Raw genomic sequence first — 53,501 nt, forward strand, 5'->3', positions numbered from 1 at the left:
GTCGGCATCCGTCCGACCGTCAAGACGACCTGCACGGGCGTTGAAATGTTCCGCAAGCTGCTCGATCAGGGCCAGGCTGGCGACAATATCGGTGCTCTTCTTCGCGGCGTTGACCGTGAAGGCGTCGAGCGCGGTCAGGTTCTGTGCAAGCCCGGTTCGGTGACGCCGCATACGGTGTTCAAGGCCGAGGCCTACATCCTGACGAAGGAAGAGGGTGGTCGTCATACGCCGTTCTTCACGAACTACCGTCCGCAGTTCTACTTCCGGACGACGGACGTGACGGGTGTCGTGACGCTGCCGGAAGGCGTCGAGATGGTGATGCCGGGCGACAACATCTCGGTGGATGTCGAGCTGATCGTGCCGATCGCCATGGAAGAGAAGCTGCGCTTCGCCATTCGTGAAGGCGGTCGTACCGTCGGCGCGGGCGTCGTCGCCAGCATCATTAAGTAAGTCGGATGATCCGGACCGGGCGCGCAATTGCGTTGCGCGCCCATGTCACCTGAGGACAGAAATCGATGAACGGTCAGAATATCCGGATCCGGCTCAAAGCGTTCGATCATCGTATTCTCGATGCATCGACGCGCGAGATCGTGAACACGGCGAAGCGTACCGGCGCCCGCGTAGTCGGCCCGGTGCCACTTCCCACTCAAATTGAGAAGTTCACCGTGAACCGGTCGCCGCATATCGACAAGAAAAGCCGTGAGCAGTTCGAGATGCGCACTCATAAGCGTCTTCTCGACATCGTCGACCCCACACCGCAGACCGTGGACGCGCTGATGAAGCTCGACCTGGCGGCCGGTGTGGACGTCGAAATTAAGCTCTGAGGCGAGCGAGGATAGAATGCGCTCTGGATTGATCGCACAGAAGGTGGGCATGACCCGCATCTATACGGATGCGGGCGAGCAGGTGCCGGTAACGGTGCTGAAGCTGGACAACTGTCAGGTTGTCGCTCATCGGACGGAAGATAAGAACGGTTACACCGCGGTCCAGCTTGGAAGCGGTCTCGCCAAGGTGAAGAACACGCCCAAGGCTGAGCGTGGTCATTTCGCCAAGGCCGAGGTCGAGCCAAAGCGCAGGGTCACGGAGTTCCGTGTGTCCCCGGACAACCTCATCGAGGTTGGAGCCGAGCTCACCGCCGAGCATTTCGTCGTCGGACAATTCGTCGACGTTAGCGGAACCTCCATCGGTAAGGGCTTTGCCGGTGTCATGAAGCGCCACAACTTCGGTGGTGGCCGCGCGACACACGGTAACTCGGTCTCTCACCGTGTGCACGGATCGACTGGCCAGCGCCAGGATCCGGGCAGGGTGTTCAAGAACAAGAAGATGGCTGGTCACATGGGCGATGTCCGCGTGACCACTCAGAACCTCAAGGTCATCCGCACGGACGTCGAGCGGGGACTGATCATGGTCGAGGGTGCCGTTCCCGGCGCCAAGGGCGGCTGGATCGAGGTTCGCGATGCGGTGAAGCGTGCGCTCCCCAAGGATGTTCCGGTTCCCGGCGCATTCCGGAAGCGCGGCGCCGCGGCTGAAGTGGCGGTTGAAGCGAAGGAGGCCGAGTGATGGATATTAAGGTCACCAAGCTCGACGGCACGGCAGCCGGGGAGATCACCCTTTCGGACGAGATCTTCGGTCTCGAGCCGCGCGGCGATATCCTGCAGCGTATGGTGCGGTACCAGCTGGCCAAGCGCCAGGCTGGTACCCACAAGTCGAAGGTCCGGTCGGAAGTCTCCGGCACGACCAAGAAGATGTACAAGCAGAAGGGTACCGGCGGCGCACGCCACGGTGCCAAGACGGCGCCGCAGTTCCGCGGTGGTGGCAAGGCCTTCGGTCCGGTGGTGCGCAGCCATGCGCATGACCTGACCAAGAAGTTCCGTCAGCTTGCACTTCGTCATGCGCTCTCGGCCAAGGCCCGGGGCGAGAACCTGATCATCGTCTCGGACATCGCCATCGATGCGCCGAAGACGAAGGCGGTTCGCGAGAACCTGGCCAAGCTCGGCTGGGCAAACGCGCTCATCATCGATGGCGCCGCGGTCAACGAGAACTTCGGTCTCGCGACCCGCAACGTGCCGCATATCGATGTGCTGCCGGTTCAGGGCATCAACGTGTATGACATTCTGCGCCGCGAGAAGCTCGTGCTGACCAAGGCTGCGGTCGAAGCCCTGCAGGAGCGGTTCAAGTGAGCAATCTCTCGCATTACGACATCATCCGCAGCCCGGTGCTGAGCGAGAAATCGACCATCGCCACCGAGCAGAGCAAAGTCGTCTTCAACGTTCTGAAGACGGCGACCAAGCCCGAGATCAAGGCTGCCGTCGAGGCGCTTTTCAAGGTCAAGGTCACGGGCGTCAACACCCTGGTCCGCAAGGGCAAGGTGAAGCGCTTCCGCGGTATCGTGGGCAAGCAGAGCGACGTCAAGAAGGCGATCGTGACGCTCGCTGAAGGTCAGTCGATCGACGTTTCTACCGGTCTCTGACGCGAAAAGAATAGGCTGAAGCCATGGCTCTCAAGCACTACAAGCCGACCACGCCGGGACAGCGCCAGCTTGTTCTCGTCGATCGTTCGGAGCTCTACGCCGGCAAGCCCGTCAAGGGGCTCACCGTCGGTCTCCGTCAGAGCGGCGGTCGTAACAATATGGGACGCGTCACGGCCTATGGCCGTGGCGGTGGTCACAAGCGCACTTACCGCCTGATCGATTTCAAGCGGACCAAGCGCGACATTCCGGCCGTCGTCGAGCGGATCGAGTACGATCCGAACCGTACGGCCTTCATCGCCCTCATCAAGTATGAGGACGGCGAGCTCAGCTACATCCTGGCGCCGCAGCGCCTGGCCGTTGGCGACACGGTTATCTCCTCGGCCCAGGCCGACGTGAAGCCGGGTAACGCCATGCCGCTCGGCGCCATGCCGGTCGGCACCATCGTGCACAATGTCGAGATGAAGCCCGGCAAGGGCGGTCAGATCGCACGTTCGGCCGGTGCTTATGCACAGTATGTTGGTCGCGACGCCGGCATGGCCATTCTTCGCCTGAATTCGGGTGAGCAGCGTCTGGTTCACCAGTCCTGCATGGCCACGATCGGCGCGGTTTCGAACCCCGACCATTCCAACATCTCGCTCGGCAAGGCCGGTCGTAATCGTTGGCTTGGCAAGCGTCCGAGCGTCCGCGGTGTCGCCATGAACCCGGTCGACCATCCGCACGGCGGTGGTGAAGGCCGCACCTCGGGAGGCCGTCATCCGGTCACGCCGTGGGGCAAGCCGACCAAGGGCAAGAAGACCCGCAATAATAAGTCGACCGACAAGTTCATCGCGCGCAGCCGTCATCTGCGCAAGAGCAAGTAAGAGAGAGGCTGTCCGTGGCTCGTTCTATTTGGAAAGGCCCGTTCGTCGACGGTTATCTCCTCCGCAAGGCCGAGAAGAGCCGCTCTTCGGGTCGTGGCGAGGTGATCAAGATCTGGAGCCGCCGCTCCACGATCCTGCCCCAGTTTGTGGGCTTGACCTTTGGCGTCTATAACGGCCAGAAGCACGTTCCGGTCATCGTCAACGAGGACATGGTCGGTCACAAGTTTGGCGAGTTCTCGCCGAGCCGGACCTACTATGGTCACACGGCCGACAAGAAGGCGAAGAGGAAGTAACATGGGCAAGCCGAAGCGCGAACGGGCGCTGAAAGACACCGAGGCCCGCGCCATCACGCGCATGATCCGTGTCTCTCCGCGCAAGCTCAATCTTGTTGCGCAGCTGATCCGGGGCAAGAAGGCATCGACGGCTCTGGCCGATCTGACCTTCTCCGAGAAGCGGATTGCGCGTGACGTAAAGAAGACGCTGGAATCGGCGATCGCAAACGCCGAGAACAATCACGATCTCGACGTTGATTCGCTGGTCGTGGCCGAAGCGTTTGTCGGCAAGGCCCTGGTCATGAAGCGCTGGACGCCGCGGGCTCGCGGTCGGGTCGGCCGGATCGAGAAGCCGTTTTCGCACCTCACCATCGTGGTGCGTGAAACCGAGGAGGCTGCATAATGGGCCAGAAAGTCAATCCGATCGGCCTCCGCCTCGGCATCAACCGGACGTGGGACAGCCGCTGGTTCGCCAACAAGGGCGAGTACGGCAAGCTGCTGCACGAGGACATGCGGATCCGCGAGAAGCTCATGGTCGAGCTGAAGCAGGCCGCGGTCTCCAAGATCGTGATCGAGCGTCCGCACCGTAAGTGCCGCGTGACGATCTACTCGGCTCGCCCGGGTATCGTCATCGGCAAGAAGGGCGCTGATATCGAGAAGCTCCGCAAGCTGGTTGGCAAGCTGACCGACAGCGAAGTGCATCTCAATATCGTCGAAGTCCGCAAGCCGGAAATCGACTCGAACCTGGTCGCCGCGTCGATCGCACAGCAGCTCGAGCGCCGCGTTGCGTTCCGCCGTGCCATGAAGCGCGCCGTCCAGTCGGCGATGCGTCTTGGTGCCCTCGGCATCCGTATCAACGCTGGTGGCCGTCTCGGCGGCGCGGAGATCGCGCGCCTCGAGTGGTATCGCGAGGGTCGGGTTCCGCTGCACACGCTGCGCGCCGACATCGATTACGGAACCGCGACGGCGCACACGGCCTATGGCACGTGCGGCATCAAGGTTTGGATCTTCAAGGGTGAAATCCTCGAGCACGATCCGATGGCTTCCGAGCGTCGCCAGACTGAGGGTAACGAGCAGGGCTCGAATACTCGTCGTCGCGACTCCGCGGCCTGATAGGTCGGACCTGAGGGCGAGAGAGAACAGAAATGCTGCAACCGAAGCGCACCAAGTTCCGCAAGCAGTTCAAGGGCCGTATCCATGGCGTCGCCAAGGGTGGTACGGATCTGAACTTTGGCGGGTTCGGCCTGAAGGCGCTCGAGCCGGAGCGCGTCACCGCGCGCCAGATCGAGGCTGCCCGCCGTGCGATCACACGTGCTATGAAGCGCGCCGGTCGTGTGTGGATCCGGATTTTCCCGGATGTGCCCGTCACGTCGAAGCCGACCGAAGTCCGAATGGGTAAGGGCAAGGGAGCGCCGGAATTCTGGGCCTCCCGCGTCAAGCCTGGTCGGATCATGTTTGAGATCGACGGTGTCGACGAGGAGACCGCCCGCGAGGCGCTCCGTCTCGGCGCGGCGAAGCTCCCGATCAAGACGCGCTTCGTACAGCGCATCGCCGATTGATCGGCGAACGGACGAGGATAAAGCCATGAAGGCGAAGGACGTTCGGCTGCAGACCGCCGACCAGCTCGACACTGAGCTTGCAAACCTGAAGAAAGAGCAGTTTAACCTGCGCTTTCAGCGGGCTACCGGCCAGCTCGAAAACACGGCGCGTGTCCGGCAGGTTCGCCGCGACATCGCCAGGATCAAGACCATCGCTGCGCAGAAGAGCGCGGCGGACAAGCGCTGAGGAGGCGAGTATGCCGAAACGCGTTCTGCAGGGCAGCGTCGTCAGCGACAAGACCGACAAGACAGTCGTCGTTCTCGTCGAGCGGCGCTTCACGCACCCGGTCATGAAGAAGACCGTGCGGCGGACCAAGAAGTACCACGCCCATGACGAGGGCAACGTTCACAAGATTGGCGATATCGTCTCGATCGAAGAGACCGCGCCGATCTCGAAGAATAAGCGCTGGGTCGTTATCGCCTCGGGCGATAAGTAAGGCACGAATAAGGTTCGTTGCTGCTGATTCCCGGGACGGTGTCCAGGGTTCGTTGGCAACCAGAAAAGTAGGCGGCCAGTCATGATTCAGATGCAGACTAACCTCGACGTGGCGGATAATTCCGGCGCTCGTCGTGTGATGTGCATCAAGGTTCTCGGCGGTTCCAAGCGGAAGTACGCCTCGGTCGGCGACATCATCGTCGTGTCGATCAAGGAGGCGATCCCGCGGGGTCGCGTGAAGAAGGGCGACGTCATGAAGGCGGTCGTCGTTCGCACAGCCAAGGATATTCGTCGCGCGGATGGCAGTGTCATCCGCTTCGACAAGAATGCGGCGGTTCTGATCAATAACCAGAAGGAGCCGATCGGGACTCGTATCTTCGGACCGGTTCCGCGCGAGCTGCGCGCGAAGAACCACATGAAGATCATCTCGCTCGCGCCGGAGGTGCTGTGATGGCGGCCAAGATCAAGAAGGGCGACAACGTCGTCGTCCTCACGGGTAAGGATAAGGGTAAGTCGGGCGAAGTGCTTCGCGTGATTCCGACCGAAGACCGCGCTGTCGTGCGTGGTGTGAACGTCGCGCGCAAGCATCAGAAGCAGACGGCGAGCGAGCAGGGCGGCATTGTCGCCAAGGAGCTCACGATCCATCTGTCGAACATCGCGCTGGCCGACCCCAAGGATGGCAAGCCGACACGCGTTGGCTTCCAGGTGACCGAAGACGGGCGCAAGCAACGCGTCGCAAAGCGTTCGGGAGATGTGATCGATGGCTGAGGCAGCTTACGAGCCGCGGCTCAAGAAGTTCTACGAAGACGAAGTGCGGGCGAAGCTCGTCGAGGAATTCGGGTACAAGAACCACATGCAGGTTCCCCGCCTCGACAAGATCGTTCTGAACATGGGCATCGGCGAAGCCGTCAATGATTCCAAGAAGGTCGGTACGGCCCTTGGCGATCTGGCCCTGATCGCCGGTCAGAAGCCCGCCGTGACGAAGGCCTCGAAGTCGATCGCGACCTTCAAGCTGCGTGAATTCATGCCGATCGGCGGCAAGGTCACGCTGCGCAAGGCGCGGATGTACGAGTTCCTCGACCGCCTGGTCACCATCGCGCTGCCGCGCGTTCGCGACTTCCGTGGGCTCAATCCCAAGAGCTTCGACGGTCGTGGCAACTTCGCCATGGGCATCAAGGAACATCTGATTTTCCCGGAGATCAATTACGACAAGATTGATCAGGTCTGGGGAATGGACGTGATCGTCTGCACCACGGCCAAGACTGACGAGGAAGCTCGCGCCCTTCTGAAGGCGATGAACTTCCCGTTCCGCCAGTAACGCCGGGATAGGACGAGGACAAATCGATGGCTAAGAAAAGCTCGATCGAGAAGAACAACCGGCGCCGCAAGCTCGCCCAGCAGTATTCTGCGAAGCGGACGAAGCTGAAGGCCGTGGCTAATGACGAGAGCCTGCCGCTCGAGGAGCGCTTCCAGGCGCGCCTGAAGCTGGCTGAGCTGCCGCGGAACGCGTCGGAGACGCGCATCCGTAACCGTTGCGAAGTGACGGGCCGCCCGCGCGGCGTCTATCGCAAGCTGATGATGTCGCGTATTGCATTGCGCGAACTCGGGTCGCTGGGGTTGATCCCGGGCCTCGTCAAGTCGAGCTGGTAAGGAGCACGGTCCCGATGACAATGACCGATCCTCTGGGTGATATGCTCACCCGCATCCGCAATGCTCAGATGCGCCGGCAGTCGAAGGTTTCGACGCCGTCCTCCAAGCTGCGCGAGAACGTTCTCGGTGTTCTGCAGTCGGAAGGCTACATCCGTGGCTTTGCGACCGTAGAAGACGGCAATGGCCGTCCCGCGATCGAGATCGAACTGAAGTATTATGATGGCGAGCCTGTGATCCGCACCATCGAGCGTGTCTCGAAGCCGGGTCGCCGGGTCTATGCCTCGGTCAAGAATATTCCGCAGGTCAAGAATGGCCTCGGTGTGTCCATCCTGTCGACGCCCAAGGGCGTGATGTCGGATACGGACGCCCGCGACCAGAATGTCGGCGGTGAGGTTCTTTGCCAGGTATTCTGATCTGGTTGATGGCGAAACACGAACCGGACGGATTTGTCTGATGTCTCGTATTGGTAAGAAGCCGGTGGCAGTGCCCAAGGGCGTCACGGCCACGATCAACGGCCACACGGTGTCGGTGAAGGGTCCGAAGGGCGAATTGTCCTTCGACTTTACGGATAACGTCGCAGTTGAACTGACGGAAGCGGGCGTTCAGGTCGCCCCGCGTGATGACAGCAAGCCGGCTCGCGCCGCTTGGGGTATGTCGCGCACGATGATTGCGAACCTGATGAAGGGCGTGAGCGAGGGCTTCTCCAAGAAGCTCGAGATCAACGGCGTGGGTTACCGCGCCGCCGTCCAGGGCTCGAACCTGCAGCTCGCTCTTGGCTACAGCCATGACGTGGTCTATGCGATCCCGGAGGGCATCACCATCGTGACGCCGCGTCCGGTCGAGATCATCGTTTCGGGCATTGACAAGCAGCGCGTCGGCCAGGTTGCGGCCGAGATTCGCGAATACCGCAGCCCCGAGCCTTACAAGGGCAAGGGCGTCAAGTACGCCACCGAAACGATCTTCCGCAAGGAAGGCAAGAAGAAGTAACGGAGACCGTCATGGCCAATATTCTGCAGGACCGTCGCGCTGCGCGCGTCCGCCGTGCGCTCCGGAAGGTTGCGAACGGACGTCCCCGGCTCAGCGTCTACCGCTCGTCGGAGCACATTTATGCCCAGGTGATCGACGATGCCGAGGGGCGTACGCTCGCCTCGGCATCGACGCTGGAAAAGGATCTCCGCGGCTCGCTGAAGACGGGTGCCGACAAGGCAGCCGCCGAGGCAGTCGGCAAGCTCGTCGCCGAGCGTGCCAAGGCTGCCGGCGTGACCCAGGTCGTCTTCGACCGCGGTGGTTATCTTTTTCATGGCCGCGTCAAGGCGCTGGCCGACGGCGCTCGCGAGGGCGGTCTGGACTTCTGATGCGCTGAGGCGCGTCATCACGAAACACAGGACGATTGGATCTTTCGATGGCCAGAGAGCAGCGGGAAGAGCGCGACAGCGAATTCGTCGACAAGCTCGTTCACATCAATCGCGTCGCGAAGGTGGTGAAGGGCGGACGGCGGTTCGGCTTCGCAGCCCTCGTCGTCGTCGGCGACCAGAAGGGCCGGGTCGGTTTCGGCCACGGCAAGGCGCGCGAAGTGCCTGAAGCGATCCGTAAGGCGACGGAAGCAGCGAAGCGCAGCCTGGTTCGGGTTCCGCTCCGCGAGGGCCGGACCCTTCACCATGACGTGTTCGGTCGCCACGGCGCCGGCAAGGTTTTCCTGCGCGCTGCGCCTGCTGGTACCGGCATCATCGCCGGTGGCCCGATGCGCGCCGTGTTCGAGACCCTGGGCGTCCAGGACGTCGTCGCCAAGTCGATGGGTTCGTCGAACCCGTACAACATGGTGCGTGCGACCTTCGCGGCACTCGGCGCCGAAGACAGCCCGCGCTCCGTCGCGGCCCGTCGTGGCATCAAGGTGTCGGCCCTGCAGGCCCGTCGCGGCGGCGAAGCCGAAGCTTCCGCCGAGGCGTGAGCGCCCGATTGAATTCGAGGATTTGACCAAATGGCCAAGAAATCTGAAGGCGCCGCCAAGACGGTTACCGTCGAGCAGACCGGCAGCCCGATCCGCCGTCCGGCCGAGCAGCGTGCAACGCTGATCGGCCTCGGCCTCAACCGGATCCGTCGCCGTTCGACGCTGCAGGACACGCCTGCGGTTCGCGGCATGATCGCCAAGGTGGCTCACCTCGTCCGCGTTGTGGACGAGGCTTGAGCCCAGAAGGACCAGTTCGATGAAGCTCAACGAGATCAACGACAACCCGGGTTCCAGCAAGGACCGCATGCGCGTCGGACGCGGTATCGGTTCGGGTAAGGGCAAGACCGGCGGTCGCGGCGTCAAGGGCCAGAAGTCGCGCACGGGCGTGGCGATCAAGGGCTTTGAAGGCGGCCAGATGCCGTTGCATCGGCGTCTGCCGAAGCGCGGCTTCAACAACATCTTCGCCAAGGACTACAATGAGGTCAGCCTCGGTCGTGTCCAGACGGCGATCGATGCAGGCAAGCTCGACGCGACGAAGCCGGTGACGGTTGAAGCGCTGAAGGAAGCCGGTGTCGTCCGTCGCGTGCAGGATGGCGTTCGCCTCCTCGGCGTCGGCGAACTGAAGGCCGCTGTTGCCTTCGAAATCGCCGGTGCGTCGAAGTCGGCCATCGAGGCCGTTGAAAAGGCTGGCGGGTCCGTCAAGGTCCTGGCTGCCAAGGCTTCGGACAAGACGGACGCAGCTTAAACTGCGTCGTTCGGGGAGGGGCGCCGCTTGTCGCGGCGCCTCCGAGAGACCACTTGATGCCCGGCAGGGGCATTGGGGCCCGGTTTCCGGGCCCGAACGGAGCGGCGAATGGCATCAGCGGCTGAACAACTGGCGGCCAATCTCAATTTTGGCGCCTTCGCCAAAGCCGAGGCTCTGAAGAAACGCATCTGGTTCACGCTGGGTGCGTTGCTCGTCTATCGGCTCGGCACCTATATTCCGCTTCCCGGCATCAACCCGGAAGCTCTCGCCAGCGCATTCAATAATCAGCAGTCGGGCATTCTTGGCCTGTTCAACATGTTCTCCGGCGGTGCCGTCGGACGCATGGCGATTTTTGCGCTCGGCATCATGCCCTACATCTCGGCATCGATCATCATCCAGCTGATGACGTCGATCGTTCCCTCCCTTGAAGCCTTGAAGAAGGAAGGGGAGGCCGGTCGCAAGATCATCAACCAGTACACGCGGTACGGTACGGTCTTCCTCGCCATCGTCCAGGCCTACGGCATCGCCGTCGGGCTCGAGGGCGGCACGAACATCGTCATCGATCCCGGCATGTTCTTCCGCATCGCGACGGTCATCACCCTGACCGGCGGCACGATGTTCCTGATGTGGCTCGGTGAGCAGATCACCTCGCGCGGCATCGGTAACGGTATTTCGCTGATCATCTTCGCCGGCATCGTCGCCAACCTTCCGCATGCTCTGATCGGTATGCTGGAGCTCGGCCGCCAGGGCGCCTTGGCGACTTGGGTCATCCTGCTCGTCGCCGTCGTCGCGGTCGTCGCGATTGCCTTCATCGTGTTCATGGAGCGCGCCCAGCGCCGCCTCATCATCCAGTATCCGAAGCGCCAGGTTGGCAACCGGATGTTCCAGGGTGAGTCGTCGCATCTGCCGCTAAAGCTGAACACGTCGGGCGTCATCCCGCCGATCTTCGCCTCGTCGCTGCTGCTGCTGCCGGCCACTATCGCCAACTTCACCGCGTCGAGCGGGGCGCCGAGCTGGCTGACGTCGACGGTTGCGCTGCTCGGACACGGTACCGTCCTGTACATGCTGCTGTACGCGGCGATGATCATGTTCTTCGCCTTCTTCTATACGGCGATCGTGTTTAATCCGACCGACACGGCGGACAATCTGAAGAAGCATGGCGGCTTCATTCCGGGCATCCGTCCGGGCCAGAGGACGGCCGAGTACATCGACTATGTGCTGACGCGCATCACGCTGCTCGGCGCTATCTACCTGGTCGTCGTTTGTCTTCTGCCCGAGTTCCTGATCTCGGCCACCCATGTGCCGTTCTACTTCGGTGGTACGTCGCTGCTGATCGTCGTCAACGTGACGATGGATACGGTGTCGCAGATCCAGGGCCACCTGTTGGCGCATCAGTATGAGGGCTTGGTCAAGAAGTCCAAGCTCCGGGGGAAGAGGCGATGAGACTGATCCTGCTCGGACCGCCGGGAGCTGGTAAGGGCACGCAGTCCGCGCGACTGGTGAAGCGTTACGGCATTCCGCAGCTGTCGACTGGCGACATGTTGCGGGCCGCCGTGGCAGCGGAGACGCCGATCGGCCTGCAGGCCAAGGCGCTGATGGACGCGGGCAACCTCGTTCCTGACGATGTCGTCGTCGGTATCGTTGCCGACCGGATCGAGGAACCGGATGCCCGCAAGGGCTTCATCCTCGATGGTTTCCCGCGCACGATCGCCCAGGCGGATGCGCTGGAGAAGATGCTCGCCAGCAAGGGCGTCAAGCTTGACGCCGTGCTCGAGTTGAAGGTCGACCAGTCGAAGCTGACCGATCGCATCACCAAGCGTGCCGACGAGACGCGCGCCCGGGGTGAGCCGGTCCGCAAGGACGACGATCCCGAGGTCTTCAAGACCAGGCTCGCAGCCTATAATCGGGATACGGCGGTGATCTCGCCCTACTACAAGGCGAAGGGCCGTTTGGTCGAGTTCGACGGCATGCGTTCGATCGACGAAGTGTCGGCGGACATTGCGGCGACACTGGATAGACTTGACGAACAGGTTCCGAGTCGATAAGGCTCGCGACCTGCTGCAAACGGGCGTTGGCGTTCCCTGACATTTCAGGGGACGGCATTGCTTATTTGCGCAAGACTGCCCGCAAGAGCCGGCCTCCACCGGACGCGGGAAACTAGAGGTGCTGCCGGAAGGTTCCGACGGCTTGAGATGGAGACGGCATTGGCCCGTATCGCAGGCGTAAACATCCCGACGAACAAGCGCGTTGTCATCGCGCTTCAGTACATTCACGGGATCGGCGCGAAGAACGCGCTCGACATCATCACGAAGACGAACATCGCTCCCGAGCGTCGCGTCAACGAGCTCTCGGACGCCGAAGTTCTGGCGATCCGTGAAGCGATCGATCGCGACTACGTCGTGGAAGGTGATCTGCGTCGCGAAGTCGCGATGAACATCAAGCGGTTGATGGACCTCGGCTGCTACCGCGGCCTGCGTCATCGCCGTGGTCTTCCGGTTCGCGGCCAGCGCACGCATACCAATGCGCGCACCCGCAAGGGTCCGGCCAAGCCGATCGCCGGTAAGAAGAAGTAATTTTGAATTCGGGGCGCTAGGCCCCCGGTGGAGCCGCCGGTGCTACGGCGGTGTCGAGATCGAACGTAAGGATAGAGAATGGCCAAGGACACAACGCGCGTACGTCGCCGCGAGCGGAAGAACATCTCCTCGGGCGTTGCGCATGTGAGCTCGACGTTCAACAACACGATGATCACCATCACCGACGCACAGGGAAATGCGATTTCCTGGTCGTCGGCCGGCATGATGGGCTTCAAGGGTTCGCGTAAGTCGACCCCGTACGCTGCCCAGATGGCTGCTGAGGATGCCAGCCGCAAGGCTGCCGAGCACGGCATGAAGACGCTTGAAGTCGAAGTCTCGGGTCCGGGTTCGGGCCGTGAGTCGGCTCTGCGCGCTCTGCAGGCTGCTGGCTTCACCATCACCTCGATCCGTGACGTGACGCCGATCGCGCACAATGGCTGCCGGCCGCGCAAGCGTCGCCGCGTCTAATGCCTCGGACGGCGTCGAAGGACGCCGTCCTCACTGCGTATCGGCATTCGGCGCTCCGCCTGTCGCCGGAGCGCCACGCCACCCGAACCGTCGGGCGGCGTTCGAGATCGAAAGGATACGGTCGTGATCCATAAGAATTGGCAAGAGCTGATCAAGCCGAACAAGCTCGAGGTGACGCCGGGTTCCGATCCCAAGCGTCTCGCCACTGTCGTGGCGGAACCTCTTGAGCGCGGCTTTGGTCTGACGCTCGGCAATGCGCTGCGCCGCGTGCTGCTGTCTTCGCTTCAGGGCGCTGCGGTTACCGCCGTCCAGATCGACGGCGTTCTGCACGAGTTTTCGTCGATTGCCGGCGTGCGGGAAGATGTCACGGACATCATCCTGAACATCAAGGAAATCTCCATCAAGATGCAGGGCGAAGGCCCGAAGCGCATGGTGGTTCGCAAGACGGGTCCGGGCGTCGTCACCGCTGGTGACATCCAGACCGTCGGCGACATCGAGATCCTGAACCCCGAGCTGGTCCTGTGCACTCTCGACGAGGGCGCCGAGATCCGCATGGAGTTCACGGTGAATACCGGCAAGGGCTATGTCCCGGCCGACCGCAACCGCGCCGAAGACGCGCCGATCGGGCTGATCCCGGTCGACAGCATCTATTCGCCGGTCAAGAAGGTCTCGTACCGCGTCGAGAACACCCGCGAGGGCCAGGTTCTCGACTATGACAAGCTGACGCTTACGGTCGAGACCGACGGCTCGCTCCGTCCCGACGACGCGGTGGCCTATGCCGCCCGCATCGTGCAGGACCAGCTGTCGATCTTCGTCAATTTCGAAGAGCCGCAGAAGGAGACCGTTTCGGAAGCGATTCCGGAGCTCGCCTTCAACCCGTCGCTTCTGAAGAAGGTGGACGAACTGGAACTTTCGGTCCGTTCGGCCAATTGCCTGAAGAACGACAATATCGTCTATATTGGCGACCTGATTCAGAAGACCGAGGCAGAGATGCTCCGGACCCCGAATTTCGGCCGCAAGTCGCTCAACGAGATCAAGGAAGTTCTCGCTCAGATGGGTCTCCATCTCGGCATGGAGGTCACCAACTGGCCGCCGGAGAACATCGAAGAACTCGCCAAGCGCTACGAAGATCATTACTAAGACAGCACCCACGGCGTGAGCCGCCGGTAGAGAAACTGAGGAGAGAGCCATGCGCCACGGTAATTCCGGTCGCAAGTTCAGCCGTACCGCGAGCCACCGCAAGGCGATGTTCGCGAACATGGCTGTAGCGCTGATCACGCACGAGCAGATCGTCACCACCCTGCCGAAGGCGAAGGACCTGCGTCCGATCGTCGAGAAGCTGGTTACGCTCGGCAAGCGCGGCGACCTGCATGCACGTCGTCAGGCGATCGCCGAACTGCGCGACGTCGCCGCTGCCAAGAAGCTGTTCGACACGCTCGGCCCGCGCTACCAGGAGCGCCAGGGTGGCTACCTTCGCGTTCTGAAGGCCGGCTTCCGCTATGGCGACAACGCCCCGGTCGCCGTGATCGAGTTCGTCGATCGCGACGTCGACGCCAAGGGCGCTTCGGACCGTGCCCGCACGGCGGCGGCTGAAGCCGAGTCGGAAGGCGTCGCAGCGTAAGCTGCCCGCATCCATGAGTTTTGAAAGGGCGGCCTTCGGGTCGCCCTTTTTCGTTTGGGGTGGGGTGTTGACGACGGACAGGGCCACGCCTTGATCCCATCTGAAGACCTTCGCGCAGCACCGTCGTCAGCAGGATGGAGAGGCCCTAAGGGCTGCCTCGAAGCACGCGACGTGATCCCGCCGCCGCTGCGTTCCTCCCGCCGTGCCGCGCTCTGCCGCCATCCGGGCGAGGCCGGGATCCAGGCACACCGCCCCGTGGCTGGAAAGCTCGGCCGAGGTTGCTTGGCCCAGTTTTTCTTGGCCGGAGTTCATGAGCCCCGGCCTCTGACGGTACGACGGATGCTTCCCTCAAAACAGGGGCGGCGTCAGAAAAGCCGATTCTGGGTGCGGGTGCACCGCCGGGTCGGAGCGACCGGTGGCGAACCCTACAGCTTCTCGACCGACGTGAAGCGGAACAGGAAGCTCGGCTCCATCATGGACTGAGTCAGGGCCAGCCGGCTCGAACGGTAGCAATCCATCTCGTCGGTAAAGAAGCTGCCGGCGAAGCGAACGGGATCACCCGGCTTGAGCTTGCCGAAGGCCTGGGCCAACGGCGTACCGGCGGGAACGAGGGTGTTGTCGTCGATATCCGACATGGCATTGTTCCATGTCTTGACCAGCGTGCCATCGGGCAGGGCGACGGTGACCGTCAAGCGGCCGCCGGAAGCCTTGTCAGCCGCCTGGACCGTACCAACCCAATTCTTGATCTCCGGCTTGGGCAGGGCCTGGCAGATGGCGGCGGCGCGCTGCGGCTGGATCGATTCGCGCTCGACATCGTCGGCGGCGTCGAAATCGGCCTTCGAGGTCTTGATGACGGTGGCGAAGGCGGCCTGATCCTTCGGCTGCTGGGCGGCGAGGGCGAGGGCGGCGATGCTATCCTCTGCCGGCGCGGCGGCGGGCGAGGGTACCGGCGTCGGCGGCGTGCCGGCGGTCAGCGGGTCCGGTTCGCCGCCAGGGACGGTCGTCGTGGTCACGGGTACCGGGTCGGGGAGGGGCGTCGGCTCGAGCTGCGATTCGTCCTTCGCGGAGGATGCCGGCTGGGCCTCCGGCACCTGGGCCGGCTCGACGACGCGGACTGGAGCCGCCGGGCTGGCGGACGCTTCGGGGACGGGTTCGGCGGACTGCGGCGAGGCTTCGGGTTCCGCGTTGCCGGTCACGGCATCCTCGATCGCGGCGATGTTCGGCATCGTCAGCGGCAATCTCGGGTCGATGACGACGCCGGTGATTCCTGCCGCCAGCAGAATCGCGCCGATCGCGATGGCGGCAGCGCTCTTCTTGCTCCTCCCATTGAGGAGCATCGGAACCAGGCCGGCCAAAAGAACCAAAAGACCTACGATGAACAGGATGATCCAGAGCATTCTGATCCCTATGCGCCTAAGGCATTATTCAGATGTCGGCGCCAGCGCCAAGTGTGGAACGAGGCGCCGGAGGTCACCGGATGTCGGCTTATCGCATCGAGTCTGGGCGAGCCTATGGCAGGTGGCACCATCAAAGGAAGCACCCGTTGTGGATTCGTGCTCAGCGCTCCGCAGCCCGCATTGGCGAGGTCACCGCGACGCCGCATTTCATGTACCATGCTGGCTGATGGAATCTCTGCAGAAGGGCGGACAGATGCGGATTGGAATGGCAGTGGCGATCGGATTGGTGGGCGCGCTGATGGGGGGCTCCGCATATGCGGTCGACCGCACGGTGCCTCCATCGGAAGCGGCGCTTCGCTATTCCTTCTCGCCGATCGTCAAGCGCGTGTCGCCCGCCGTCGTCAATGTCTATGCCTCGCGCGTCGTGCAGCAGCGGGTTTCGCCCTTCATGGACGATCCGTTCTTCCGGCGCTTCTTCGGCGGCGACATGAACGATGCGCCCCGCAAGCGGGTGCAGCAATCGCTCGGATCCGGCGTGATCGTCGACCCGGCGGGCGTGGTGGTTACCAATTATCACGTCATCGCCAATGCGGACGAAGTGAAGGTCGCCCTCTCGGACAAGCGCGAATACGAGGCAGAGGTCCTGCTCAAGGATGAGCGCATGGATCTGGCCGTGTTGAAACTGAAGGATGCCGGCGGCCACTTCCCCGTCGTCTCCTATGCCGACTCGGATGCGCTCGAGGTCGGCGACCTTGTTTTGGCGATCGGCGATCCCTTCGGCGTTGGCCAGACAGTGACGAGCGGCATCGTCTCGGCGCTCGCGCGCACCCAGATCGGCGCTTCCGACTATCAGTTCTTCGTGCAGACCGACGCCGCCATCAATCCGGGCAATTCCGGCGGCGCACTCGTCGACATGGACGGCAATCTCGTCGGCATCAACACGGCGATCTATTCGCGCAGCGGCGGTTCGATCGGCATCGGCTTCGCAATCCCCTCCAACATGGTCCGTGTCGTCGCCCAATCGGCGCTGAAGGATGGCAGGCTCCGGCTTGCCTGGGTCGGCGCCGGCTTTCAGCAGGTGACGCCGGAGATTGCGGAAGGGCTTGGCATCGGCCGGCCGCGTGGCGCGCTCGTCACCGATGTCGAGACGGATAGCCCCGCCGACAAGGCCGGCCTCCGCTCCGGCGATCTGGTCGTCAGCGTCGATGGCGTCGAGGTCGATGATCCCAACGGCTTCAACTATCGCATCGCCACCAAGGGCGTCGGCGGCGCGGCGAAGCTGGCCTATATCCGCGGCGGCAAGGAAGGCGCCACCCAACTCGACCTGGTCGCGGCCCCCGAGACGCCGGCGCGTGACGAACGCGCCATCCCCGGATCATCGCCCTTCGCCGGGGCGACCGTGGTCAACCTGTCGCCGGCCGTCGTCGAGGAGCAGGCCTATCAAGGCAAGCGCCGCAAGGGTGTTCTGATTCAGTCGGTCGACAAGGGATCGCCGGCATCCGGCGTCGGCTTCCGGCCCGGCGATGTTGTGGTCGAGGTCAATGGCGCGAAGGTCGAGACGACCGCGGAACTCGCCAAGATCGCGGGGCAGGACGCCTCGCGCTATCGTCTCGTCATCGAGCGTGGCGGCCGTCTGATCCGCTCGCAAGTTGGCCGGTGATCCGGTCGGAATTGGCAGGACGGATGGTGAGACATGAGTAACCTGTTCGAGGCCGCCGGAATGGAGAGGGCCGCGCCGCGGCCTTTGGCCGACCGGCTGCGTCCCGAGCGGCTCGCCGATGTCGTCGGCCAGGATCACCTCGTCGGCGAGGATGGTGCGCTGTCGCGCATGCTGAACTCCGGCTCGCTCGGCTCGATGATCTTCTGGGGCCCGCCCGGCACCGGCAAGACGACGGTGGCGCGCCTGCTCGCCAACGAGACTGACCTGCATTTCGAGCAGATCTCGGCGATCTTCTCCGGCGTCGCCGATCTGAAGAAGGTGTTCGATCAGGCGCGCGGCCGCCGCCAGATCGGCAAGGGCACGCTGCTCTTCGTCGACGAAATCCATCGCTTCAACCGCGCCCAGCAGGATAGCTTCTTGCCGGTGATGGAGGATGGCACCGTCACGCTGGTCGGCGCGACGACGGAGAACCCGTCCTTCGAACTCAACGCCGCTCTTCTATCGCGGGCGCGCGTGCTGGTGTTCCACTCGCATGGTCCCGAGTCGATCGCCAAGCTGCTCGATCGGGCCGAGATCGTCGAGGGCAAGCCATTGCCGCTCGACGAGGAGGCTCGCGAGACGCTGATCCGCATGGCCGATGGCGACGGCCGCGCCTCCTTGACTCTGTCGGAGGAAGTCTGGCGCGCCGCGAAGCCGGGCGAGATCTTCGACGCCAAGGGATTGCAGGAGATCGTCCAGCGCCGGGCGCCGATCTACGACAAGGGCCAGGATGGCCACTACAATCTGATCTCGGCCCTGCACAAGTCGATCCGCGGTTCCGATCCCGATGCAGCGCTCTATTATCTCGCGCGCATGTTCGACGCCGGCGAGGATCCACTCTATCTCGGACGCCGGCTGGTACGGATGGCGGTCGAGGATATCGGCCTTGCCGATCCGCAGGCGCTCGTCGTCGCCAATGCGGCGAAGGACGCCTACGATTATCTCGGCAGTCCGGAGGGCGAGCTCGCCTTCGCGCAGGCGGCCGTCTATCTCGCCACCGCGCCGAAATCGAACGCCGTCTATATGGCGTTCAAGGCGGCGATGCAGACCGCCAAGCAGGGTGGGTCGCTGCTGCCGCCGAAGCGCATCCTGAACGCGCCGACCAAGCTGATGAAGGACGAGGGCTACAACGCCGGCTATCGCTACGACCATGACGAGCCGGACGCCTTTTCGGGCCAGGACTATTTCCCGGACGCGCTCGGTCGGCAGAGCTTCTACCAGCCGGTCGAACGCGGCTTCGAGCGCGATATCCGCAAGCGCATGGACTATTGGGCCAAGCTCCGGAAGGAGCGCGGGGAGTAGGTTTCCCGTTGACCCTTCCTTTCCCAGATTTTCTCATCTCTAAGTGGCGGCGGCTGATGTGTCGCTCGGCAGATGAGGGAAATCATGCGGCTTGGCAAGGGATGGTCGATCTGCGCGAGCCTTCTGTTCGGGCACCTCTCTGTCGCTGACGTCGACGCGGCGAGCCGGACGGAGTTCCACCAGTCGGCGGAAAGCCCTGTCCTCGGTCGTCCGATTCCCTATGCCGTCTACATTCCGGACAATGCGCCGGCTGTGGGGAAACGGTGGCCCGTCGTCTATCTGCTGCATGGATTGACCGGGCGAGACGGCGATTGGTTCAGCTGGGGCAACCTCGCCACCATTCTGGACCGGCTGATCGCGTCGGGGGCGATCCAGCCGCTTGTCGTGGTGGCGCCCGGCGCGGGCGATAGCTGGTATGTCGACAATCCCGATGTCGGTGGCCTGGGCCGCATGGAAACGGCGCTCACCACCGACCTGATTGCCGCGATCGATGCGCGCTTGCCGACGGCGGCCTGCCGCGGCGGCCGCGCAATTGGCGGGCTGTCGATGGGCGGCTATGGCGCATTGTTGCTGACGCTTCGCCATCCCGACCTGTTCCGGGCGGCGATCAGCCTCTCCGGCGCCATCGCCGATCCGATCGGTCCGGGCGATCCACGGCTGCATGCGCCATTTATCCGCGATCTCTACAAGGGGGCCTATGGCGCCCCGATCGAAGCCGATCGCTTCAACGCCCTCAATCTCTTCACCATTGTCGCTGCGACGCCCGCGCCGTCCGATCCGCCGGGGATCTGGATGGCGATCGGCGATGGCGACTACCCGGAGTTGATCCGGGCTGGCGGACAGCTTGCCATGGAACTGCAAGAGCAGGGCTACTCGGTCGAGAGCCGGAGCAGCGAGGGGCGACATTTCTGGGACTACTGGCAGCGGGCTATCGATCCAGCGCTGATCTGGCTGTCGCCGCAGCTCGGAACGGGCTGCGGTTGATGCGGCGGCCCTTCCGATAGAGCCTTGCTCGTTGCATGATGGCTGCCTTGTTGGGAGCGCTCCGCCTTGATCCTTATCGGCCAGTATGATTCACCCTTCGTCCGCCGCGTGGCGATCGCGCTGCGGTTTTATGATCTGCCCTTCGAGCAGTGGCCATGGTCCACATTCGGCGACGCCGAAAGGCTGGGCACTTACAATCCGTTGCGACGGGTTCCGACATTGGTGCTGGAGGATAGCGAGGTTCTGATCGAAAGCGCTGCGATCCTCGATTATCTCGATGAACTGGCTGGCCCCGACAAGGTGATGCTGGCCCCATTCGGACCGGAGCGGCGGCACGCGCTGAAGACGATCGCGCTTGCCATGGGCATGGCCGACAAGGCGGTCAGCCTGTTCTACGAACAGATCCTTCGCAAGGACCGGTCTGCGCTCTGGATCGAACGCTGCCGGACCCAGATCGGCGCGACGCTCGATGCGCTCGAGGCGGACCGCGCGGCGCGCTCGACGCCTTGGTGGTATGGCGACCGGATCGGCCATGCCGACATCGCGGTGGCCTGCGCGCTTCGGTTTGCCCGTGAATCCAATCCGGGACTCCTCAAGGACAATTCCTGGCCGCGCCTGCAGGCGCTGGCGTCTGAATGCGAAGCGCTGCCGGTCTTCATCGAGAACTCGCAGACCCTGACGCCGCCGAAACCCTGAGCGGCTCAGAGCAGTCGATCGGCCGCGACGGCGAGGCAGGTCTTGAAGGCGGTGAGATCGGTATAAAGCGCATCCGGCGCCGCGTGGCCGACGATGACGGTGCCGCCGCGCCGCTCGACACCGCCATGCAGCATCAGATTGTCGATCATGTCGAAATCCTCGACGGAGAGACCGTCGGGTCCGCGCAGATGGCCGTCATCGCCCTTCGAGACCTCGCCGTGATAGTGCGCGACGACGCGACGATAGTGGTTGGCGGCGACGTTGGTGTAGGCGAAGACGGCCTTGCCGAGCGCGCACATGAAGCCCAGCTCGAAGGTCGTGCCGGTATCGGCGGCGATCCCGCGAAACGGCGTCAGATTGGCGATGATGGCGTCCGCCTCCAGCATCATCCGCTCGTCGACCGCGCTGATTGCGTAGCCTAATCCCTTCTTCGTATCAGCGACGGGAATTTCGAGATCCCCCGGCGAAAGCGGCTCGAAACCTGCCGCTCGCGCGAGTTCCGCCTTGCGCGCCAGCATCTCGCGCGCGTTCGGCAGGAACACCTCGGGACCAGCGAGATAGATCTTCTTCGACACCTATTCATCCCCCTGTTGACTTGGCGAGCCTTCCACAGGGACGGAGCGGTGTCACTATCCCCGCCTGTGCCGGACGGAAGCATCGACCCCGTGTCGCGAGTGGGCTATCCAAGAGGCAGGCCGGCATCGCGTCGGCACCGTTTGACCGAAGAGAATTCGCGAGGAGCCATCCGATGCAGACCCGTGCCGCCGTCGCCTGGGAAGCCAACAAGCCGCTGACGATCGAGACGATCCATCTCGAAGGCCCTCGCGCCGGCGAAGTGCTGGTCGAGATCATGGCGACGGGTGTTTGCCATACCGACGCCTACACGCTTTCCGGCCTCGATTCGGAGGGCAAGTTTCCGGCGATCCTCGGCCATGAGGGCGCGGGCATCGTCCGCGAGGTTGGCGCCGGCGTCACCTCCGTGCGCCCCGGCGACCACGTCATTCCGCTCTACACGCCGGAATGCCGCCAGTGCAAAACCTGCCTGTCGCAGCGCTCCAACCTCTGCACGGCCATCCGCTCGACGCAGGGCCAGGGCCTGATGCCCGATTCGACCTCGCGCTTCCGCTGCGACGGCGAGACCGTGTTCCACTACATGGGTACGTCGACCTTCTCGAACTTCACCGTCCTGCCGGAGATCGCCGTCGCCAAGGTCCGCGAGGACGCGCCGTTCGACAAGATCTGCTACATCGGCTGCGGCGTGACGACCGGCATCGGCGCGGTGATCCACACGGCCAAGGTCTGGCCGGGCGCGAACGTCGTGGTGTTCGGCCTCGGCGGCATCGGCCTGAACGTCATCCAGGGCGCCCGCATGGTCGGCGCCGACAAGATCATCGGCGTTGATCTCAACCCGTCCAAGGTCGCCATGGCCAAGAAGTTCGGCATGACGCATTTCGTCAATCCGGACGAGGTCGGCCGCGACAAGGTCGTCGAGGCGATCGTCGACCTGACCGGCGGCGGCGCGGACTTCTCGTTCGAGTGCATCGGCAACGTCCACACCATGCGCCAGGCGCTGGAATGCTGCCATCGTGGCTGGGGTGAATCGATCATCATCGGTGTGGCGCCTTCTGGCACCGAGATCTCGACCCGCCCGTTCCAGCTCGTCACCGGTCGCGTCTGGAAGGGCTCGGCCTTCGGCGGCGCGCGCGGTCGAACCGACGTCCCGAAGATCGTCGACTGGTACATGGACGGCAAGATCAACATCGACGACCTGATCACCCACACCATGCCGCTCGACGAGATCAACACCGCCTTCGACCTGATGCACGAAGGCAAGTCGATCCGTAGCGTCGTCACGTTCTGATCGCAGCTTCGGGCAGGTGGCCTCGGCCATCTGCCCGAGCCACTTCCTCACCTTTGCCCGGAGGAGCCGTGCCCCTTCGCCTGACGTCCGTTTCGGCCGAGCTCTATCGTTCGATCCGGCGCATCCAGGTGCCGGTGGAGCGGCTGACCGTCCTCGTCGGCAAGAACGGTGTCGGCAAGACCAATCTTTACCGATCGCTGGAATTGCTGGCGGCGGCCGCGCGCGGCGCGATCACCCGGGAAATCGCGGAGGAGGGCGGATTCGAATCTGTCCTCTGGGCGGGCCCTCGCGCGAAAGGGCCCGTGCGGCTGAAGCTCGGCGCCGAATTCGGCGACTATGCCTATTCGATCGAGATCGGCCTGCCGGCGCCGATCGACGAGGCGGCGCTCACCGCCACCGAACCAATGGTCAAGTCCGAGGAACTGGTCCATCGAACTCGTGGCGAAGCCCTGACACTGATGAAGCGGCAGGGGCCGAGCGCCTGGCTGCGCGACGAGGATGGTCGCAGGCAATCCTATGAAGAGGCGCTGATCCCGTCCGAGACGGCGCTCTCCGGCTTTCGCGACCAGGGCCGGTTCACCGAACTGGACCTCGTGCGCCGGGCGCTGCTCGACTGGCGCTTCTATCACGATTTCCGCACCGACAAGGCTTCGCCGATCCGCCAGCCGGCGCTGGCCATTACGACGCCGACATTGGCGTCGGACGGCTATGACCTAGCGGCGGCGCTCGCCACGGTTCTCGAGATCCGCGGCGAGGCGCCCGATATCGAGGCGGCGATCGAGGATGCCTTTCCAGGCGCTTCCCTGGTCACCGAGTTCGGCAAGGGCACGGTCTCCATCGGGCTCAAATTCCCCGATCTGCCGCGTCCGCTCGGCGTGCATGAACTATCCGACGGCACGCTGCATTTCCTCTGCCTGGTGGCAGCGCTCTCGGGATATCGTCTGCCCGCCTTCATCGCGCTGAACGAGCCGGAGACAAGCCTGCATCCCGATTTGACGCTGCCACTGGCGAGGCTGATCGCGCGGGCGGCGGAACGAACGCAGGTCTGGGTGGTGACCCATTCCGAAGCGCTCGCCGCGGCGCTGGAGATCGAGGCCGGCGTCGCGCCACGCGTCGTCGTCAAGCAGCAGGGCGCAACATGGATCGAGGGGCTGAAGCTCTTCGGGGAATTTGCCGAACAGGAGTAGCCCATGCGGGTCGCCGTCTTCAGTACCAAGCCGTACGACCGGCAATATCTTGCCGAGGCGAATAGCGCTTTCGGTCACGATCTCGTCTTCTTCGAGCCGAAGCTCGACATCTCGACAGCGCCGCTAGCGGACGGTTTTCCAGCCGTCTGCGTATTCGTCAATGACAGGCTCGACCGTGATCTGCTCGCGCATCTCGCCGCCAGCGGAACGAGCCTGGTGGCGTTGCGCTGTGCCGGCTTCAACAATGTCGATCTGGTCGCGGCCGGCGAACTCGGCATCGACGTGGTGCGCGTGCCGGCCTATTCGCCGCACGCCGTGGCCGAGTTCACCGTCGCGCTGCTGCTGGCGCTTGATCGCCGCATCCCACGCGCCTGGGCACGGGTGCGGGACAACAATTTCGCGCTCGACGGCCTGATCGGTCATGATCTTTTCGGCAAGACGGTCGGCGTCGTCGGCACGGGCCGGATCGGCGGCCTGGTGGCGCGATGCTTCAAGCTCGGCTTCGGCTGCCGGGTGCTGGCCTTCGACCAGTGGCAGGATCCCGCGCTGGTCGACATCGGCGTCGAATTCGGTGCGCTCGACGACGTTATGGCTGCCGCCGACATCCTGACACTGCATTGCCCGCTGACGCCGGCGACGCATCATCTCGTCAACGCTGCCACGATCGAAAGGGCGAAACCCGGCTTCCTTCTCGTCAACACCAGCCGGGGAGCCTTGATCGACGCCGAGGCGCTGGTCGAGGGTCTGAAGAGCGGCAAGGTCGGCGGCGTCGCGCTCGACGTCTACGAGCAGGAAGCGGACCTGTTCTTCGAGGATCTCTCCAACGAGATCATCCAGGATGACGTGTTCCAGCGACTGCTCACCTTCCCCAATGTGCTGGTGACCGGTCATCAGGCCTTCTTTACCGGCGATGCCTTGCGGGCGATCAGCGACACGACGCTGCGGAATATCGCCGCGGCGGAAGCTGGCGATGCCCTTGAAAACGTTGTCGCGGCGGAAAGCGTGCGCGCCGCCTAGCGGAACAAGCCCCCCGGTTGAAAATAAACCATGGCGGGTCACGGGCGGTTCTCGTGTAGGATCGCCGCCCATGACCCACAAAAACGATGTGCATTTATCCGACCGCGCCTCGGACGCGCGAGGCTGGCCGAAGATCCTTGGCCGGTTCCGCGAGCCGAACGAGACGCGCAGTGTCGTGGAAATCCTGATTACCATTCTGCCGCTCGTCGCGCTCTGGGTGGCGATGTGGGCGCTGGTGCAGTTTGGCTATTGGTGGTTGGCGCTGGTCCTCGCAATTCCGGCCGGCGGCTTTCTGGTGCGGTTGTTCATGATTCAGCACGATTGCAGCCATGGCGCGTTCTTCCGCCGACGCGACGTCAATGACTGGGTCGGCCGCGTCATCGGCGTGGCGACGCTGACACCGCATGACTACTGGCGCCGGAGCCATGCGATCCACCATGCCACCCACGGTAATCTGGAACTGCGCGGCATTGGCGACATCACGACGCTGACGGTCGAGGAATACCGTGCCCGTGGCTTCTGGGGCCGGCTCGGCTATCGCGTGTACCGCAATCCGATCACGCTGTTCGTTGTCGGACCGGCTTATCTCTTCCTGCTGCAGCACAGGTTGCCTGTTGGTCTGATGCGGGAGGGATGGCAACCCTGGCTGAGCGCCATGGGCACCAATCTTGGCATCGCACTGCTCGCGGGCGTGCTGATCTGGCTGGTCGGCGTCGGGCCGTTCCTGATGGTCCACCTGCCGATCGCCGTTGTTGCTGCGTCACTCGGTGTCTGGCTGTTCTACATCCAGCATCAGTTCGAGGAGACCTTCTGGGCCCGTCCTCCGAATTGGACGCATCAGGAGGCGGCGCTGCATGGCAGCTCCTACTACGATCTTCCCGGCGTGCTGCGCTGGATGACCGCCAATATCGGCGTGCATCACGTCCATCATCTCTGCAGTCGCATTCCCTACTACCGCCTGCCGGAAGTGCTCCGGCAGCATCCCGAACTGACGCAGGTCGGCCGCATTACACTTGGCCAGAGCCTTCGGTCGGTTCCGCTGGTACTATGGGATGAAGGCCGCCAGCAACTCGTGCCGTTCAAGGCGATGAGACGCTGGCAGGCGGCTTCCTTGCCGCTCGCGGTCGAGACCGCCTGATCGGGCGGGACTGGGCCATGACGGCTTCTGCCGGGCGCCGAGGATCTGGCGTGACCTCCTGAGGAGAATATCCATGGCCAAAGGTCAGATGCGCAGCAACAAGGAGGCGAAGAAGCCCAAGAAGGTGAAGGAAGCGCCGGCCTTGGCGACGACCTTCTCCACCCAGGTGACCAAGGCGACGCTCGGCGCGCCGGGCAAGGGCAAGAAGGGCTAAGGGATTGCCGGCCGGGCTGACACTGCGGCGGTCCGGGCCGGCAATCGCATCATCGTTCGGCGCCGCCATCCGCTGGCCGCCATGAGCATCCGGAGCCTGTTGCCCGCAGGCGTCCGGACCTGTTCTGTTGTTTGCATTCTGGCCGCCGCGGGCATAATTTCCGTTCCGGGAATGGAGTCTCCCAAGGTCCTTCGGATCTGAACCGCCACGATCGGCTGATGCCCCCTGCCAAGCTGCCTTCGGGCGCGTGGCGGGGGGCCGTCCAGCCTTCCGCGATGCCGTTGTTTTCCGCTGGACCTCGATTGAGTGGGCGACAGGCCCAGAGGAGAATCCATGCTTCCGGTATGTCTCGTCTTTGTCGGCGCGGGCTTTGGCGGTGTTCTTCGGCACGGCGTCAATCTGGCGGCCGCCCGTCTGTTCGGCACGAACTTTCCCTGGGGGACGCTGACCGTCAACGTTGTCGGTTCGCTGATCATGGGGCTGCTCGCCGGCTACTTCGCCTTTCGCGATGGCGCGCACTGGACCCAGCACGCGCGCCTGTTTCTGACCACCGGCGTGCTCGGTGGCTTCACCACCTTCTCGACTTTCTCGCTCGACGTCGTCCTGCTGCTGGAACGCGGCGAGACGGGAAGCGCGACGTTTTATGCCCTGGCGTCGCTGATTGTTTCGGTTCTCGCGCTCTTTGCCGGGCTTTTGCTCGTCAGGACGCTCGCCTGATGATATGAGGCGCCTTCAAGAGAAGGACTTATCCATGGCGACCATCGTCAACATTACCGTAGGCCCCGACGAGGCCGGCATGCGCCTCGACCGCTGGTTCAAGGATCACTATCCGGGCCTGTCGTTCGGCCATCTTCAGAAGCTGCTGCGTTCTGGCCAGGTTCGCGTCGATGGCGGCCGCGCCAAGACCAATGATCGCGTCAATCCCGGCCAGGTGGTTCGCATTCCGCCTCTCGGCGTCGACTCCGCCGGCGGCAGCCCGCATGTCGCCCGCCCGCTTGGCGCGCGCGGCAGCGCCGCCGACGCGCTGATGGCGATGTGCCTCTACGAGGACGACCACGTCTATGTCTTCAACAAGCCGCAGGGTCTCGCCGTCCAGGGTGGCTCCGGCCTGACGACGCATGTCGACGGCATGCTGGAAGCCCTGCGCGATACCAAGGACCAGAAGCCGCGCCTGGTGCACCGTCTCGATCGCGAGACGACCGGCGTGCTCGTCGTCGCCAAGACCCGGCTCGCGGCATCGAAGCTCTCGGCGAGCTTCCGCGCGCGCGCCACCAAGAAGATCTACTGGGCGCTGGTGAAGGGCGTTCCGCGACCGATGCAGGGGCGCATCTCGACCTGGCTTGCCCGCGACGGCGGCCCGTCGGGTGACAAGATGAAGGTCGCGCGCCATGGCGAGGACGATGCCAGCCATGCGGTGACGCTGTTCTCGGTCGTCGACAATGCCGGCCAGAACCTGTCCTGGCTGACCATGCGCCCGGTGACGGGCCGTACGCACCAGCTGCGCGCGCATGCCGCCCATATCGGCCATCCCATCATCGGTGACCCGAAATACTTCGAAGCCGACATCAACTGGGATTTTCCGGGCGGCATTCAGAACAAGCTGCATCTGCACGCGCGGCGGATCATCATTCCGCATCCGTCCGGCAGCGGCATTCTCGACATCACGGCGCCATTGCCGCCGCACATGGTGCAGAGCTGGAACCTTCTCGGTTTCGACAAGGATCTCGGCGACGCAGGCAGCGACGACGACGAATGATCCCGGCGACGCCGGGCCGTCGCCGGATTGCGGCGGCCGGCCCGGCCAGGGTTGAAGCGACGGCGCCAGCCGGCACGATCAGAAGACGGACATGACGACAGCTCCCGAAAAACTCGACGCCCCGAAACTGCCGAAGCGCTTCTATGAGAGCGTGACGATCTCAGGCACCGACAATGGCTATGTGATCCAGCTCGACGGCCGCGCCGTCCGGACGCCGTCGAAGGCGGTCCTGGCCGTGCCAAACGAGTCGATTGCCGCCGCGATCGCCGCCGAATGGGCCGGCCAGAAGGACGTCATCAATCCGGCGTCCATGCCGCTGACCCGTCTCGCCAATTCCGCGCTCGACGGCGTCGCGCGCGAGCCGGAGGCGACCCGTGCCGAGGTCCTGCGCTATGCCGGCACTGATCTCCTCTGCTATCGCGCGGACGGTCCCGAGAAGCTGGTCGCGCTCCAGGAGGAGCGGTGGTCGCCGGTGATTGCGTGGATGCAGGATCGTTTCCAGGCGCGCTTTGTGCTGGCCGAAGGCATCGTCCATGTGACGCAGTTTCCGGAGACGATCGAAGCGGTCGACGCCGCCATCGGCGATCTCGACGCGCTGCGCCTTGCCGCTCTCAACACCATCACGGCGCTGACGGGATCGGCTATCCTCGCCATCGCGGTCCTGCATCGGCAGCTTTCGCCCGAGGAGGCATGGGCGGCGGCGCATGTCGACGAGGACTATCAGATCGCCCTCTGGGGCGAGGACGAGGAAGCCAGCGTGCGACGGGCAGGGCGCTGGGCCGAAATGCAGGCAGCCTCGCTGGTTCTGGCGGCTCGGGCATAGGAGATAGCCTTGAAGCACATCCTGGCGGAACTCGAGAAGCGGCGGGCCGAGGCCCGTCTCGGCGGTGGCGAGAAGCGGATCGCGGCGCAGCACGCGAAGGCGAAGCTGACGGCGCGGGAGCGCCTCGAGGTTCTGCTCGATGAGGGATCGTTCGAGGAATTCGACATGTATGTCGAACATCGGGGTACCGATTTCGGCATGCAGAAGACCAAGATCCCCGGTGACGGCGTCGTCACCGGCTGGGGCACGATCAACGGCCGCACCGTCTTCGTCTTCGCCAAGGACTTCACCGTCTTCGGCGGCTCGCTGTCGGAAGCGCATGCCGGCAAGATCATGAAGATCCAGGACATGGCGCTGAAGAATCGTGCGCCGATCATCGGCCTGTTCGACGCCGGCGGCGCCCGCATCCAGGAGGGCGTGGCGGCGCTCGGCGGCTATGGCGAAGTGTTCCAGCGCAACGTGCTGGCGTCCGGTGTCATCCCGCAGATCTCCGTCATCATGGGGCCCTGCGCCGGCGGCGACGTCTATTCGCCGGCCATGACCGACTTCATCTTCATGGTCCGTGACTCGAGCTACATGTTCGTCACCGGCCCGGATGTGGTGAAGACGGTGACCAACGAGACCGTGACGGCGGAAGAGCTCGGCGGCGCTTCGATCCACACCACGCGCTCGTCGATCGCCGACGGCGCTTACGACAATGATGTCGAGACGCTGCTCGAGATGCGTCGCCTGATCGACCTGCTGCCGCTCAACAATGGCGGCGAACTGCCGGAGATCGACAGCTATGATGCGCCGGACCGTATCGAGATGTCGCTCGATACGCTGGTCCCGGACAATCCGAACAAGCCCTACGACATCAAGGAATTGATCCTCAAGACGGTCGACGAGGGCGATTTCTTCGAGATCCAGGCCGCCTTCGCCAAAAACATCGTCATTGGCTTCGGCCGCATCGAGGGGCGTACCGTCGGCTTCGTCGCCAATCAGCCGATGGTGCTGGCCGGTGTGCTCGACAGCGACGCCTCGCGCAAGGCGGCGCGCTTCGTCCGCTTCTGCGACGCCTTTTCCATTCCGATCGTCACCTTCGTCGATGTGCCGGGTTTCCTGCCGGGCACGGCGCAGGAATATGGCGGGCTGATCAAGCACGGCGCCAAGCTGCTCTTCGCCTATGGCGAGGCGACGGTGCCGAAGATCACGGTGATCACCCGCAAGGCCTATGGCGGCGCCTACGACGTCATGGCGTCGAAGCACCTGCGCGGTGACCTCAACTATGCCTGGCCATCGGCGCAGATCGCCGTGATGGGCGCCAAGGGCGCCGTCGAGATCATCTTCCGCGCCGAGAACGGCGATGCGGACGGCCTTGCCGCCCGGACGAAGGAATATGAGGACCGGTTCCTTTCCCCCTTCGTCGCGGCGGAGCGCGGATATATCGACGAAGTGATCATGCCGCACTCGACGCGCCGGCGGATCGCCCGTGGCCTCAGGCTCCTGCGCAACAAGGCGCTAACGAACCCGTGGAAGAAGCACGACAACATCCCGCTGTAAGGGCAGGATGGGGTTAGTGCTTCAAGCCTGCGTCTCGGGGGGCACGCCGCGATCGCTGGCCATCAGGGCGAGCTAGATTGGGCCGATCTTCGCGATGTCGGACACGTCGAGGCCGACGAGGTGGCTGGCGATCGCTTCACCGCCGACGGTTAGTTCCGGCGCGATTTCGGCGAGCGGCACGAGCACGAAGGCGCGTTCCGCCATGCGGGGATGCGGCACGATCAGGCCGTCCTCGTCGAGGCTGGTGTCGCCAAAGAGCAGCAAGTCGATGTCGAGCGTCCGCGGTCCCCACCGCACGGCGCGCTCGCGGCCATGGTCGCGCTCGATGGCGAGACCGAGGTCGAGCAATTGGCGCGGCGCGAGCGTGGTCTCGACGCCGATGCAGGCGTTGAGGTATGGGCCCTGCGGCACCGGTCCCCAGGGCGGCGTTTCATAGAGCGACGAAATGCGCGTCACGCGGACGCCGGACGATGCATCGAGCGCGGCGATCGCGGCGCGCAGCGTCGCGGCGCGATCTCCCAGATTGCTGCCGAGGCCGAGGTAAGCTTCAGTCACGCACGCGCTCCCGCTCGATCTCGATGGCGATGACGCCCGTCGCGAGTTGCACTGGCGCTTCCGGTTTGGTGATGCGGATCGTCAGCCGGTCGATCGGCGGATAGGCCTCGAAGACGGCTTTCGCCATCGCTTCTGCCAGCGCCTCGATCAGCTTGTAGCGATGCGTCTTGCCGATCTCCTCCACCAGCATGGCGATCTCGCCGTAGTGGACGGTCTTTTCCAGATCGTCAGTCCGACCGGCCTCGGAGAGATCGAGCTCCGCGATGAGGTCGACCCGAAAGCGCTGGCCGAGCACGGCCTCTTCTGGCAGCACGCCGTGAAAGCCGAAGAAGCGGAGATCGTTGATGAAGATGCGGTCGGTCATGGTCGTTCGCGGCTCGAGAGGATGGCATCGGTGACGGCGAGGGCGTCGCGATGGGCGGCGACGTCGTGGACGCGGAAGGTCGAGACGCCTTTCGCCGCCGCCAGGACATTGGTGGCGAGAGTGCCGGCGAGACGCTGCTTGGGCTCCCTGCCGGTGATCTCGCCGATGAAGCGTTTGCGCGAGACGCCGAGCAGCACGGGGAAACCGAGCGCGACGATCTCGTCGAGGCGATCGAGAATCAGGAGGTTCTCGGTCATGCCCTTGCCGAAGCCGATGCCCGGATCGAGGACGATGCGGTGATCGGGAATATTGGCCGCGCGCGCCAGCCCGATCGAGCGGTCGAAGAAGCGCTTCATGGCGTCGAGGATGGTCGGTGGCGAATAGGTCTCGCGCTCCCAATGGCTGACGACGACAGCGGCGCCATGCGCCCCCGCGACGCGGGCGATTTCCGGCTCGCGCTGCAGCCCCCAGACGTCGTTGACGATATGGGCTCCGGCGGCAAGCGCCTGGTCGGCGACGGCGGCCTTGTAGGTATCGACAGAGATCAAGGCGCTGGTGCGCTGGGCGACCGCCCGGATCGCGGGAATGACGCGCGCGGCTTCGGTTGGGGCGTCAACTTCGGCGGCTCCCGGCCGGGTCGATTCGCCGCCGATGTCGATGATGTCTGCACCCTCGGCGAGGAGGAGTTCGGCATGGCCGGTCGCCGCCTCGCCCTCGGCATGGTCGCCGCCATCCGAGAAGCTGTCAGGCGTCACATTGAGGATGCCCATGATCAGGCTGCGGCCGCTGGTCCGGCGGTCGAGGTGATCAATGTCGATGGGAACGGCTGGCGCCATCACGAACTCGCGGCTTTGTCTTTGTCGATTCCGGCGGCCCGCATGGCCGCGCCGCTGTTACAGCACCCAAACATGTTGGGCTGTCAACGGATTGTCGGACGTTCCGCCGTGTCATGATTGCCGCTTCCGGACAGACGGCTTAGAAAGCATTTGTCCAGAAAGGCAATTTCTGCCGAGGAGCCTCCATGTTTGACAAGATCCTGATCGCCAATCGCGGCGAGATTGCCTGCCGCATCATCAAGACGGCGCGGCGACTGGGGATCGGGACCGTGGCGGTATTCTCCGATGCTGATCGGGATGCCCTGCATGTCGAGATGGCCGACGAGGCCGTGCATATCGGACCGGCCCAGGCGGCCCAGTCCTATCTGCTGATCGACAAGATCATCGCCGCCGCCAAGCAGACGGGCGCCGACGCGATCCATCCCGGCTATGGCTTCCTGTCGGAACGCGCCGCCTTCGCCGAGGCGCTCGTCGCCAACGGCCTCGTCTTCATCGGTCCGAACGCCAAGGCGATCGAGGCGATGGGCGACAAGATTGCCTCGAAGAAGGTCGCGGCAGCTGCCAATGTTTCGACGGTGCCCGGTCATCTCGGCATCATCGAGAGCGAGGACGAGGCGGTCCAGATCGCCCGCCAGATCGGCTATCCCGTCATGATCAAGGCCTCGGCCGGCGGCGGCGGCAAGGGCATGCGGATCGCCCATTCCGATGCCGAGGCGCGCGAGGGCTTCCGGCTCTCCCGTTCCGAGGCGCGCTCCTCCTTCGGCGACGATCGGGTCTTCATCGAGAAGTTCATCGTCAATCCGCGCCATATCGAGATCCAGCTTCTCGCCGATAAGCACGGCAATGCCATCTATCTCGGCGAGCGCGAATGCTCGATCCAGCGGCGCAATCAGAAGGTCATCGAGGAGGCGCCGTCACCCTTGCTCGACGCCAAGACGCGCCGCGCCATGGGCGAGCAGGCGGTCGCGCTGGCCAAGGCCGTTGGCTACGATTCGGCCGGAACGGTCGAGTTCGTCGCCGGCCAGGACAAGAGCTTCTTTTTCCTTGAGATGAACACGCGCCTGCAGGTTGAGCATCCGGTCACGGAACTTGTGACCGGCATCGACCTGGTCGAGCAGATGATCCGGGTCGCCGCTGGTGAGCGGCTCGCGATCGCCCAGGACGAGGTCAAGCTTGAGGGCTGGGCGGTCGAGAGCCGCATCTATGCCGAGGATCCCTATCGCAGCTTCCTGCCCTCGATCGGCCGACTGACGCGCTATCGGCCGCCGGCGGAAGCCGTTCGCGACGACATCACCGTTCGCAACGATACGGGCGTCGTCGAGGGATCCGAAATCTCGATGTTCTACGACCCGATGATCGCCAAGCTCTGCACCCATGCGCCGACCCGGGCCGAGGCGATCGACGCCATGAGCGTGGCGCTGGATGACTTTGTCGTCGAGGGCATCCAGCACAATGTCCCGTTCCTGTCCGCGTTGATGGCGCATCCGCGCTGGCGCGAGGGGCGGTTGTCGACAGGCTTTATCGCCGAGGAATTCCCCGACGGATTCCAAGGGGTTGCGCCGGATTCTGCAACGCTGGCGCGCCTGGCCGCCGTGGCGCTGACGATGGAGATCCTGCGCAAGGACAGGCTTGACCGGTTGTCCGGCCGCCTTGGGCCGCATTCGGGCAACTGGCGCGAGAACTGGGTGGTGGCGATCGGCGGTACCACGGTGGAGCTCGCCAGCCCCGGCGGCATGGCTGCGATGCCGACCGCGGTCGAAATCCTGCTGCCGGGGGCCGATCAGCCGATCGCCGTCCTGTCGCACTGGGTGCCCGGCGATCCGGTCTGGGAAGGCGCCTTCGACGACGAGGCCTTTACCGTGCAGGTGCGGCCGGCGCTGTCTGGAACGCGGCTGCTCTATCGCGGCATCGATGTCGTGGCGCGGGTCATGACGCCCCGCATCGCCGCGCTCCATAGGCTGATGCCCGAGAAGAAGCCGGCTGACACTTCGAAGTTCCTCCTTTGCCCAATGCCGGGCCTGGTCGTCTCGGTTGCGGTCGAGGAAGGGCAGGAGGTCAAGGCCGGCGAAACGCTGGCGATCGTCGAGGCGATGAAGATGGAGAACGTCCTGCGCGCCGAACGGGACCTGACCGTGCAGCGCATTGCCGCCAAGCAGGGCGACAGCCTCGCGGTCGACGCTATCATTATGGAGTTCGCCTGATCTGAGGTGGCTGCTCAGTCGCCTTCGGCGGCCAGCAGGCTGTCGTTCTTGACGTTCATCTGATTGCCCCGCCACTCGAACCCGCTGCCGCTCACCGCCGCGATCCAGAGGACGGGCAGCGACAAATCGCGCAGCAGCCAGGCGAGCGGCGACCAACGCGAGCAATGCCAGCCGAGGCGCTTCGCCATCCATGCCTCGGCGCCGTACCAGACGATGGCGAGCGCGGGCGGGACCCAACCGGGCACGGAATCGGTCACGGCCAGCAGCGTCGCGAGCCCGATCGGCAACAGGCCACCCAGGAACAGTTCTATGCCGAACAGGGCCGGGAAGGTGACGCGCCGCAGCCGGGCCCAGCGCAACTGCCTGTGCCAGACCGCCTGCAGGGCGCGGGCGCCGAGCGGCTGCGTGAAGGGCTGCCGGACCAGACGGACGCGCTGGCTATTGGCCCGGATCGCCTTGGTGGCGGCCGCATCCTCGGCCGGATCGGCGGCGAGCGCCGCGATGCCGCCATGCCGGTCGAGGTTCTCCCGCCGCCAGAGCATCGATTTTCCCTGCGCGAAGCCCTGGCCGACGGCATCGGCCGCCAGCTGCCAGCGTGCCTGGTAGGTGTTCAGATAGGCGCATTCGAATTCGGCGCCGAGATTGTCCGGCTCGCTGCCAAGCGGCGGCGAGCAGACCAGTCCGCTCTCGCCATCCCAGCGTTCGAGCATGCGGTCGAGATAGTCCGGCGGCATCAGCACATTGCTGTCGGCCATGACGATCCATTCGTGCCGCGCCGCGATCCAGCCCTTGGCGAGATTGTTGAGCTTCGGATTGATGCTGATCCGGTCGTCGCCGACGAGCAGCCGGGCCGGTACCGAGGGATGCGCCGCTATCAGGCGGCGGATGACCGGGAGGACCGGATCCGAGCGGCTGGCCGCGCAGAAGACGAGTTCATAGTTCGGGTAATCGAGGGTGAAGCCGGAGCGGAGCGTTCGCTCGATGGCGTGCTCGATGCCGCAGACGGGCCGAAGGATGGTGATCCGCGGCCGTCCGTGCGGCCTGGCATCGCCGGCTTGCCCCCGGCCTCCGCGCAGCGTCACCAGGGCGATGCTGGCGAGATGGACGAGTAGCGCGACGAGGCAGAAGATCTGGGCGAGCAGGATACCGCTGCTCATGGCGAAACCGGATAGCTCGGGCGGGCTGTGGAGGCTGGCAAGGCGATATCGGCTCCCTCTTGCGACGGAGGGCACTGCGATTCGTGCCGCGCCGTTGCGACCCTCCTCGCGCAGCTGCATGACGTTCTGATGAAGGTGGGCCTTGGCGCTTGACGCTCCGGCCCGAAGCGCGCAAGTCGGGCCTCGTCGATCCCGAACCCATCACGGACTGCACTGATCCATGACTGTTGCCAAACTGACGGCGCTCGTCGATCTCGACGGGACACTCACCGACCCCTATCTGGGCATCAGCGCCTCGATCCTCCATGCGCTGGAGCAACTCGGTCAGCCTGCGCTGGACGAGCCGGCGTTGCGCGCCGCCATCGGTCCGCCGCTTGAAGGCACATTCGCGGCCCTGCTCGATGGCGACACGGTCCTGGCGAAGCAGGCGCTTGGCCATTACCGCGAGCGCTTCGGCAGCGTCGGGCTGTTCGAGAATGTCCTTTTTGAAGGCATTCCCGAAGCCCTCGGCAGCCTTCAGGCGGCTGGGGTCCAGATGTTCCTCGCCAGTTCCAAGCCGCGCGTCTTCTGCGAGCGCATCCTCGACCATTTCGAGCTGACGCCGTTCTTCACGACAGTGCACGGCTCCGAGTTGGATGGTCGCCTGGCCGAGAAGAACGATCTCGTCGCCCATATCCTTGAGGTCGAGGCGATCGACCCGGATCGGTGCGTGATGATTGGCGATCGTCGCTACGACATCGAGGGCGCACGAGCAAACCGCATCAAGGTCGCGGCGGTCGGCTGGGGCTATGGTACGGTGGAGGAGTTCGAGACGTTTCCACCCGACGCGATTGTGCCGCATGTCGCCGAACTCGCGCCGACGGTGCTGAGGCTGCTGCGCGGAGAGGTTTGATGGGTGTCCGCACCGTCCATGCGAGGATTTCTGGCCGCGTTCAGGGCGTCGGATACCGGGCCTGGGCGGCGGATGAGGCGGTGGCGCGGGGCTTGTCCGGCTGGGTCCGCAACCGCCGTGACGGTGCCGTGGAGGCGGTGTTCTCCGGCGAGGCGACGGTTGTCGACGCGATGCTCGCGGCCTGCTCGGCAGGGCCGCGGCTGGCGCGGGTAGACGCGGTCGATATCGAGGAGCGTAGCGAGGCCGAGACGGGCCCGTTCCAGGTTTTGCCCACGGCCTGAAATTGAGCTAGCGCCGCCGGCCTTCTCGCCGCATCAGGGGGAGGGCGGCGGCAGACTGGTCGTCCCGAACAATGTCTCGAATTCCCGGCGCATCACCGCGTCGACTTCGGGCATGGTGAAGATATGGCCGAGATCGGCCAGGCTGGTGACGCCGTGGCCATGCACGCCGCAGGGCACGATGCCGTCGAAATGCTCGAGCGTCGGCTCGACATTGATCGAGATGCCATGGAACGTCACCCAGCGACGGACGCGAATGCCGATCGCCGCGATCTTGTCTTCGGAACCCACGCCTTTGTCGGGGCGGCGCACCCAGACGCCAACGCGATCATCGCGCCGTTCGCCGCGGACGTTGAAGCCATCCAGCGTCTGGATGATCCATTGTTCCAGTGTCGCCACGAACAGGCGAAGGTCCTGCCGCCGCCGGTTCAGGTCAAGCATGACATAGGCCACGCGCTGGCCGGGGCCATGATAGGTGTACTGGCCGCCGCGCCCGGTCTGGAACACGGGAAAGCGGTCCGGCGCGATCAGGTCTTCTTCCTGGGCGCTGGTGCCGGCCGTGTAGAGCGGCGGGTGCTCGACGAGCCAGATCCGTTCGGCGGCCGTTCCGGCAGCGATGGCCGCGACCCGGGCCTCCATTTCAGCGACCGCGTCCGGATAGGCGACGGGCGCCTCTTCGATCACCCACTCGACGGGCGGGCTGCCATCTTTCGGCAGGAGGGAGGCATGGAGGTCATCGCGGAGGGTCATGGCGTCGCTCTGGACCGGCAGCGGCCGGTCATTCTGTGGTGTCGGTTCTCATGTCGGTCGATCTGGTCATAGCGCAAGGGCCGCCATTCTTCACCTGTCGGCGCGGGCTTGGCTTTCGCTGCTGCCTGTGGATGAATTCAAACAGTGTTCGAAGCCGCTTGTTTCGTCGAAGGTCATTTGCTACATCCCACCTCGCGCCGGTTCACACCGGCTTGGGTTTCGCGGTCGTGGCGGAATTGGTAGACGCGCAGCGTTGAGGTCGCTGTGCCGAAAGGCGTGGAAGTTCGAGTCTTCTCGACCGCACCAAACCCAAATGCAAAAATCCTCGCAAAACGGCGGCCCTCGGGCCGCTGTTTTTGTTTCTGGGTCAGGCTGGAACGGAAATGGACCGGTCCTGGTTCACTATGGACTTCGGTTCGCTCACGCGGAGCGGACCAAATCGCAACACTGGCGAGAATGCCGCGGGCGCCACCGTTTTTCCTTTGCCCGAACAAACTTGAGCGCTAAAGCTCGCGCAAAACCCTCCCTGAAATCTCCTGCACGCGTTCTTGAGGGGCCATGTCGGACGAGATGACCATCGAACGCGACGATCGCCCGGCGGATGGCATTCCGCCGCTGCGCGACGAGAACGATAACGTTTCCTCTGTTTTCCTCGATGCACTGAGCGCGTCGATCGAAAACGGCGATGCGGAACGCGCGCGGGCGCTGACCGAGGATCTGCACGAGTCGGATGTCGGTGCCATCCTCGAGGCGCTCGAACCCGACCAGCGTCCGGCCCTGATTCAGCTTCTCGGCGGTTCCTTCGACTTCACGGCGCTGACCGAGCTCGACGAGGCGGTACGCGTCGAGATTCTGGAGGAACTGCCGTCCGAGACGGTCGCCGAGGGTATGCGCGACCTGGATTCGGACGACGCCGTCTACATTCTGGAAGATCTCGACAAGGCCGATCAGGACGAGATTCTCGCCCAGATTCCGTCGGTCGAACGGCTGGCGCTGAAGCGCGGCCTTGATTATCCGGAAGACAGCGCCGGCCGGCGCATGCAGACCGAGTTCATCGCCGTGCCGCCGTTCTGGACGGTCGGACAGACGATCGACTACATGCGCGAGGCGCAGGACCTGCCGGAGGAATTCCACGAGGTCTTCGTCATCGACCCGGGCTATCACCTGCTCGGCACGGTGTCGCTCAACCGGCTTCTGCGCACCAAGCGCCCGGTGAAGATCGCCGAACTCGTCAGTGAGGCGCGCCATCTGGTGCGCGCCACCGCCGACCAGGAAGAAGCGGCGCGGATGTTCCAGCGCTACAACCTGATCTCGGCCGCCGTCGTCGATGAGTCGGACCGTCTGGTTGGCCTCCTGACCATCGACGACATCGTCGACGTCATCCAGGAGGAGGCGGACGAGGACATCAAGCGCCTCGGCGGCGTCGGCGACGAAGAGGTTTCCGACAAGGTGTGGTCGATCGCCAGGAGCCGGTTTCCCTGGCTCTTCATCAACCTCGTCACCGCCGTGCTTGCGTCGTTCGTCATCGGCCTCTTCGAGGACCAGCTGCAGAAGATGGTGGCGCTCGCCGTGCTGATGCCGATCGTCGCCAGCCAGGGCGGCAATGCTGGTACGCAGACCATGACGGTGGCTGTCCGCGCCATCGCTATGCGCGAACTCGGCCCCCACAACGTTCTGCGCGTCATCGGCCGTGAACTCGTGGTCGGTATCTTCAACGGCTTCCTGTTCGCCGCGATCGTCGGCACCATGGCCGTCTACCGCTTCGGCATTCTCGATCTCGGCTTCGTCATCGCCGCGGCGATGGTGATCAACCTGATCGCCGCGGCGCTCGGCGGCATCCTGATCCCGCTGACGCTCAACCGGCTGAAGATCGATCCGGCCATCGCGTCGAGTTCCTTCGTGACGACGATCACCGACGTGGTGGGCTTCTTCTCATTCCTCGGCTTCGCCGCCCTCTGGTTCGGGCTGAACTAGTTTCGGCGTCGGGTGGCCGCGGCGTTAGCGGTTCGCAAGGCCGTGTCACGCGGACGTGACGGGGCTTTCGCGCGTGTCGCGCCATGTTTCCCAATTGGACAAAATGTGACCGCTCTCTGTCGGCGAATGATCGACTTTGAGCGAGAATTCGTTAGACCGATGCCAGCGAAGCGCACTGCTTCGCCGATAGGTCGGAATGCAGGAAGAGACAGGATTGACCACGAGCGAGATCAGGACCGGCGTCATCGGACTCGGGTATTTCGGTTCCTTCCATGCGCGGCAGCATGCTGCCAATCCGAAAGGCCGGCTGGCTGCCGTGGTCGATGCCGATCGCGCCCGCGCCGAGGCGGTCGGCGCCCAGTATGGCGCGGTGGCGCTCACCGATCACCGTGAGCTGATCGGCAAGATCGACGCCGTGTCGATCACCGTGCCGACGTCGCTCCACCATGCCGTCGCGGCTGACTTCATCGATGCCGGCGTGCATGTCCTGATCGAGAAACCCATCTGCGATACGGCGGAATCGGCGCGGGATCTGATTGCGCGGGCCGAGGCCAAGGGCGTGGTCCTGCAGATCGGGCATATCGAGCGTTTCTCGCCGGTCTTCGGGCTTCTGCGCGAGAAGGTCCGCACGCCGCTGACCGTCGAATGCACGCGGATCGGACCGTGGAAGGGCAGGGCCATCGACGTCGATGTCGTGCTCGACCTGATGATCCACGATATCGATCTGGTGCTGGCGCTGGTGCGCTCAGAGGTCGTCGCCGTCGAGGCGATGGGGTCGCCCGTGCTGGCGCCGACCAATGATTTCGCCCTGGCGCAACTGCGCTTTGCCAACGGCACCGTCGCCCACCTGTCGGCGAGCCGGATCGCCGATCGCTCGGAGCGCACGATCAAGGTGGTCGAACCGGGGCGTTACTGGTCGGCGGATCTGGCGTCGCGGACCGTCACTTCTTTCCCGCGCGGCCATGCCGTGCTGGCTCACGACGAGATCGCCGTCCCGCCGAGCGACAATCTCGCGCTCGAAATCGACTCGTTTCTCGATTCCGTCGCCGGCCTGCGCCGGCCCGTCGTCGACGGCAAGGCCGGGCTCGACGCCCTGCTGGTCGCCGACATGATCATTCAGCATATCGGGCAGGGGAAGCTCACCGCTTCGTCCGTCCTCATTGGAGATTCGCACTAATGGCGTCCCCCTCCCATCCCGCCGTTGCGGCCGCGGCCGATCGCATCGGATTTTTTGATCTGCAGCGCCAGCAGCGCCGGATCCACGATGATGTGCGCGCCCGCATGGACGCTGTGCTGGTGCATGGTCAGTTCATCCTCGGCCCGGAGGTCTCTGAGCTGGAGGCCAAGCTCGCGGCCTTTGCCGGCGTGCCGCATGCGATCGCCGTATCGAGCGGTCGCGATGCCTTGATGATCGGCCTGATGGCGCTTGGCATCGGTCCGGGCGACGCTGTCTTCGTTCCGGCCTTCACCTTCGCCGCGACGGCGGGCGCGGTCTGCTCGATCAATGCGACGCCGATCTTCGTCGATGTCGATGCCGAGACCCGCAACATGGATCCGGTCGATCTCGAGCGCGCCATCGACGAGGTGATCGCCGCCGGTGAGCTGAAGCCGCGGGTCGTCATGCCGGTCGATCTCTACGGCCTGCCGGCGGACTACGAGGCGATCGGCAAGATCGCCGCCAAGCACGACATGACCGTGTTCTCGGATGCAGCGCAGAGCTTTGGCGGCCGCTCCGGCAACAGCCGCGTCGGCGGCATGGCGCCGATCTCGGCGACGAGCTTCTATCCGACCAAGCCGCTCGGCTGCTACGGCGACGGTGGCGCGATCCTGACCGACAGCGACGTGCTCGCCGAGGCCGTGCGCACGCTGCGCTCGCATGGCCGCCAGGGGACCGGCGATGTCGCGGTCAGGAACGGCATCACCGGCCGTCTGGACACGCTGCAGGCCGCCGTTCTGCTCTCGAAGCTGACGATCTTCGAGCAAGAACTCGAGCGTCGTGACCAGATCGCCCGGCGTTATGATACAGCGCTTGCCGGCAAGGTCGGCGTGCAAAAGCGTCCTGCCGGCTATTTCAGCGCCAACGCGATCTACACGATCACCGTGCCGAACCGCGACGGCCTGAAGGCGGAGCTGGATGCACGCGGCATCGGCAATGCGTTCTTCTACCGGTTGGCGCTGCATCAGCATCCGGCGTTCGCCGAAGCCCCGCAGCGTCCGCTTTCCGTGTCGGAGACGCTGGCGGATACCGTCATCAGCCTGCCGATGCATCCGGACCTGACCGACGCGGAAGTCGAACGCGTCATCGACGCTGTGCTCGACTTCGTGGGCTGATTTACCGCGCATGCGAGAATGCCGCATGCTTCCTTAACGGCTTTGTCGTATCAGGGCTCCTCAGGCTGAATGGCCGGCTGGGGAGCCCTTTTCGCATGTCGCTCGACGTTCCGACACTTCTCGTCGTGTTGGCGCTCATGTGTCAGATCGCGGCCTTGTCGTTCATCGGAGCCTGGGTCCGGCGCAGGCCGGAACGGCATGTCATCCTCTGGGCGTCGGCGCTGGAACTGGCGGCCGTCAGTTGCGTGCTATTGCTGCTACGCAACCGGATCCCCGATCTTTTTTCGATCGATCTCGCCAATGCGTGCTCGCTGCTGGCACTCGGTCTGGCCTGGAACGGTTCGCGCGCCTTCAACAGCCGGCCGGTGCGGTGGCTGCCAGCCCTTGCAGCTCCTGCCATCTGGCTGATCCTGATGCGCGATCCGTCGATCGCGCAGTCGCTGCCGCTCCGCATCACCGTGATCTCCCTATTGAGCGGCGTCCTCTCGCTGGCAATCGCCTGGGAAAGCTGGGTCAAGGCAAAGGACACGCTGTTCTGGCGCGGCCCTTTCGCTCTCATTCCGATCGTCCACGTCGTGTTCCTGTCTGTCCGGAGCGCCGTCGCGCTTGAGGTGGACCTGCCCGCCGATCTGCTCCAAGGGGGTGTCCTGCTCGGCGTCAGCATTCTGGAGCCGATCCTGATGATGTTCGCCGCGACGATCATCGGATTGCTGATGATCGACGAGCGACTGAAGAATGTCTTGAAGCAGGCGGCATCCACCGATGGATTGACCGGGCTCCTGAACCACGGCGCATTCATGGATCGGGCGAGGGCCCGGGCCGCGAATGTCCAAAGGGCAGAGTCCGCGACCATGCTGCTGTTCGACCTCGATCGCTTCAAGCAGCTCAATGATCGGCACGGCCACGCGGCAGGCGATGCGGCACTGAAATGCTTCGCCGGATTGTTGCATCGAAGTGTCGGGGGATCGGAGCTTGTCGGGCGCGTCGGTGGCGAGGAATTCGCAGCTCTTCTGGTCGGCGTCGATACCGGGGAGGGGTGGCAGCTGGCGGAACGCGTCCGCCGTGACCTCGCGGCGCAGCCCATCCTGCATGGCGGGCGTGGCATTGCCGTGACGGTCAGCGTGGGCGTCGCCGCTGCCGAGGGGCCGGATGTCGACTTCGAGCGCCTCATGATGGCCGCCGATGAGGCGCTCTATTCGGCCAAGCGCGGCGGGCGGGACCTCGTCTTTCAGGCGGCAAGCTGAGCTTGACGCTGTCATCGCAGCACCGGATGGTGACGGCCAGATCCCCGAGGAGAAGACCCATGCTCACCGTCACGGCGCACGGCGCCACCTTGCCGGCTATCGGCCTTGGCACATGGCAGCTCAACGGCGAGACGGCCAGCGCTGCCGTGGCAGCCGCCATAGAAGCGGGCTACCGCCACATCGACACGGCGATCGGCTATGGCAACGAGACGGAGGTAGGCGAAGGGCTGCGCCGCACCGGAGTGGCGCGCGACCAGATCTTCCTGACCTCGAAAATTCCGCCCGAGCAGCTCGGCGCCGACGACATGATGCGGGCGGCCGAGGCCAGCCTCCGGCGCCTGCGGGTGGACCAGCTCGATCTCCTGCTCATCCATTGGCCGAGCCGGACCCTGACCGCGGCCGAGACGATCCGCTCGCTCAACCGCGTCAAGCAGCGCGGCCTCGCCCGGCATATCGGCGTCTCGAACTATACCGTCCGTCTGCTCGATGAGGCCTGGGCGGCGACCGAGGAACCGATCGCCGTCAATCAGTGCGAGCACCATCCCTACCTGGACCAGAGCAAGCTGCGCGCCGCCACGGAACGGCACGGCACCGCCTTCGTCGCCTATTGCCCGCTCGGCCGTGCTGAGGCCCTGGATGAACCGGTGATCAAGGACATCGCCGGCCGCCTCGGCCGCGCGCCGGCGCAGATCGTGCTGCGCTGGCAGATCCAGAAGGGATGCGTTGCTATCCCGAAGAGTGCGCACCCGGCCCGCATTCGCCAGAATCTCGATATCGACGGCTTCGAATTGGCGGCCGCCGATATGGACGCGATCGACGCGCTCCGCACAGATGGCAGCCGGATCTGCGATTCAGCCTTCTCGCCCGATTGGGACTAAGGGGCGACGCGTGTTCTTCTATGCAGCCAAGTTGATCTGGTTCCTGATGCAGCCGTCCGCCGCCCTGCTGATCGCCCTGGCCGGCGGCCTGCTGGCGATCGCTTTCGGCAGCCTCAAGATCGGGACGTTTCTGGTTGTGCTCGCGACGATCGGCCTGCTGCTGGCAGGCTTTTCTCCGCTCGGACCGGCGCTGCTGTTGCCGCTGGAAGAGCGCTTCCAGCGGGCGGAGCCGGTTGGCCCGGTCACCGGTATCATCGTGCTGGGTGGCGGCATCGACCAGCATGTCGGTGAGGTCCGGCAGATTGTCGAGCTCAGCGATGCCGGCGACCGGATGACTGAGGCGGTCGCGCTGGCGCAGCGTTTTCCGGAGGCGAGGGTCGTCTTTTCCGGCGGCTCGGCCGAGATCGTGTCGGATGGCTATACCGAAGGGGCGGCCGCTCGCCGCTTCTTCCGCGCCATGGGGCTCGACGATTCCCGTGTGACGATCGAGGAGGTCAGTCGCAATACGGCGGAGAATGCGCGCTTTACTGCGGCGATGGTGGATGCGACGCCGGGTGAGACCTGGCTTTTGGTCACCTCGGCCTTTCACATGCCGCGCGCCATGGGCAGCTTCCGGGCCGCCGGCTGGTCGCCGATGCCCTGGCCGACGGACTACCGCACGCGTGGGGCGATGGATCTCTACCGCCCGATCCTGCGGCCGTCGCACGGGCTGACGCTCGTCGATCTCGCGGCCAAGGAGTGGATCGGCCTTGTCGCCTATCGCATGACGGGGCGTACGGACACGCTCTATCCGGCGCCTGACGCCGGCGCTGGATCCTAAGGTCGGGCGAGCGCGGCGCCGGCTACGGTGCTTCGCCGGTCTCCGGGGCTTTGGTCGTCGCGACGGGGGCGCCTATACGGTAGACGCCCTTGAAATCATGCGGATCGACGGGACGGCCCTTGCGCAGGATCGCGACCTTGCCCTCGTCGGCGAGACGGATCGCGACGGCGCGGATCGGCACCATCAGCAGGCGCCAGACCTTTTCGTCGGGACCGGCGACGGCGCGCGCCAGCTCCGTCGGATCGACGCTCTTGCCGGCGGGCAAGGCGGCGAGCAGATCGAGCAAGGTCGATTGGATCTGCTCGTGACTGACTTTCATGATTGTCCCTGACGTGATGCTTCGATGACGATCTTGGCGGAATCCGAGAAGAACTGGCGATGCAGCTGCACGCCGGCGACGACGAGCGTCGTGACGATCAGCGTCCAGCCGTTCACGAACCAGCCCAGATAGCCGATCGAGAAGAAGAAGGCGCGGAGGCCGTGGTTGAAATGACGGCCGGCGGTGATGGTGAAGACAGCCGCCCGTTCGGCCGCCGCGATCGTCTCCGCCTCGCCGGCATGTGCGGCCGTCGGCGTGGCGCCGATCAGGATCGAGGCATAGTTGAACAGGCGGTACGACCAGCCGAACTTGAAGAAGGCGTAGCCGAAGATCAGCATCAGGCCGATCACCTTGGCTTCGAACAGGCCCTTCGGAACGGTCTCGACAAGCGCCAGATCGCGCATCACGCCATAGACGTGATCGGTGGCGTTCAGGAGCGCGAAGCAGCCGCCGATCGCCAGCAGCGACGTCGAGGCGAAGAAGGCGGTGCCATTCTGCAATCCGCTCATGATGCCGGTATCGATCATGCGCAGGTCGCGGTGCATCATGGTCCGCATCCATTGCCGGCGCTGGATGTCCATTGCTGAGGACAGGGTCCTGCCAGTACCGGCCATGCGGGACAGGATGACCGAATAGAGGATCCAGGCGCCGACGAAGACGATGATGGCGATGGTGTCGATCGGGGGAATCTCGATCACGTCTGCGGCGCTCCCGGCCCTTGCCATGCGTTAGGGCGCAATCGTGCCAAACCAGCGAGCCGGCGGCAACACACGCCCATCAGCGCGGCGAAAGCAACTTGGCGATCTGCTTGCGAAAGATCACGGTGACAACGATGACCACCAGACCGAGCGCGCCGAAGATCGGTTCGCGCGTGATCATGCCGGCCGCCGTCAGCACGAGACAGGCGATGATGCCGCTCATCGCCACGCGGCTCGCCTTGGTGTCGAGAGTGGGCTTTTCGTCGATCATCTTGGCCTCGTGATGCGATGTGGTGAAGCGGTTGTCCGGCCCGTCGCGAGGAAGGGCGCGCGGCCGAACGGGGGCAGTCTATGTCACGCCGCGTCGCCTACGCCATGCTTTCGCGGCGAGGCCGGAACGCCTATGGTGGCGCCGGCGTGGCATCCAGACAGGCTCATAGGCCAGTCCGCAGCCGAGCGCCAATTCATCCTTGTGGAAAAATCGCCGCGGCGCCTGCCGCCCGCCGGCGCGAGGACTAGTGTTCAGGCATGGCCCTTCATCTCATCAAGCTCTGTGTCGGCGTCGAATCGATCGAGCAACTGACCGGCTGGATCTCCGACGACATCGCTCGTCAGCGCGGGATGGGCATGGAGCCGGAAGACACCCACACCACCCGTATGATGCCGAAGCGGATTCCCGAGATTCTCGATGGGGGTTCGCTCTACTGGGTCATCAAGGGCCAGATCCAGGCGCGTCAGCGCATCCTCGATCTGCAGGCCGTGGTCGGTTCGGACAATATCCAGCGCTGCCGCATCGTGTTCGATCCGGAGGTGGTGCCGACGGAATGGCAACCGAAGCGGCCGTTCCAGGGCTGGCGCTATCTGCTGCCGAAGGATGCGCCGCGCGATCTGGCGGCGATCGGCGGCAGCGCGGGCGACGAATTGCCGTCGGCGCTGAAGGCCGAACTCGCCGAGCTCGGCCTCTTATGAGCGCCTGCCGCGCCGCCGCTGCTCTTCCTGTGTGCTAGACGGCGATGTTGTCGATCAGGCGGGTCTTGCCGAGCCAGGCCGCGACCAGCATGCGGCGGGGCTCTGCAGCACTGCCGTCGAGCTCTGCGAGGGTATCTGCGTTGCGCACCACCAGATAGTCGACCCGGAAGCCCGCCGCCTCGAGCGCCACGCGCCCCTCTGAGAGCGCTGGCTCTATGGCCGCGCCGGCCTGAATCTCGCCCGCCGCCTTGCGCATGACGCGGGAAATCGTCGTCGCAAGCTGCCGCTCCTCGGCCGAGAGATAGGCGTTGCGCGAGGAGAGGGCGAGACCGTCCGGTTCGCGGATGGTCGGCAGGCCGACGATCTCGGTCGGCAAGCGCAGATCGCGGGCCATCTGCCGAAGGACCATCAGCTGCTGGTAGTCCTTCTCGCCGAACAGGGCGACGTCCGGGAAGCCGGCGATCAGCAGCTTGGAAACGACGGTCGCGACGCCGGAGAAAAAGTGCGGTCGGAAGTCGGTTTCGAGGCCGACCGCAGGTCCTGCGAGCGAGACCGTCGTCGCATAGCCGGCCGGGTACATCTCGTTGGCGTTGGGGGCGAACACCGCCTCGACGCCGATCTCGGTAAGCTTCGCGACGTCACCGGCCTCCGTGCGCGGATAGGAGCCGAAATCCTCGTTCGGCGCGAACTGCGTCGGATTGACGAAGATGGTGACGATCACGCGGTCGGCGCGCTCGCGCGCGGCGCGCACCAATTCGAGATGTCCGCTGTGCAGCGCGCCCATGGTCGGCACCATGCCGACGCGAAGGCCGTCTCGTCGCCATGCGGCAACGGCGGCGCGCAGGTCGTCAACGGTGCGGTAGATGGTCGGGCTGGCAGGCATGGCGTGTCCTCATTGCGCGCGATGCACGGGGCGTCGTGGCGCTGCCGCGCGGGCGGCGACTCCGAACCGTGCTGCGACGGTCTAGCAAATCACCTGCGTGTCAGCCATTGCGGCGACCGGGTGTTCGCCCCAATAGAGAGAACGGCCTCAGGGAATCGGCCGGTTGGGAGCGACTATGGGTTTGATTATCCCGTTTCTGGGCGTGATCGCGGTGTCGATCGGCATCGCCTTCCTGTTCGGTGGCGAAAGGGGAGCCGAGGCGATGGGGCGGGCCGCGCGGCGCGGTATCGCCGGGGCGCTGATTTCAACGGGGGCGGCCGCGGCGTTGACCGGCCGGCTGGGGCTCGGCATTCCGCTGCTGGCGGTCGGGCTCTGGATGCTGAAGCCGAAATTTCTCGACAACAAGCCGTGGATCGCCAACGGCCAGGTCCTGCGGGGCCGGTTTGCCGGGCGGGCGCTCGACTCACTCGACCGGGCGGAGCTTGTCGCGCTCTATGGCCAGGTCGCGGGCAGGGCCCGCGACCGAGCTCTATTCGAAGCTTATCTCGACCGCCGAATTCCCGGTTGGCGTGAAAACGTCGAGGGTGACCCGGCAGGCCGGTCGCGCGGCGCGGCGCGCTCGGGCGCCATGACACATGAGCAGGCCTACGAGATCCTTGGCCTTTCGGCCGGCGCTTCCGAGGCCGAAATCAGAGCGGCCTACCGACGGCTGATGAAGCGCGTCCACCCCGACCAGGGAGGATCGACGTTCTTGGCCGCCCAAATCAACGAGGCGAAGGAAAGACTCCTCGGCGGACATCGCTAGCTCCCAGACGCGGATACAAGAAAGGAGGGCGAAACTCTCACGAGTGACCAGCCGTTACTGACGGATGGCAAGGCAGGAAACATCCCGCTTGGTCAGGTAAGCGCACGCGGCGCGGGCCTGATCCTTGTTGTCGAACCCGGCAAAGCGGGCCCGATAGAAGGTCGACTGACCCTTGGCGACCGGCTCCACGCTGGGCGTGGCGTCGGCGAGCACCTTGCCGCCCTTGGACTTGGCCCGGTCGATCATTTCGCGGGCGCCATCTTCGCTCGGTGCGGCGGCGATCTGGATCTTCCAGCCGTCGGCGATGTCGACGGAAGATGCGGCCTGCGCAGCGATGCTGCCGGTCACGCCGTCTTCATCGCTGTCGGCAGTCGGAACCGGCTGGATGATCGACGCGGTCTTGACGATCGGGCGGGCGACTTCCTTGCCGGACGGCCCCTGCTGGAACACCATGCGCGGACCCGCCGGCTCGGTCGGCTCGGCGGCGTAGGCCTGGATCGGAACGGCATCGTTGAGAGCGACGGCCACAGGAGCGGGCTGCGGCGCAGGAGCGCGCGCCGGCACCGGGGCTGGGGCGGCTTCGATCAGCGAGGCAACGGACTGCGCTGCTGCGGCGCGCTGCGGCCGCGCGGCGGGAACCGGAGCCGGAGCGGGCGCCGCCTCGGCAACTTCGATCTCGTCGTCGATCACCGGAGCCTTCTGGTTGCGGGCGAAGACGGATCCCTTGGCCGGGCCCGCATAGGCGACCGGCAGGTACTTCTCCAGGAGATTGGCCATCTGCTTGTCGCGCGCCGCACCCGAGGCGCCGCCGATGACGGTGGCGACCAGCGCGCGATTGTTGCGCTTGACGGAGGATACGAGGTTGAAGCCCGATGCGTTGGTATAGCCGGTCTTGATGCCGTCGACGCCCTGGACGCGGCCGAGCAGCCGGTTGTGGCCCCGGATCTCGCGGCCGTTATAGACGAAGCTCTTCGTCGCGAAATACTTGTAATAGCGCGGATAGCGCTCCTGCAGGGCGCGGCCGAGCGTGGCCATGTCGCGCGCCGTCGACCACTGCTGGTTGTTCGGCAGGCCGGAGGCATTGCGGAAGGTGGTGCGGCTCATGCCGATCGAGCGCGCCTGCTGCGTCATCCGCTTTGCAAAGGCGGCTTCGGAGCCGGAGATATGCTCGGCGATGACCACGGCGGCGTCATTGGCGGAACGGGTGATGAGGCCGAGCATGGCATCGCGAACCGCGACCGTCGAACCGGGCTTGAGACCAAGCTTGGTCGGCGACTGGCGCGACGCGAACTGGGAAACCTTCATGCGCGTCGAGAGCGACATCCGGCCCGCCTCGAGCTCGCCGAAGAGGACGTAAAGCGTCATCATCTTGGTGAGCGAGGCCGGCCGACGCAGCGCGTCGGGCTCCTTCGAATAGAGCACTTTGCCGGTCTTGGCGTCGACGACGATGGAAGAACTGGGGGCGGCGCTGGCCTGGACGGTGAGGGCCGTCAACGAAATGCCGGCAACCAAAAGGCCAGTCAATGCGTTCCGGATCGAGCGGGCGCAATGCCGACCGAGGGGGTTCAGGCCCATCAACATTTTGACTGAATTCTCCGCGTCTCGCAGAACCGGAGCGTGAACCCCGGCAGTGCCCATTCCCAACTGACCGCAAGACCCGCACTTTTTTGAGGCAAGCACGGAATTCCTTGCTGGGAAGGTTAATGCCGGGGCCGGAACATGGCCGTCGACACGGAGCTTCCCCGCAGGTTCCCTTGCCTGCGCCAAGGAAAATGCCGCACTGCGAGTGCTGTGCTGCTCTTCGGTCTGGGTTTGGAAGTTAAGGAAACGCCGTTACGAAACCGTAAAAATTGGCGAAGGGTGAATGTCCTGATTTGGGGCGTCCTCGTCGGAGTGGCCGTATTGCAGCTGCTCAGTCGTATTGTGCATCGCAGCATTTTTCTTGACATTCCGCCGGAAATGCCGGAATTTGGCATCAGTTGAGCCGGCTATGGCGCCAGCTCGGGCGTGGAGGGTAACTCTGTGATCAATGACTTTGACGGCATGCAGCAGGCGAGCAGGGAAAGCATCGATCTGGCCATGAAGAGCTTCGGCTCGTTCAGTCAGGGGCTCCAGGCCATCGCCGTCGAGGCGGCCGACTACTCGAAGAAGAGCTTCGAGAGCGGCTCCGCAGCGATCGAGAAGATCATGTCGTCGACCAGCGTCGAAAAGGTCGTCGAGGCGCAGACCGAGTTTGTGAAGTCCGCCTATGAGGGCTATTTCGGCGAAATGTCGAAGCTCGGCGCGATGATGACCGAGACGACGAAGGACGCCTTCAAGCCGTTCGAAGGGCTTTTCGGCAAGTTCCCGAAGTAAGCTGCCCGACGCATTCGCTTTTTTCGAAGCCCGGCCATGTGCCGGGCTTTTTGCTATCGGCACGGACGCCGAGCTGACTCCGGCGACGGGATTATCCCATGTCCTCGGGCAATGTGCCGTAGCGGACGAGCGTGACCGGCTCGCCGTAATCGCCCATTTCGGTGTCGGCGGCAATCTGGAAGGCGATCACGCCGGCCCGCGAGGCGGACAGCTTCTCCGCTCGCATTCGCGCGTTTTCGACCGATGTAGCGGCGATCGCCGGCTCGGCCTCTAGCTTGCCGCGCTTGTTCAACCGGAAGGGCTGAACAATGAATTGGGTCGTGACGGCCATGCGCGCTCCAGGGAATTCGGGTCGAACTCGCGGAAATGGCGCGGCCTGATCCGCCTTGGGATGCTGACCGCCCGATCACCGATGTCCGAACGACAAGATTCGTACCGGCCGATCCATAGCACCGATCGGGACTTCGCAGCGTCCGAACGATGCTTTCTCCCTGCGTTGCCGGTGGAGCCCGGGCTTGATGCTAGGGGTGGTGTCTGTCGATCGTGCGCTGTCGCGCGGTTGCCGCGGCGTCGCGCGTCGTGCGCCGGCCTACTTCCATCCCCGGACTGCCTACCCATATAGAGTTCAACACCTCTCCCGCCTGCCTAGCGCGCGGCAGTGCGGAATGCTCGAAATGAGCGATTGCGCTGCAACGGAAATCTCGGCAGGATTCCGTTTTAGCGACGTACTGATCGAACCCTATGAGCAAAGAAACTCGTCGACCCGATGATGGCGATAACGATGTCGGCGTCGCCACCAAAACACGGCCGAAGACAAAGCGGCCCAATTTGTATCGCGTTCTGCTCTTGAACGACGACTACACGCCGATGGAATTCGTCGTGCATGTGGTCGAACGGTTCTTCAACAAGAACCGTGAAGAGGCGACGCAGATCATGCTGCATGTGCATCAGCATGGTGTGGGGGAGTGTGGTGTCTTCACCTATGAAGTGGCCGAGACCAAGGTCACCCAGGTGATGGATTTCGCGCGCAAACACCAACATCCGCTGCAATGCGTGATGGAAAGGAAGTGAGGTCCTAACGTGCCGTCATTCTCCCGCAGCCTCGAAAAGGCCCTCCACCAGGCGCTCGCTCTCGCAAACGAGCGGCACCAGGAATACGCGACCCTCGAACACCTGCTGCTGGCGCTGATCGATGATCAGGACGCCGCCGCCGTCATGCGCGCCTGCAATGTCGACCTCGACATGCTGAAGCGCAGCCTGGTCGACTACATCGATACCGAACTCGCCAATCTGGCGCACGGCCCCGATGAGGATTCCAAGCCGACCGCCGGCTTCCAGCGCGTGATCCAGCGCGCGGTCATCCACGTCCAGTCGTCCGGCCGCGAGGAAGTCACCGGCGCCAACGTGCTCGTCGCCATCTTCGCCGAGCGCGAAAGCCATGCCGCCTACTTCCTGCAGGAGCAGGACATGACCCGCTACGACGCGGTCAACTACATCTCGCACGGCATCGCCAAGCGGGCCGGCATGAGCGAAAGCCGGCCGGTGCGCGGCGTCGACGACGACGCGGCGACGGTCGACAGCCGTGAGGAAAACAAGAAGAAGGCTGATGCGCTCGACGCTTACTGCATCAACCTCAACGACAAGGCGAAGAAGGGCAAGATCGACCCGCTGATCGGCCGCGACATTGAAATTGCCCGGACGATCCAGGTCCTTTGCCGCCGTCAGAAGAACAACCCGCTCTTCGTCGGCGACCCCGGCGTCGGCAAGACGGCGATCGCCGAGGGTCTGGCCAAGCGGATCGTCGAGGGCGACGTTCCCGACGTTCTGGCAGGCTCGACCATCTTCTCGCTCGACATGGGCACGCTGCTCGCCGGCACCCGCTATCGGGGTGACTTCGAGGAGCGGCTGAAGCAGGTCGTCAAGGAGATCGAGGAGTATCCAGGCTCGATCCTGTTCATCGACGAGATCCACACCGTCATCGGTGCGGGCGCGACGTCGGGCGGCGCGATGGACGCGTCGAACCTGCTGAAGCCGGCACTGGCGGGCGGTGCGATCCGCTGCATCGGCTCGACCACCTACAAGGAATACCGTCAGTTCTTCGAGAAGGACCGGGCGCTCGTCCGGCGCTTCCAGAAGATCGACGTCAACGAACCGACCATTCCCGACGCGATCGAGATCCTGAAGGGGCTGAAGCCCTATTTCGAGGATTTCCATCGGGTTCGCTACACCAACGAGGCGATCAAGTCGGCGGTCGAGCTATCGGCCCGCTACATCCATGACCGCAAGCTGCCGGACAAGGCGATCGACGTGATCGACGAGACCGGTGCCTCGCAGATGCTGGTGCCGGAGAACCGCCGCAAGAAGACGATCGGCGTCAAGGAGATCGAGGATACGATCGCCACCATGGCGCGGATCCCGCCGAAGACGGTGTCGAAGGACGACCAGGAAGTGCTGAAGAGCCTGGAGGCGACGCTGAAGCGCGTCGTCTACGGGCAGGACAGCGCCATCGCCCAGGTCACCTCGGCGATCAAGCTGGCGCGTGCGGGCCTCCGCGAACCGGAGAAGCCGATCGGCTCCTACCTGTTCGCCGGACCGACGGGCGTCGGCAAGACGGAAGTCGCCAAGCAGCTGGCCGCCAGCCTCGGCGTCGAGCTGATCCGCTTCGACATGTCGGAATATATGGAGCGCCACACGGTCTCGCGGCTGATCGGCGCGCCTCCGGGCTATGTCGGCTTCGACCAGGGCGGTCTTCTGACCGACGGCGTCGACCAGCATCCGCATTGCGTGCTGCTGCTCGACGAGATCGAGAAGGCGCATCCGGACCTGTTCAACATCCTGTTGCAGGTGATGGATCACGGCAAGCTGACCGACCACAATGGCAAGCAGGTCGATTTCAGGAACGTCATCCTGATCATGACCACCAATGCCGGCGCGG

General features: G+C 64.4%; 69 protein-coding genes and 1 tRNA gene (1 of these 70 running past the window's edge). 57 read left to right on the plus strand and 13 right to left on the minus strand.

The annotated features are described in order from the left end of the window. The 28 genes from G342_RS0119770 to rplQ all read left to right on the plus strand — a co-directional run. Positions 1-450, plus strand: a 450-nt coding sequence (locus G342_RS0119770; RefSeq protein ID WP_018184653.1) for an EF-Tu C-terminal domain-related protein, incomplete at its 5' end; no start/stop codon positions are given. A 65-nt stretch (positions 451-515) separates the two neighbouring features. Continuing rightward, positions 516-824 (plus strand): 30S ribosomal protein S10, encoded by a 309-nt coding sequence (rpsJ, locus tag G342_RS0119775; RefSeq protein WP_018184903.1) that lies wholly within the window; start codon positions 516-518, stop codon positions 822-824. 16 nt (positions 825-840) lie between these two features. Further along, entirely contained in the window at positions 841-1,560 is a 720-nt protein-coding gene (rplC, locus tag G342_RS0119780; protein ID WP_020411038.1) for a 50S ribosomal protein L3, read from the plus strand. Then, positions 1,560-2,180: a 50S ribosomal protein L4 gene (gene rplD, locus G342_RS0119785; protein WP_018184905.1), complete on the plus strand. Its 621-nt coding sequence runs from the start codon at positions 1,560-1,562 to the stop codon at positions 2,178-2,180. The genes rplC and rplD overlap by 1 nt, the downstream gene beginning before the upstream one ends. Further along, positions 2,177-2,470 carry a 50S ribosomal protein L23 gene (locus G342_RS0119790; protein ID WP_018184906.1) on the plus strand — a complete coding sequence of 98 codons (294 nt, stop codon included), beginning with the start codon at positions 2,177-2,179 and terminating at the stop codon, positions 2,468-2,470. The genes rplD and G342_RS0119790 overlap by 4 nt, the downstream gene beginning before the upstream one ends. A gap of 23 nt (positions 2,471-2,493) precedes the next feature. After that, a complete protein-coding gene (gene rplB / locus G342_RS0119795; protein WP_018184907.1) occupies positions 2,494-3,330 on the plus strand; it encodes a 50S ribosomal protein L2 in 837 nt (278 codons plus the stop codon). A gap of 14 nt (positions 3,331-3,344) precedes the next feature. Continuing rightward, positions 3,345-3,623, plus strand: coding sequence for a 30S ribosomal protein S19 (rpsS, locus tag G342_RS0119800; protein WP_018184908.1), 279 nt, complete (start codon positions 3,345-3,347; stop codon positions 3,621-3,623). Position 3,624: 1 nt separating this feature from the next. Continuing rightward, positions 3,625-4,005: a 50S ribosomal protein L22 gene (gene rplV, locus G342_RS0119805; RefSeq protein WP_018184909.1), complete on the plus strand. Its 381-nt coding sequence runs from the start codon at positions 3,625-3,627 to the stop codon at positions 4,003-4,005. Beyond that, complete coding sequence (gene rpsC, locus G342_RS0119810) at positions 4,005-4,715, plus strand: 30S ribosomal protein S3 (protein ID WP_018184910.1); 711 nt, start codon at positions 4,005-4,007, stop codon at positions 4,713-4,715. The genes rplV and rpsC overlap by 1 nt, the downstream gene beginning before the upstream one ends. A 32-nt stretch (positions 4,716-4,747) precedes the next feature. Then, positions 4,748-5,161 (plus strand): 50S ribosomal protein L16, encoded by a 414-nt coding sequence (gene rplP, locus G342_RS0119815; RefSeq protein ID WP_018184911.1) that lies wholly within the window; start codon positions 4,748-4,750, stop codon positions 5,159-5,161. Between the two features lie 25 nt (positions 5,162-5,186). Beyond that, entirely contained in the window at positions 5,187-5,387 is a 201-nt protein-coding gene (gene rpmC, locus G342_RS0119820; protein WP_018184912.1) for a 50S ribosomal protein L29, read from the plus strand. A 10-nt stretch (positions 5,388-5,397) separates the two neighbouring features. After that, complete coding sequence (rpsQ, locus tag G342_RS0119825) at positions 5,398-5,637, plus strand: 30S ribosomal protein S17 (RefSeq protein ID WP_018184913.1); 240 nt, start codon at positions 5,398-5,400, stop codon at positions 5,635-5,637. Positions 5,638-5,718: 81 nt separating this feature from the next. Beyond that, positions 5,719-6,087, plus strand: a complete 369-nt coding sequence (gene rplN, locus G342_RS0119830; RefSeq protein ID WP_018184914.1) for a 50S ribosomal protein L14 — start codon at positions 5,719-5,721, stop codon at positions 6,085-6,087. Further along, positions 6,087-6,404: a 50S ribosomal protein L24 gene (rplX, locus tag G342_RS0119835; protein WP_018184915.1), complete on the plus strand. Its 318-nt coding sequence runs from the start codon at positions 6,087-6,089 to the stop codon at positions 6,402-6,404. Before rplN ends, rplX begins: the two co-directional genes overlap by 1 nt. Further along, positions 6,397-6,954: a 50S ribosomal protein L5 gene (rplE, locus tag G342_RS0119840; protein ID WP_018184916.1), complete on the plus strand. Its 558-nt coding sequence runs from the start codon at positions 6,397-6,399 to the stop codon at positions 6,952-6,954. Before rplX ends, rplE begins: the two co-directional genes overlap by 8 nt. 26 nt (positions 6,955-6,980) lie before the next feature. Then, positions 6,981-7,286: a 30S ribosomal protein S14 gene (gene rpsN / locus G342_RS0119845; protein ID WP_018184917.1), complete on the plus strand. Its 306-nt coding sequence runs from the start codon at positions 6,981-6,983 to the stop codon at positions 7,284-7,286. Positions 7,287-7,300: 14 nt separating this feature from the next. Further along, positions 7,301-7,699 (plus strand): 30S ribosomal protein S8, encoded by a 399-nt coding sequence (rpsH, locus tag G342_RS0119850; RefSeq protein WP_018184918.1) that lies wholly within the window; start codon positions 7,301-7,303, stop codon positions 7,697-7,699. A gap of 40 nt (positions 7,700-7,739) precedes the next feature. After that, positions 7,740-8,273, plus strand: a complete 534-nt coding sequence (rplF, locus tag G342_RS0119855) for a 50S ribosomal protein L6 (protein ID WP_026304632.1) — start codon at positions 7,740-7,742, stop codon at positions 8,271-8,273. A gap of 11 nt (positions 8,274-8,284) precedes the next feature. Further along, positions 8,285-8,641: a 50S ribosomal protein L18 gene (gene rplR, locus G342_RS0119860; RefSeq protein ID WP_018184920.1), complete on the plus strand. Its 357-nt coding sequence runs from the start codon at positions 8,285-8,287 to the stop codon at positions 8,639-8,641. Positions 8,642-8,688: 47 nt separating this feature from the next. Beyond that, on the plus strand, positions 8,689-9,234 hold the full coding sequence (gene rpsE / locus G342_RS0119865; protein ID WP_026304633.1) for a 30S ribosomal protein S5: 546 nt from the start codon (positions 8,689-8,691) through the stop codon (positions 9,232-9,234). 30 nt (positions 9,235-9,264) lie between these two features. After that, the gene (gene rpmD, locus G342_RS0119870) at positions 9,265-9,471 is read left to right on the plus strand and encodes a 50S ribosomal protein L30 (protein ID WP_018184922.1); all 207 of its coding nucleotides are present in this window, start codon (positions 9,265-9,267) and stop codon (positions 9,469-9,471) included. Positions 9,472-9,490: 19 nt separating this feature from the next. Then, a complete protein-coding gene (gene rplO / locus G342_RS0119875; protein ID WP_018184923.1) occupies positions 9,491-9,979 on the plus strand; it encodes a 50S ribosomal protein L15 in 489 nt (162 codons plus the stop codon). Between the two features lie 108 nt (positions 9,980-10,087). Next, positions 10,088-11,422 (plus strand): preprotein translocase subunit SecY, encoded by a 1,335-nt coding sequence (gene secY / locus G342_RS0119880; RefSeq protein ID WP_018184924.1) that lies wholly within the window; start codon positions 10,088-10,090, stop codon positions 11,420-11,422. After that, positions 11,419-12,024 (plus strand): adenylate kinase, encoded by a 606-nt coding sequence (locus G342_RS0119885; protein ID WP_018184925.1) that lies wholly within the window; start codon positions 11,419-11,421, stop codon positions 12,022-12,024. The genes secY and G342_RS0119885 overlap by 4 nt, the downstream gene beginning before the upstream one ends. A gap of 159 nt (positions 12,025-12,183) precedes the next feature. Beyond that, a complete protein-coding gene (gene rpsM / locus G342_RS0119890) occupies positions 12,184-12,552 on the plus strand; it encodes a 30S ribosomal protein S13 (RefSeq protein ID WP_026304634.1) in 369 nt (122 codons plus the stop codon). 78 nt (positions 12,553-12,630) lie between these two features. Continuing rightward, positions 12,631-13,020, plus strand: coding sequence for a 30S ribosomal protein S11 (rpsK, locus tag G342_RS0119895; protein WP_018184927.1), 390 nt, complete (start codon positions 12,631-12,633; stop codon positions 13,018-13,020). A gap of 123 nt (positions 13,021-13,143) precedes the next feature. Then, positions 13,144-14,160, plus strand: a complete 1,017-nt coding sequence (locus G342_RS0119900) for a DNA-directed RNA polymerase subunit alpha (RefSeq protein WP_018184928.1) — start codon at positions 13,144-13,146, stop codon at positions 14,158-14,160. A 49-nt stretch (positions 14,161-14,209) separates the two neighbouring features. Then, positions 14,210-14,641 (plus strand): 50S ribosomal protein L17, encoded by a 432-nt coding sequence (rplQ, locus tag G342_RS0119905; RefSeq protein ID WP_018184929.1) that lies wholly within the window; start codon positions 14,210-14,212, stop codon positions 14,639-14,641. Between the two features lie 425 nt (positions 14,642-15,066). On the opposite strand, the gene G342_RS0119910 is transcribed toward rplQ, so the two are convergent. Continuing rightward, positions 15,067-16,038: a hypothetical protein gene (locus G342_RS0119910; RefSeq protein WP_026304635.1), complete on the minus strand. Its 972-nt coding sequence runs from the start codon at positions 16,036-16,038 to the stop codon at positions 15,067-15,069. A gap of 265 nt (positions 16,039-16,303) precedes the next feature. Here G342_RS0119910 and G342_RS0119915 point away from each other — a divergent pair, with 265 nt between their 5' ends. The 4 genes from G342_RS0119915 to G342_RS0119930 all read left to right on the plus strand — a co-directional run bounded on the left by G342_RS0119915 (position 16,304) and on the right by G342_RS0119930 (position 20,719). Further along, on the plus strand, positions 16,304-17,698 hold the full coding sequence (locus G342_RS0119915; RefSeq protein WP_018184930.1) for a DegQ family serine endoprotease: 1,395 nt from the start codon (positions 16,304-16,306) through the stop codon (positions 17,696-17,698). A 33-nt stretch (positions 17,699-17,731) separates the two neighbouring features. Continuing rightward, positions 17,732-19,039 (plus strand): replication-associated recombination protein A, encoded by a 1,308-nt coding sequence (locus G342_RS0119920; RefSeq protein WP_018184931.1) that lies wholly within the window; start codon positions 17,732-17,734, stop codon positions 19,037-19,039. 84 nt (positions 19,040-19,123) lie between these two features. Next, on the plus strand, positions 19,124-20,023 hold the full coding sequence (locus G342_RS24745; RefSeq protein ID WP_018184932.1) for an alpha/beta hydrolase: 900 nt from the start codon (positions 19,124-19,126) through the stop codon (positions 20,021-20,023). Between the two features lie 66 nt (positions 20,024-20,089). Beyond that, positions 20,090-20,719 (plus strand): glutathione S-transferase family protein, encoded by a 630-nt coding sequence (locus G342_RS0119930; RefSeq protein WP_018184933.1) that lies wholly within the window; start codon positions 20,090-20,092, stop codon positions 20,717-20,719. A 5-nt stretch (positions 20,720-20,724) separates the two neighbouring features. On the opposite strand, the gene G342_RS0119935 is transcribed toward G342_RS0119930, so the two are convergent. Then, the gene (locus tag G342_RS0119935; protein ID WP_018184934.1) at positions 20,725-21,294 is read right to left on the minus strand and encodes a nucleoside 2-deoxyribosyltransferase; all 570 of its coding nucleotides are present in this window, start codon (positions 21,292-21,294) and stop codon (positions 20,725-20,727) included. 173 nt (positions 21,295-21,467) lie between these two features. Here G342_RS0119935 and G342_RS0119940 point away from each other — a divergent pair, with 173 nt between their 5' ends. The 9 genes from G342_RS0119940 to G342_RS0119980 all read left to right on the plus strand — a co-directional run bounded on the left by G342_RS0119940 (position 21,468) and on the right by G342_RS0119980 (position 30,257). Further along, positions 21,468-22,580 carry an S-(hydroxymethyl)glutathione dehydrogenase/class III alcohol dehydrogenase gene (locus tag G342_RS0119940; RefSeq protein WP_018184935.1) on the plus strand — a complete coding sequence of 371 codons (1,113 nt, stop codon included), beginning with the start codon at positions 21,468-21,470 and terminating at the stop codon, positions 22,578-22,580. Positions 22,581-22,648: 68 nt separating this feature from the next. Continuing rightward, positions 22,649-23,767 (plus strand): AAA family ATPase, encoded by a 1,119-nt coding sequence (locus tag G342_RS0119945; RefSeq protein ID WP_018184936.1) that lies wholly within the window; start codon positions 22,649-22,651, stop codon positions 23,765-23,767. Between the two features lie 3 nt (positions 23,768-23,770). After that, complete coding sequence (locus tag G342_RS0119950; protein ID WP_018184937.1) at positions 23,771-24,784, plus strand: 2-hydroxyacid dehydrogenase; 1,014 nt, start codon at positions 23,771-23,773, stop codon at positions 24,782-24,784. Between the two features lie 70 nt (positions 24,785-24,854). Beyond that, positions 24,855-25,922 (plus strand): fatty acid desaturase, encoded by a 1,068-nt coding sequence (locus tag G342_RS0119955; protein ID WP_018184938.1) that lies wholly within the window; start codon positions 24,855-24,857, stop codon positions 25,920-25,922. Positions 25,923-25,995: 73 nt separating this feature from the next. Next, positions 25,996-26,136: a hypothetical protein gene (locus G342_RS26320; protein WP_018184939.1), complete on the plus strand. Its 141-nt coding sequence runs from the start codon at positions 25,996-25,998 to the stop codon at positions 26,134-26,136. A gap of 333 nt (positions 26,137-26,469) precedes the next feature. Then, the gene (gene crcB, locus G342_RS0119965; protein ID WP_018184940.1) at positions 26,470-26,853 is read left to right on the plus strand and encodes a fluoride efflux transporter CrcB; all 384 of its coding nucleotides are present in this window, start codon (positions 26,470-26,472) and stop codon (positions 26,851-26,853) included. Between the two features lie 34 nt (positions 26,854-26,887). Beyond that, a complete protein-coding gene (locus G342_RS0119970; protein ID WP_018184941.1) occupies positions 26,888-27,892 on the plus strand; it encodes an RluA family pseudouridine synthase in 1,005 nt (334 codons plus the stop codon). Positions 27,893-27,983: 91 nt separating this feature from the next. Next, positions 27,984-28,715, plus strand: coding sequence for an ATP12 family chaperone protein (locus G342_RS0119975; RefSeq protein ID WP_018184942.1), 732 nt, complete (start codon positions 27,984-27,986; stop codon positions 28,713-28,715). 9 nt (positions 28,716-28,724) lie between these two features. Then, positions 28,725-30,257: an acyl-CoA carboxylase subunit beta gene (locus G342_RS0119980; RefSeq protein WP_018184943.1), complete on the plus strand. Its 1,533-nt coding sequence runs from the start codon at positions 28,725-28,727 to the stop codon at positions 30,255-30,257. 72 nt (positions 30,258-30,329) lie between these two features. On the opposite strand, the gene folK is transcribed toward G342_RS0119980, so the two are convergent. The 3 genes from folK to folP are packed head-to-tail and all read right to left on the minus strand — an operon-like array spanning position 30,330 to position 32,012. Continuing rightward, positions 30,330-30,812 carry a 2-amino-4-hydroxy-6-hydroxymethyldihydropteridine diphosphokinase gene (gene folK / locus G342_RS0119985; RefSeq protein ID WP_018184944.1) on the minus strand — a complete coding sequence of 161 codons (483 nt, stop codon included), beginning with the start codon at positions 30,810-30,812 and terminating at the stop codon, positions 30,330-30,332. Next, the gene (gene folB / locus G342_RS0119990) at positions 30,805-31,176 is read right to left on the minus strand and encodes a dihydroneopterin aldolase (RefSeq protein ID WP_018184945.1); all 372 of its coding nucleotides are present in this window, start codon (positions 31,174-31,176) and stop codon (positions 30,805-30,807) included. Before folB ends, folK begins: the two co-directional genes overlap by 8 nt. Continuing rightward, the gene (folP, locus tag G342_RS0119995; RefSeq protein ID WP_018184946.1) at positions 31,173-32,012 is read right to left on the minus strand and encodes a dihydropteroate synthase; all 840 of its coding nucleotides are present in this window, start codon (positions 32,010-32,012) and stop codon (positions 31,173-31,175) included. The genes folB and folP overlap by 4 nt, the downstream gene beginning before the upstream one ends. A gap of 185 nt (positions 32,013-32,197) precedes the next feature. Between folP and G342_RS0120000 the strand changes: the two genes are divergently transcribed. Continuing rightward, complete coding sequence (locus tag G342_RS0120000) at positions 32,198-34,213, plus strand: acetyl-CoA carboxylase biotin carboxylase subunit (protein WP_018184947.1); 2,016 nt, start codon at positions 32,198-32,200, stop codon at positions 34,211-34,213. Positions 34,214-34,227: 14 nt separating this feature from the next. On the opposite strand, the gene G342_RS0120005 is transcribed toward G342_RS0120000, so the two are convergent. Continuing rightward, positions 34,228-35,370, minus strand: a complete 1,143-nt coding sequence (locus G342_RS0120005) for a ceramide glucosyltransferase (RefSeq protein WP_018184948.1) — start codon at positions 35,368-35,370, stop codon at positions 34,228-34,230. 220 nt (positions 35,371-35,590) lie between these two features. Between G342_RS0120005 and G342_RS0120010 the strand changes: the two genes are divergently transcribed. Both G342_RS0120010 and G342_RS24750 read left to right on the plus strand, forming a co-directional pair. Further along, complete coding sequence (locus tag G342_RS0120010; RefSeq protein ID WP_018184949.1) at positions 35,591-36,262, plus strand: HAD hydrolase-like protein; 672 nt, start codon at positions 35,591-35,593, stop codon at positions 36,260-36,262. Next, positions 36,262-36,543, plus strand: coding sequence for an acylphosphatase (locus G342_RS24750; protein WP_018184950.1), 282 nt, complete (start codon positions 36,262-36,264; stop codon positions 36,541-36,543). The genes G342_RS0120010 and G342_RS24750 overlap by 1 nt, the downstream gene beginning before the upstream one ends. A 33-nt stretch (positions 36,544-36,576) precedes the next feature. Here the strand turns inward: G342_RS24750 and lipB are convergent, their stop codons facing one another. Next, positions 36,577-37,290 carry a lipoyl(octanoyl) transferase LipB gene (gene lipB / locus G342_RS0120020; protein ID WP_018184951.1) on the minus strand — a complete coding sequence of 238 codons (714 nt, stop codon included), beginning with the start codon at positions 37,288-37,290 and terminating at the stop codon, positions 36,577-36,579. Between the two features lie 221 nt (positions 37,291-37,511). Here lipB and G342_RS0120025 point away from each other — a divergent pair. The 7 genes from G342_RS0120025 to G342_RS0120055 all read left to right on the plus strand — a co-directional run bounded on the left by G342_RS0120025 (position 37,512) and on the right by G342_RS0120055 (position 44,537). Further along, positions 37,512-37,596, plus strand: a tRNA-Leu gene (locus G342_RS0120025). A 252-nt stretch (positions 37,597-37,848) separates the two neighbouring features. Further along, on the plus strand, positions 37,849-39,264 hold the full coding sequence (gene mgtE, locus G342_RS0120030) for a magnesium transporter (protein WP_018184952.1): 1,416 nt from the start codon (positions 37,849-37,851) through the stop codon (positions 39,262-39,264). 214 nt (positions 39,265-39,478) lie between these two features. Beyond that, complete coding sequence (locus tag G342_RS24755) at positions 39,479-40,441, plus strand: Gfo/Idh/MocA family protein (protein ID WP_018184953.1); 963 nt, start codon at positions 39,479-39,481, stop codon at positions 40,439-40,441. Then, positions 40,441-41,595, plus strand: coding sequence for a DegT/DnrJ/EryC1/StrS family aminotransferase (locus tag G342_RS0120040; RefSeq protein ID WP_083931296.1), 1,155 nt, complete (start codon positions 40,441-40,443; stop codon positions 41,593-41,595). Before G342_RS24755 ends, G342_RS0120040 begins: the two co-directional genes overlap by 1 nt. Before the next feature lie 95 nt (positions 41,596-41,690). After that, positions 41,691-42,839 (plus strand): GGDEF domain-containing protein, encoded by a 1,149-nt coding sequence (locus G342_RS25445; RefSeq protein WP_018184956.1) that lies wholly within the window; start codon positions 41,691-41,693, stop codon positions 42,837-42,839. A 59-nt stretch (positions 42,840-42,898) separates the two neighbouring features. Beyond that, entirely contained in the window at positions 42,899-43,717 is an 819-nt protein-coding gene (locus G342_RS0120050) for an aldo/keto reductase (protein WP_018184957.1), read from the plus strand. Between the two features lie 10 nt (positions 43,718-43,727). After that, positions 43,728-44,537 carry a YdcF family protein gene (locus G342_RS0120055; RefSeq protein WP_018184958.1) on the plus strand — a complete coding sequence of 270 codons (810 nt, stop codon included), beginning with the start codon at positions 43,728-43,730 and terminating at the stop codon, positions 44,535-44,537. 22 nt (positions 44,538-44,559) lie between these two features. On the opposite strand, the gene G342_RS0120060 is transcribed toward G342_RS0120055, so the two are convergent. From G342_RS0120060 to G342_RS0120070, 3 genes are all read right to left on the minus strand, one after another. After that, the gene (locus G342_RS0120060; RefSeq protein WP_018184959.1) at positions 44,560-44,856 is read right to left on the minus strand and encodes a DUF3253 domain-containing protein; all 297 of its coding nucleotides are present in this window, start codon (positions 44,854-44,856) and stop codon (positions 44,560-44,562) included. After that, positions 44,853-45,554: a DUF599 domain-containing protein gene (locus G342_RS0120065; RefSeq protein ID WP_018184960.1), complete on the minus strand. Its 702-nt coding sequence runs from the start codon at positions 45,552-45,554 to the stop codon at positions 44,853-44,855. Before G342_RS0120065 ends, G342_RS0120060 begins: the two co-directional genes overlap by 4 nt. A gap of 79 nt (positions 45,555-45,633) precedes the next feature. Next, positions 45,634-45,825 carry a hypothetical protein gene (locus G342_RS0120070; protein WP_018184961.1) on the minus strand — a complete coding sequence of 64 codons (192 nt, stop codon included), beginning with the start codon at positions 45,823-45,825 and terminating at the stop codon, positions 45,634-45,636. Between the two features lie 257 nt (positions 45,826-46,082). Here G342_RS0120070 and G342_RS0120075 point away from each other — a divergent pair, with 257 nt between their 5' ends. Next, the gene (locus G342_RS0120075) at positions 46,083-46,523 is read left to right on the plus strand and encodes a DUF1489 family protein (RefSeq protein WP_018184962.1); all 441 of its coding nucleotides are present in this window, start codon (positions 46,083-46,085) and stop codon (positions 46,521-46,523) included. A 34-nt stretch (positions 46,524-46,557) separates the two neighbouring features. Here G342_RS0120075 and panC read toward each other — a convergent pair whose 3' ends face one another. Beyond that, the gene (panC, locus tag G342_RS0120080; RefSeq protein ID WP_018184963.1) at positions 46,558-47,406 is read right to left on the minus strand and encodes a pantoate--beta-alanine ligase; all 849 of its coding nucleotides are present in this window, start codon (positions 47,404-47,406) and stop codon (positions 46,558-46,560) included. 175 nt (positions 47,407-47,581) lie between these two features. Here panC and G342_RS26590 point away from each other — a divergent pair, with 175 nt between their 5' ends. Then, a complete protein-coding gene (locus tag G342_RS26590) occupies positions 47,582-48,211 on the plus strand; it encodes a DnaJ domain-containing protein (protein WP_018184964.1) in 630 nt (209 codons plus the stop codon). 54 nt (positions 48,212-48,265) lie between these two features. On the opposite strand, the gene G342_RS0120090 is transcribed toward G342_RS26590, so the two are convergent. Next, positions 48,266-49,705 carry a D-alanyl-D-alanine carboxypeptidase gene (locus G342_RS0120090; protein WP_245557310.1) on the minus strand — a complete coding sequence of 480 codons (1,440 nt, stop codon included), beginning with the start codon at positions 49,703-49,705 and terminating at the stop codon, positions 48,266-48,268. A 225-nt stretch (positions 49,706-49,930) separates the two neighbouring features. Between G342_RS0120090 and G342_RS26155 the strand changes: the two genes are divergently transcribed. Together G342_RS26155 and G342_RS0120095 are read left to right on the plus strand one after the other, a co-directional pair. Continuing rightward, entirely contained in the window at positions 49,931-50,194 is a 264-nt protein-coding gene (locus tag G342_RS26155) for a hypothetical protein (RefSeq protein ID WP_156831034.1), read from the plus strand. A 39-nt stretch (positions 50,195-50,233) separates the two neighbouring features. Then, positions 50,234-50,566 (plus strand): phasin family protein, encoded by a 333-nt coding sequence (locus tag G342_RS0120095; protein WP_018184966.1) that lies wholly within the window; start codon positions 50,234-50,236, stop codon positions 50,564-50,566. A gap of 91 nt (positions 50,567-50,657) precedes the next feature. Here the strand turns inward: G342_RS0120095 and G342_RS0120100 are convergent, their stop codons facing one another. Next, positions 50,658-50,897, minus strand: a complete 240-nt coding sequence (locus tag G342_RS0120100) for a hypothetical protein (protein ID WP_018184967.1) — start codon at positions 50,895-50,897, stop codon at positions 50,658-50,660. A 410-nt stretch (positions 50,898-51,307) separates the two neighbouring features. Between G342_RS0120100 and clpS the strand changes: the two genes are divergently transcribed. Together clpS and clpA are read left to right on the plus strand one after the other, a co-directional pair. Next, positions 51,308-51,637 (plus strand): ATP-dependent Clp protease adapter ClpS, encoded by a 330-nt coding sequence (gene clpS / locus G342_RS0120105; RefSeq protein WP_018184968.1) that lies wholly within the window; start codon positions 51,308-51,310, stop codon positions 51,635-51,637. Between the two features lie 9 nt (positions 51,638-51,646). After that, positions 51,647-53,501: the 5' portion of an ATP-dependent Clp protease ATP-binding subunit ClpA gene (clpA, locus tag G342_RS0120110; RefSeq protein WP_018184969.1), read on the plus strand. The gene runs 590 nt beyond the window's last position; only the first 1,855 of its 2,445 coding nucleotides appear in the window; its start codon is at positions 51,647-51,649; the stop codon falls past the right edge of the window.

It is taken from the genome of Kaistia granuli DSM 23481 (genome assembly GCF_000380505.1).
GTDB lineage: Bacteria > Pseudomonadota > Alphaproteobacteria > Rhizobiales > Kaistiaceae > Kaistia > Kaistia granuli.

Excerpts from the sequence above, each read along its gene's own strand:
- rpsJ (WP_018184903.1), top strand. The coding sequence starts at position 516 with ATGAACGGTCAGAATATCCGGATCCGGCTCAAAGCGTTCGATCATCGT.
- rplC (WP_020411038.1), top strand. The coding sequence starts at position 841 with ATGCGCTCTGGATTGATCGCACAGAAGGTGGGCATGACCCGCATCTAT.
- rplD (WP_018184905.1), top strand. The coding sequence starts at position 1,560 with ATGGATATTAAGGTCACCAAGCTCGACGGCACGGCAGCCGGGGAGATC.
- rplB (WP_018184907.1), top strand. The coding sequence starts at position 2,494 with ATGGCTCTCAAGCACTACAAGCCGACCACGCCGGGACAGCGCCAGCTT.
- rplV (WP_018184909.1), top strand. The coding sequence starts at position 3,625 with ATGGGCAAGCCGAAGCGCGAACGGGCGCTGAAAGACACCGAGGCCCGC.
- rpsC (WP_018184910.1), top strand. The coding sequence starts at position 4,005 with ATGGGCCAGAAAGTCAATCCGATCGGCCTCCGCCTCGGCATCAACCGG.
- rplP (WP_018184911.1), top strand. The coding sequence starts at position 4,748 with ATGCTGCAACCGAAGCGCACCAAGTTCCGCAAGCAGTTCAAGGGCCGT.
- rpmC (WP_018184912.1), top strand. The coding sequence starts at position 5,187 with ATGAAGGCGAAGGACGTTCGGCTGCAGACCGCCGACCAGCTCGACACT.
- rpsQ (WP_018184913.1), top strand. The coding sequence starts at position 5,398 with ATGCCGAAACGCGTTCTGCAGGGCAGCGTCGTCAGCGACAAGACCGAC.
- rplN (WP_018184914.1), top strand. The coding sequence starts at position 5,719 with ATGATTCAGATGCAGACTAACCTCGACGTGGCGGATAATTCCGGCGCT.
- rplX (WP_018184915.1), top strand. The coding sequence starts at position 6,087 with ATGGCGGCCAAGATCAAGAAGGGCGACAACGTCGTCGTCCTCACGGGT.
- rplE (WP_018184916.1), top strand. The coding sequence starts at position 6,397 with ATGGCTGAGGCAGCTTACGAGCCGCGGCTCAAGAAGTTCTACGAAGAC.
- rpsN (WP_018184917.1), top strand. The coding sequence starts at position 6,981 with ATGGCTAAGAAAAGCTCGATCGAGAAGAACAACCGGCGCCGCAAGCTC.
- rpsH (WP_018184918.1), top strand. The coding sequence starts at position 7,301 with ATGACAATGACCGATCCTCTGGGTGATATGCTCACCCGCATCCGCAAT.
- rplF (WP_026304632.1), top strand. The coding sequence starts at position 7,740 with ATGTCTCGTATTGGTAAGAAGCCGGTGGCAGTGCCCAAGGGCGTCACG.
- rplR (WP_018184920.1), top strand. The coding sequence starts at position 8,285 with ATGGCCAATATTCTGCAGGACCGTCGCGCTGCGCGCGTCCGCCGTGCG.
- rpsE (WP_026304633.1), top strand. The coding sequence starts at position 8,689 with ATGGCCAGAGAGCAGCGGGAAGAGCGCGACAGCGAATTCGTCGACAAG.
- rpmD (WP_018184922.1), top strand. The coding sequence starts at position 9,265 with ATGGCCAAGAAATCTGAAGGCGCCGCCAAGACGGTTACCGTCGAGCAG.
- rplO (WP_018184923.1), top strand. The coding sequence starts at position 9,491 with ATGAAGCTCAACGAGATCAACGACAACCCGGGTTCCAGCAAGGACCGC.
- secY (WP_018184924.1), top strand. The coding sequence starts at position 10,088 with ATGGCATCAGCGGCTGAACAACTGGCGGCCAATCTCAATTTTGGCGCC.
- G342_RS0119885 (WP_018184925.1), top strand. The coding sequence starts at position 11,419 with ATGAGACTGATCCTGCTCGGACCGCCGGGAGCTGGTAAGGGCACGCAG.
- rpsK (WP_018184927.1), top strand. The coding sequence starts at position 12,631 with ATGGCCAAGGACACAACGCGCGTACGTCGCCGCGAGCGGAAGAACATC.
- rplQ (WP_018184929.1), top strand. The coding sequence starts at position 14,210 with ATGCGCCACGGTAATTCCGGTCGCAAGTTCAGCCGTACCGCGAGCCAC.
- G342_RS0119910 (WP_026304635.1), bottom strand. The coding sequence starts at position 16,038 with ATGCTCTGGATCATCCTGTTCATCGTAGGTCTTTTGGTTCTTTTGGCC.
- G342_RS0119915 (WP_018184930.1), top strand. The coding sequence starts at position 16,304 with ATGGCAGTGGCGATCGGATTGGTGGGCGCGCTGATGGGGGGCTCCGCA.
- G342_RS0119920 (WP_018184931.1), top strand. The coding sequence starts at position 17,732 with ATGAGTAACCTGTTCGAGGCCGCCGGAATGGAGAGGGCCGCGCCGCGG.
- G342_RS24745 (WP_018184932.1), top strand. The coding sequence starts at position 19,124 with ATGCGGCTTGGCAAGGGATGGTCGATCTGCGCGAGCCTTCTGTTCGGG.
- G342_RS0119940 (WP_018184935.1), top strand. The coding sequence starts at position 21,468 with ATGCAGACCCGTGCCGCCGTCGCCTGGGAAGCCAACAAGCCGCTGACG.
- G342_RS0119950 (WP_018184937.1), top strand. The coding sequence starts at position 23,771 with ATGCGGGTCGCCGTCTTCAGTACCAAGCCGTACGACCGGCAATATCTT.
- G342_RS0119955 (WP_018184938.1), top strand. The coding sequence starts at position 24,855 with ATGACCCACAAAAACGATGTGCATTTATCCGACCGCGCCTCGGACGCG.
- G342_RS26320 (WP_018184939.1), top strand. The coding sequence starts at position 25,996 with ATGGCCAAAGGTCAGATGCGCAGCAACAAGGAGGCGAAGAAGCCCAAG.
- crcB (WP_018184940.1), top strand. The coding sequence starts at position 26,470 with ATGCTTCCGGTATGTCTCGTCTTTGTCGGCGCGGGCTTTGGCGGTGTT.
- G342_RS0119970 (WP_018184941.1), top strand. The coding sequence starts at position 26,888 with ATGGCGACCATCGTCAACATTACCGTAGGCCCCGACGAGGCCGGCATG.
- G342_RS0119975 (WP_018184942.1), top strand. The coding sequence starts at position 27,984 with ATGACGACAGCTCCCGAAAAACTCGACGCCCCGAAACTGCCGAAGCGC.
- folB (WP_018184945.1), bottom strand. The coding sequence starts at position 31,176 with ATGACCGACCGCATCTTCATCAACGATCTCCGCTTCTTCGGCTTTCAC.
- folP (WP_018184946.1), bottom strand. The coding sequence starts at position 32,012 with ATGGCGCCAGCCGTTCCCATCGACATTGATCACCTCGACCGCCGGACC.
- G342_RS0120000 (WP_018184947.1), top strand. The coding sequence starts at position 32,198 with ATGTTTGACAAGATCCTGATCGCCAATCGCGGCGAGATTGCCTGCCGC.
- G342_RS0120005 (WP_018184948.1), bottom strand. The coding sequence starts at position 35,370 with ATGAGCAGCGGTATCCTGCTCGCCCAGATCTTCTGCCTCGTCGCGCTA.
- G342_RS0120010 (WP_018184949.1), top strand. The coding sequence starts at position 35,591 with ATGACTGTTGCCAAACTGACGGCGCTCGTCGATCTCGACGGGACACTC.
- G342_RS24750 (WP_018184950.1), top strand. The coding sequence starts at position 36,262 with ATGGGTGTCCGCACCGTCCATGCGAGGATTTCTGGCCGCGTTCAGGGC.
- lipB (WP_018184951.1), bottom strand. The coding sequence starts at position 37,290 with ATGACCCTCCGCGATGACCTCCATGCCTCCCTCCTGCCGAAAGATGGC.
- mgtE (WP_018184952.1), top strand. The coding sequence starts at position 37,849 with ATGTCGGACGAGATGACCATCGAACGCGACGATCGCCCGGCGGATGGC.
- G342_RS0120040 (WP_083931296.1), top strand. The coding sequence starts at position 40,441 with ATGGCGTCCCCCTCCCATCCCGCCGTTGCGGCCGCGGCCGATCGCATC.
- G342_RS25445 (WP_018184956.1), top strand. The coding sequence starts at position 41,691 with ATGTCGCTCGACGTTCCGACACTTCTCGTCGTGTTGGCGCTCATGTGT.
- G342_RS0120050 (WP_018184957.1), top strand. The coding sequence starts at position 42,899 with ATGCTCACCGTCACGGCGCACGGCGCCACCTTGCCGGCTATCGGCCTT.
- G342_RS0120060 (WP_018184959.1), bottom strand. The coding sequence starts at position 44,856 with ATGAAAGTCAGTCACGAGCAGATCCAATCGACCTTGCTCGATCTGCTC.
- G342_RS0120070 (WP_018184961.1), bottom strand. The coding sequence starts at position 45,825 with ATGATCGACGAAAAGCCCACTCTCGACACCAAGGCGAGCCGCGTGGCG.
- G342_RS0120075 (WP_018184962.1), top strand. The coding sequence starts at position 46,083 with ATGGCCCTTCATCTCATCAAGCTCTGTGTCGGCGTCGAATCGATCGAG.
- panC (WP_018184963.1), bottom strand. The coding sequence starts at position 47,406 with ATGCCTGCCAGCCCGACCATCTACCGCACCGTTGACGACCTGCGCGCC.
- G342_RS26590 (WP_018184964.1), top strand. The coding sequence starts at position 47,582 with ATGGGTTTGATTATCCCGTTTCTGGGCGTGATCGCGGTGTCGATCGGC.
- G342_RS26155 (WP_156831034.1), top strand. The coding sequence starts at position 49,931 with ATGGCCGTCGACACGGAGCTTCCCCGCAGGTTCCCTTGCCTGCGCCAA.
- G342_RS0120100 (WP_018184967.1), bottom strand. The coding sequence starts at position 50,897 with ATGGCCGTCACGACCCAATTCATTGTTCAGCCCTTCCGGTTGAACAAG.
- clpS (WP_018184968.1), top strand. The coding sequence starts at position 51,308 with ATGAGCAAAGAAACTCGTCGACCCGATGATGGCGATAACGATGTCGGC.